Source organism: Streptomyces rubiginosohelvolus, assembly GCF_014649875.1.
In the GTDB taxonomy this organism is placed as follows: domain Bacteria; phylum Actinomycetota; class Actinomycetes; order Streptomycetales; family Streptomycetaceae; genus Streptomyces; species Streptomyces rubiginosohelvolus.
This window is the reverse complement of record NZ_BMTW01000006.1, coordinates 57,498-112,173: the sequence shown is the minus strand read 5'-3', so window position 1 is coordinate 112,173 and position 54,676 is coordinate 57,498. Positions and strand designations below refer to the sequence as shown.

Annotated in this window: 57 protein-coding genes (2 of these 57 only partly in view); 27 read left to right on the top strand and 30 right to left on the bottom strand. The window is 73.0% G+C overall.

What is annotated here, in order from left to right; translation table 11 throughout:
- On the top strand, positions 1–473 hold the final stretch of the coding sequence (locus IE134_RS16315) for an FAD-dependent oxidoreductase (protein ID WP_032786388.1). It extends 889 nt beyond the left edge of the window; only the last 473 of its 1,362 coding nucleotides appear in the window; its start codon lies beyond the left edge, outside the window; the stop codon is at positions 471–473.
- Between the two features lie 26 nt (positions 474–499).
- Here the strand turns inward: IE134_RS16315 and IE134_RS16310 are convergent, their stop codons facing one another.
- Together IE134_RS16310 and IE134_RS16305 are read right to left on the bottom strand one after the other, a co-directional pair.
- Positions 500–3,034, bottom strand: coding sequence for a SpoIIE family protein phosphatase (locus IE134_RS16310; RefSeq protein WP_189430866.1), 2,535 nt, complete (start codon positions 3,032–3,034; stop codon positions 500–502).
- 162 nt (positions 3,035–3,196) lie between these two features.
- Positions 3,197–3,814, bottom strand: a complete 618-nt coding sequence (locus IE134_RS16305; RefSeq protein ID WP_189430865.1) for a hypothetical protein — start codon at positions 3,812–3,814, stop codon at positions 3,197–3,199.
- A gap of 267 nt (positions 3,815–4,081) precedes the next feature.
- Between IE134_RS16305 and IE134_RS34545 the strand changes: the two genes are divergently transcribed.
- Both IE134_RS34545 and IE134_RS16295 read left to right on the top strand, forming a co-directional pair.
- The gene (locus IE134_RS34545; protein ID WP_189430864.1) at positions 4,082–5,614 is read left to right on the top strand and encodes a helix-turn-helix domain-containing protein; all 1,533 of its coding nucleotides are present in this window, start codon (positions 4,082–4,084) and stop codon (positions 5,612–5,614) included.
- 113 nt (positions 5,615–5,727) lie between these two features.
- Positions 5,728–6,735 carry a PHP domain-containing protein gene (locus IE134_RS16295; RefSeq protein WP_098895113.1) on the top strand — a complete coding sequence of 336 codons (1,008 nt, stop codon included), beginning with the start codon at positions 5,728–5,730 and terminating at the stop codon, positions 6,733–6,735.
- A gap of 120 nt (positions 6,736–6,855) precedes the next feature.
- Here the strand turns inward: IE134_RS16295 and IE134_RS16290 are convergent, their stop codons facing one another.
- Together IE134_RS16290 and IE134_RS16285 are read right to left on the bottom strand one after the other, a co-directional pair.
- The gene (locus tag IE134_RS16290) at positions 6,856–7,047 is read right to left on the bottom strand and encodes a DUF6381 family protein (RefSeq protein ID WP_030717507.1); all 192 of its coding nucleotides are present in this window, start codon (positions 7,045–7,047) and stop codon (positions 6,856–6,858) included.
- Positions 7,048–7,171: 124 nt separating this feature from the next.
- Complete coding sequence (locus IE134_RS16285; RefSeq protein ID WP_030717502.1) at positions 7,172–8,377, bottom strand: FUSC family protein; 1,206 nt, start codon at positions 8,375–8,377, stop codon at positions 7,172–7,174.
- Between the two features lie 128 nt (positions 8,378–8,505).
- On the opposite strand from IE134_RS16285, the gene IE134_RS16280 reads away from it, so the two are divergent.
- Together IE134_RS16280 and IE134_RS16275 are read left to right on the top strand one after the other, a co-directional pair.
- Positions 8,506–8,688 carry a DUF6480 family protein gene (locus IE134_RS16280; protein WP_030717499.1) on the top strand — a complete coding sequence of 61 codons (183 nt, stop codon included), beginning with the start codon at positions 8,506–8,508 and terminating at the stop codon, positions 8,686–8,688.
- Positions 8,685–9,356, top strand: a complete 672-nt coding sequence (locus IE134_RS16275) for an endonuclease (RefSeq protein WP_189430862.1) — start codon at positions 8,685–8,687, stop codon at positions 9,354–9,356. Before IE134_RS16280 ends, IE134_RS16275 begins: the two co-directional genes overlap by 4 nt.
- Positions 9,357–9,415: 59 nt before the next feature.
- Here the strand turns inward: IE134_RS16275 and IE134_RS16270 are convergent, their stop codons facing one another.
- Positions 9,416–9,595 (bottom strand): hypothetical protein, encoded by a 180-nt coding sequence (locus IE134_RS16270; protein WP_030717493.1) that lies wholly within the window; start codon positions 9,593–9,595, stop codon positions 9,416–9,418.
- 76 nt (positions 9,596–9,671) lie between these two features.
- Positions 9,672–10,049 carry a hypothetical protein gene (locus IE134_RS16265; RefSeq protein ID WP_010059143.1) on the bottom strand — a complete coding sequence of 126 codons (378 nt, stop codon included), beginning with the start codon at positions 10,047–10,049 and terminating at the stop codon, positions 9,672–9,674.
- A gap of 99 nt (positions 10,050–10,148) precedes the next feature.
- On the opposite strand from IE134_RS16265, the gene IE134_RS16260 reads away from it, so the two are divergent.
- Positions 10,149–10,520, top strand: coding sequence for a DUF779 domain-containing protein (locus IE134_RS16260; RefSeq protein ID WP_030717491.1), 372 nt, complete (start codon positions 10,149–10,151; stop codon positions 10,518–10,520).
- Positions 10,521–10,536: 16 nt separating this feature from the next.
- Here IE134_RS16260 and IE134_RS16255 read toward each other — a convergent pair whose 3' ends face one another.
- From IE134_RS16255 to IE134_RS16230, 6 genes are all read right to left on the bottom strand, one after another.
- Positions 10,537–12,126: a hypothetical protein gene (locus tag IE134_RS16255; protein ID WP_189430861.1), complete on the bottom strand. Its 1,590-nt coding sequence runs from the start codon at positions 12,124–12,126 to the stop codon at positions 10,537–10,539.
- Positions 12,127–12,261: 135 nt separating this feature from the next.
- The gene (locus IE134_RS16250) at positions 12,262–13,002 is read right to left on the bottom strand and encodes a hypothetical protein (RefSeq protein ID WP_030717481.1); all 741 of its coding nucleotides are present in this window, start codon (positions 13,000–13,002) and stop codon (positions 12,262–12,264) included.
- 39 nt (positions 13,003–13,041) lie between these two features.
- A complete protein-coding gene (locus IE134_RS16245; RefSeq protein ID WP_010059139.1) occupies positions 13,042–13,236 on the bottom strand; it encodes a hypothetical protein in 195 nt (64 codons plus the stop codon).
- Between the two features lie 117 nt (positions 13,237–13,353).
- Positions 13,354–14,226, bottom strand: coding sequence for a phosphatidylinositol-specific phospholipase C/glycerophosphodiester phosphodiesterase family protein (locus IE134_RS16240; protein ID WP_030717478.1), 873 nt, complete (start codon positions 14,224–14,226; stop codon positions 13,354–13,356).
- 149 nt (positions 14,227–14,375) lie between these two features.
- A complete protein-coding gene (locus IE134_RS16235) occupies positions 14,376–15,278 on the bottom strand; it encodes a serine hydrolase (RefSeq protein WP_030717476.1) in 903 nt (300 codons plus the stop codon).
- Complete coding sequence (locus tag IE134_RS16230; protein WP_126931850.1) at positions 15,275–16,177, bottom strand: LysR family transcriptional regulator; 903 nt, start codon at positions 16,175–16,177, stop codon at positions 15,275–15,277. The genes IE134_RS16235 and IE134_RS16230 overlap by 4 nt, the downstream gene beginning before the upstream one ends.
- A gap of 165 nt (positions 16,178–16,342) precedes the next feature.
- Here IE134_RS16230 and bla point away from each other — a divergent pair, with 165 nt between their 5' ends.
- Both bla and IE134_RS16220 read left to right on the top strand, forming a co-directional pair.
- Positions 16,343–17,278: a class A beta-lactamase gene (gene bla, locus IE134_RS16225; RefSeq protein WP_126931851.1), complete on the top strand. Its 936-nt coding sequence runs from the start codon at positions 16,343–16,345 to the stop codon at positions 17,276–17,278.
- A gap of 171 nt (positions 17,279–17,449) precedes the next feature.
- Entirely contained in the window at positions 17,450–18,100 is a 651-nt protein-coding gene (locus tag IE134_RS16220; RefSeq protein ID WP_010059131.1) for a GPR1/FUN34/YaaH family transporter, read from the top strand.
- Here IE134_RS16220 and IE134_RS16215 read toward each other — a convergent pair.
- The 9 genes from IE134_RS16215 to IE134_RS16175 form a co-directional block, all read right to left on the bottom strand.
- Positions 18,057–18,776, bottom strand: a complete 720-nt coding sequence (locus IE134_RS16215) for an ABC transporter ATP-binding protein (protein ID WP_032769054.1) — start codon at positions 18,774–18,776, stop codon at positions 18,057–18,059. The two genes, IE134_RS16220 and IE134_RS16215, sit on opposite strands and share 44 nt — an antisense overlap.
- Positions 18,769–19,770, bottom strand: a complete 1,002-nt coding sequence (locus IE134_RS16210; protein ID WP_030717469.1) for an ABC transporter ATP-binding protein — start codon at positions 19,768–19,770, stop codon at positions 18,769–18,771. The genes IE134_RS16215 and IE134_RS16210 overlap by 8 nt, the downstream gene beginning before the upstream one ends.
- Positions 19,767–20,624 carry an ABC transporter permease gene (locus tag IE134_RS16205; protein WP_030717466.1) on the bottom strand — a complete coding sequence of 286 codons (858 nt, stop codon included), beginning with the start codon at positions 20,622–20,624 and terminating at the stop codon, positions 19,767–19,769. The genes IE134_RS16210 and IE134_RS16205 overlap by 4 nt, the downstream gene beginning before the upstream one ends.
- Entirely contained in the window at positions 20,617–21,582 is a 966-nt protein-coding gene (locus tag IE134_RS16200) for an ABC transporter permease (protein ID WP_030717464.1), read from the bottom strand. Before IE134_RS16200 ends, IE134_RS16205 begins: the two co-directional genes overlap by 8 nt.
- A gap of 23 nt (positions 21,583–21,605) precedes the next feature.
- Complete coding sequence (locus tag IE134_RS16195) at positions 21,606–23,222, bottom strand: ABC transporter substrate-binding protein (protein WP_098895118.1); 1,617 nt, start codon at positions 23,220–23,222, stop codon at positions 21,606–21,608.
- Between the two features lie 118 nt (positions 23,223–23,340).
- Positions 23,341–24,177 (bottom strand): carbohydrate ABC transporter permease, encoded by an 837-nt coding sequence (locus tag IE134_RS16190; protein ID WP_098017167.1) that lies wholly within the window; start codon positions 24,175–24,177, stop codon positions 23,341–23,343.
- On the bottom strand, positions 24,174–25,154 hold the full coding sequence (locus IE134_RS16185) for a carbohydrate ABC transporter permease (RefSeq protein WP_030717458.1): 981 nt from the start codon (positions 25,152–25,154) through the stop codon (positions 24,174–24,176). Before IE134_RS16185 ends, IE134_RS16190 begins: the two co-directional genes overlap by 4 nt.
- Before the next feature lies 1 nt (position 25,155).
- A complete protein-coding gene (locus IE134_RS16180; protein ID WP_030717455.1) occupies positions 25,156–26,463 on the bottom strand; it encodes an ABC transporter substrate-binding protein in 1,308 nt (435 codons plus the stop codon).
- The gene (locus IE134_RS16175; protein ID WP_030717453.1) at positions 26,460–27,698 is read right to left on the bottom strand and encodes an aminotransferase class V-fold PLP-dependent enzyme; all 1,239 of its coding nucleotides are present in this window, start codon (positions 27,696–27,698) and stop codon (positions 26,460–26,462) included. The genes IE134_RS16180 and IE134_RS16175 overlap by 4 nt, the downstream gene beginning before the upstream one ends.
- A gap of 207 nt (positions 27,699–27,905) precedes the next feature.
- Here IE134_RS16175 and IE134_RS16170 point away from each other — a divergent pair, with 207 nt between their 5' ends.
- On the top strand, positions 27,906–28,613 hold the full coding sequence (locus IE134_RS16170) for a FadR/GntR family transcriptional regulator (protein WP_030717451.1): 708 nt from the start codon (positions 27,906–27,908) through the stop codon (positions 28,611–28,613).
- 81 nt (positions 28,614–28,694) lie between these two features.
- On the opposite strand, the gene IE134_RS16165 is transcribed toward IE134_RS16170, so the two are convergent.
- The 5 genes from IE134_RS16165 to IE134_RS16145 form a co-directional block, all read right to left on the bottom strand.
- Positions 28,695–29,813, bottom strand: a complete 1,119-nt coding sequence (locus IE134_RS16165; protein ID WP_030717441.1) for an acyl-CoA dehydrogenase family protein — start codon at positions 29,811–29,813, stop codon at positions 28,695–28,697.
- Positions 29,810–31,003, bottom strand: a complete 1,194-nt coding sequence (locus tag IE134_RS16160; protein WP_126931852.1) for an acyl-CoA dehydrogenase family protein — start codon at positions 31,001–31,003, stop codon at positions 29,810–29,812. The genes IE134_RS16165 and IE134_RS16160 overlap by 4 nt, the downstream gene beginning before the upstream one ends.
- Positions 31,000–31,965, bottom strand: coding sequence for an NADPH:quinone oxidoreductase family protein (locus tag IE134_RS16155; RefSeq protein ID WP_030717437.1), 966 nt, complete (start codon positions 31,963–31,965; stop codon positions 31,000–31,002). Before IE134_RS16155 ends, IE134_RS16160 begins: the two co-directional genes overlap by 4 nt.
- A 128-nt stretch (positions 31,966–32,093) precedes the next feature.
- Positions 32,094–32,693, bottom strand: coding sequence for a helix-turn-helix domain-containing protein (locus IE134_RS16150; protein ID WP_030717436.1), 600 nt, complete (start codon positions 32,691–32,693; stop codon positions 32,094–32,096).
- A gap of 55 nt (positions 32,694–32,748) precedes the next feature.
- Positions 32,749–33,483, bottom strand: a complete 735-nt coding sequence (locus IE134_RS16145) for a PIG-L deacetylase family protein (protein WP_189430859.1) — start codon at positions 33,481–33,483, stop codon at positions 32,749–32,751.
- Between the two features lie 73 nt (positions 33,484–33,556).
- Here IE134_RS16145 and IE134_RS16140 point away from each other — a divergent pair, with 73 nt between their 5' ends.
- On the top strand, positions 33,557–34,129 hold the full coding sequence (locus IE134_RS16140) for a rhodanese-like domain-containing protein (RefSeq protein ID WP_189430857.1): 573 nt from the start codon (positions 33,557–33,559) through the stop codon (positions 34,127–34,129).
- 90 nt (positions 34,130–34,219) lie between these two features.
- Here IE134_RS16140 and IE134_RS16135 read toward each other — a convergent pair whose 3' ends face one another.
- Positions 34,220–35,515 (bottom strand): alpha/beta fold hydrolase, encoded by a 1,296-nt coding sequence (locus tag IE134_RS16135; protein WP_189430856.1) that lies wholly within the window; start codon positions 35,513–35,515, stop codon positions 34,220–34,222.
- Positions 35,516–35,743: 228 nt separating this feature from the next.
- On the opposite strand from IE134_RS16135, the gene IE134_RS16130 reads away from it, so the two are divergent.
- On the top strand, positions 35,744–36,577 hold the full coding sequence (locus IE134_RS16130; protein WP_030717425.1) for an aldo/keto reductase: 834 nt from the start codon (positions 35,744–35,746) through the stop codon (positions 36,575–36,577).
- Between the two features lie 39 nt (positions 36,578–36,616).
- Here IE134_RS16130 and IE134_RS16125 read toward each other — a convergent pair whose 3' ends face one another.
- Positions 36,617–36,916 (bottom strand): DUF2087 domain-containing protein, encoded by a 300-nt coding sequence (locus IE134_RS16125; protein ID WP_030717422.1) that lies wholly within the window; start codon positions 36,914–36,916, stop codon positions 36,617–36,619.
- Between the two features lie 360 nt (positions 36,917–37,276).
- Here IE134_RS16125 and IE134_RS16120 point away from each other — a divergent pair, with 360 nt between their 5' ends.
- The 15 genes from IE134_RS16120 (at position 37,277) to IE134_RS16050 (ending at position 52,947) form a co-directional block, all read left to right on the top strand.
- Positions 37,277–38,176: a nitroreductase/quinone reductase family protein gene (locus IE134_RS16120; RefSeq protein ID WP_189430854.1), complete on the top strand. Its 900-nt coding sequence runs from the start codon at positions 37,277–37,279 to the stop codon at positions 38,174–38,176.
- A gap of 112 nt (positions 38,177–38,288) precedes the next feature.
- A complete protein-coding gene (locus IE134_RS16115; RefSeq protein ID WP_030717416.1) occupies positions 38,289–38,981 on the top strand; it encodes a hypothetical protein in 693 nt (230 codons plus the stop codon).
- A complete protein-coding gene (locus IE134_RS16110) occupies positions 38,978–39,658 on the top strand; it encodes a DUF4166 domain-containing protein (protein WP_030717413.1) in 681 nt (226 codons plus the stop codon). The genes IE134_RS16115 and IE134_RS16110 overlap by 4 nt, the downstream gene beginning before the upstream one ends.
- Positions 39,655–40,314 (top strand): TetR/AcrR family transcriptional regulator, encoded by a 660-nt coding sequence (locus IE134_RS16105; protein WP_189430853.1) that lies wholly within the window; start codon positions 39,655–39,657, stop codon positions 40,312–40,314. The genes IE134_RS16110 and IE134_RS16105 overlap by 4 nt, the downstream gene beginning before the upstream one ends.
- Positions 40,315–40,535: 221 nt before the next feature.
- Positions 40,536–41,594, top strand: coding sequence for a tetratricopeptide repeat protein (locus IE134_RS16100; RefSeq protein WP_030717407.1), 1,059 nt, complete (start codon positions 40,536–40,538; stop codon positions 41,592–41,594).
- A complete protein-coding gene (locus IE134_RS16095; protein WP_189430851.1) occupies positions 41,591–42,640 on the top strand; it encodes a polyprenyl synthetase family protein in 1,050 nt (349 codons plus the stop codon). The genes IE134_RS16100 and IE134_RS16095 overlap by 4 nt, the downstream gene beginning before the upstream one ends.
- Positions 42,641–43,045: 405 nt before the next feature.
- Positions 43,046–44,221 (top strand): glycosyltransferase, encoded by a 1,176-nt coding sequence (locus IE134_RS16090; protein ID WP_030717402.1) that lies wholly within the window; start codon positions 43,046–43,048, stop codon positions 44,219–44,221.
- Between the two features lie 152 nt (positions 44,222–44,373).
- Complete coding sequence (locus IE134_RS16085; protein WP_078614452.1) at positions 44,374–45,699, top strand: sugar transferase; 1,326 nt, start codon at positions 44,374–44,376, stop codon at positions 45,697–45,699.
- 2 nt (positions 45,700–45,701) lie between these two features.
- Entirely contained in the window at positions 45,702–47,060 is a 1,359-nt protein-coding gene (locus tag IE134_RS16080; protein ID WP_189430849.1) for an O-antigen ligase family protein, read from the top strand.
- Positions 47,057–48,775 (top strand): murein biosynthesis integral membrane protein MurJ, encoded by a 1,719-nt coding sequence (murJ, locus tag IE134_RS16075; protein WP_189430848.1) that lies wholly within the window; start codon positions 47,057–47,059, stop codon positions 48,773–48,775. The genes IE134_RS16080 and murJ overlap by 4 nt, the downstream gene beginning before the upstream one ends.
- A complete protein-coding gene (locus IE134_RS16070; protein WP_030717390.1) occupies positions 48,765–49,577 on the top strand; it encodes a polysaccharide deacetylase family protein in 813 nt (270 codons plus the stop codon). Before murJ ends, IE134_RS16070 begins: the two co-directional genes overlap by 11 nt.
- Complete coding sequence (locus IE134_RS16065) at positions 49,574–50,710, top strand: glycosyltransferase (RefSeq protein WP_189430846.1); 1,137 nt, start codon at positions 49,574–49,576, stop codon at positions 50,708–50,710. Before IE134_RS16070 ends, IE134_RS16065 begins: the two co-directional genes overlap by 4 nt.
- Positions 50,707–51,381: a YveK family protein gene (locus tag IE134_RS16060; RefSeq protein WP_189430844.1), complete on the top strand. Its 675-nt coding sequence runs from the start codon at positions 50,707–50,709 to the stop codon at positions 51,379–51,381. Before IE134_RS16065 ends, IE134_RS16060 begins: the two co-directional genes overlap by 4 nt.
- On the top strand, positions 51,378–52,526 hold the full coding sequence (locus tag IE134_RS16055) for a GNAT family N-acetyltransferase (protein WP_189430842.1): 1,149 nt from the start codon (positions 51,378–51,380) through the stop codon (positions 52,524–52,526). The genes IE134_RS16060 and IE134_RS16055 overlap by 4 nt, the downstream gene beginning before the upstream one ends.
- Before the next feature lie 139 nt (positions 52,527–52,665).
- On the top strand, positions 52,666–52,947 hold the full coding sequence (locus IE134_RS16050; RefSeq protein WP_030717378.1) for a chaplin: 282 nt from the start codon (positions 52,666–52,668) through the stop codon (positions 52,945–52,947).
- A gap of 67 nt (positions 52,948–53,014) precedes the next feature.
- Here IE134_RS16050 and IE134_RS16045 read toward each other — a convergent pair whose 3' ends face one another.
- Both IE134_RS16045 and IE134_RS16040 read right to left on the bottom strand, forming a co-directional pair.
- Positions 53,015–53,878 (bottom strand): tyrosinase family protein, encoded by an 864-nt coding sequence (locus IE134_RS16045; RefSeq protein WP_098017156.1) that lies wholly within the window; start codon positions 53,876–53,878, stop codon positions 53,015–53,017.
- A 19-nt stretch (positions 53,879–53,897) separates the two neighbouring features.
- Positions 53,898–54,377 (bottom strand): tyrosinase family oxidase copper chaperone, encoded by a 480-nt coding sequence (locus IE134_RS16040; RefSeq protein ID WP_189430840.1) that lies wholly within the window; start codon positions 54,375–54,377, stop codon positions 53,898–53,900.
- A 232-nt stretch (positions 54,378–54,609) separates the two neighbouring features.
- Between IE134_RS16040 and IE134_RS16035 the strand changes: the two genes are divergently transcribed.
- Positions 54,610–54,676, top strand: the beginning of a protein-coding gene (locus tag IE134_RS16035) for a cytochrome P450 (RefSeq protein WP_098895533.1). 1,223 nt of this gene lie beyond the right edge of the window; the window shows 67 of its 1,290 coding nt (coding positions 1–67); its start codon is at positions 54,610–54,612; its stop codon lies off the right edge, out of view.

The following is a 54,676-nucleotide window of genomic DNA, read 5'->3' as shown; positions in this document are numbered from 1 at the left end:
GCACGGGCAACGTCCGGGGCACCGGCCAGTTCACCGACTGGGACATGCAGAGTGTCTACCGTGCCGTCGGCTACTACTCCGAGGAGCTGCCCAAGCTCCCCTTCGACGTCGCCTCCGGCACCGTCCCGCACGAGGCGGGCCGCGTCATCGCCGGGGACGAGCACATGGCCTCGGTCTACGTCACCGGCTGGATCAAGCGCGGCCCGATCGGTCTGATCGGGCACACCAAGGGCGACGCCAACGAGACGGTCGCCTGCGTCCTGGAGGACCGTGCCGCCGGCCGTCTGGCCGAGCCGGCCACGCCCGCTCCGGAGGCCGTCGAGGCGTTCCTGGAGGAGCGGGGCGTCCGCTACACGACCTGGGAGGGCTGGCACAAGCTGGACGCCCACGAGCAGGCGCTGGGTACGGCCCAGGGCCGTGAGCGGATCAAGGTCGTGGAGCGCGAGGGCATGCTGGACGCCTCCGGCGCCTGATCGGCAGGACGCTTTCCAGGCACCCTCTAGGAGGCCGGATCCGGGGCACCCGTCGTACGCCCCGGGTCCGGCCTCCTGAACGTGCGCCAGAGGTCGGGCCCGGGCTCCTGGGCCGTCCGGGGCCGACGGGCGACGGGGGCCTCGGCCCAGCGGGCGGCGAGCAGGAGCGCGATGTCGTCGGGGCGGTCGGTCGCCGCTCTCGCCTCGCCGATGACCTGGTCGGCCGTCTCGGCCAGGGGGACCGCGCCGATGCGTTCGACGGTGGCGCGCAACCGCTCGATGCCCTCGTCGATGTCCGTCCCCGGGCGCTCGATCAGCCCGTCCGTGAACAGGGCCAGCATCGCCCCCGGTTCGAGCCGCATCTCCGTGACCGGGTAGGCCGCGTCGCCGTCGATCCCGAGCACGATGCCGCCGGGCAGGTCCAGCACCCCCGTCCGGCCGTCGGGCCGCCGCAGCACGGGCTGCGGATGCCCCGCCCGGACGGCGCGGGCCACACCGGTCGCCGGGTCGAGGGCGATGTAGCAACAGCTCGCGAACTGGCCCGGATCCAGGTCGATGAGCAGCCGGTTCGTGCCGCTCATCACCTCCTGCGGATCGTGCTTGCTCAGCGCGAACGCCCTCACCGCACTGCGCAGTTGGCCCATCGTCGCAGCGGCGGAAACACCGTGGCCCTGCACATCCCCGATGACCAGGGCGAGTTCGTGGCCGGTCTCGATGACGTCGTACCAGTCGCCGCCCACGTCCATGCCCTGGGTGCCGGAGAGATAGCGCCCCAGCGTGTCCACCCCGTCCACCTCGGGCAGCCGGTGCGGCAGCAGGGCGTCCTGGAGGCCGCGGGCGAGGGCCGACTCGCTGTCGTAGCGCTGGGCGCGCTGCAGGGCCTGCGCGATCAGCCCGGCCAGAGCCGTCAGGACCGTACGCTCCTCCGGGCTGAAGCCGCGCGGCCGGTCGAAGCCGAGGATGCAGGAGCCGACGGGCCGTCCCGAGGCGATGAGCGGCAGGAATGCCCGGGCCCCGACGTCCGTGTCGATCGGGATGCCCGGATATGCCTCGGCAAGCCGCTGCATGGACTCGAAGAAGATCGGGCGGCCCGTGGTGAGGGTCTCCACCCCGGGGATGCTGACGTCGAGCCCGACCCCGTCGAAGCGGTCGAGGAAGCCCTTCGGGAACCCCGTCTCCCAGGCCAGATGGAGATGGCGCTCGTTCAGCAGATAGATCGCGAGCTGACGGCCGCCGAACGCGGGCAGCAGCTCGTCCGTGACCACCGAGGAGACCTGACGGGCCGTGACCGCCTCGGTCAGCGCGATGGCGAGGGCCACCGGCCGGTACAGCGCGGAGGAACGGTCGGCGGTCGAGCCGATGCCGAGGCCCGGTGTGGTGACGGAGCCGGGGGCGTAGGCCGGCTGATCGGTCGCCTGGAGGACGACGCTCACCCCGTCGTGCCCCGGGTACAGGGACACCGACAGCCAGAGTGCGGGCGGGCGGCGGGCGAGGAAGTGGACGGGCTCGTCGGCGATCAGGGCCGCCCGGTAGTGGTCCTCGTAGGCCTCGTGCCCGAACCACGGCAGGGCCTGCCACACCGGGTGGCCCACGAGCTCGGTGCGGGAGTGGCCGAGCAGTTCCTCGGCGAGGCCGTTGGCGTACGTGATCCGGCCCAGCCGGTCCAGGGAGAGGATTCCCCGGGGCAACCGGTCGGCGGCCTCCGGCACGACGGGCCCCGCACCCAGGTCGACCAGGAAGCCGGTCAGATGGCTGGCGGACACATCGCCGTCCGGGTGCGTCCAGCGGCCGGACAGCTCCAGCAGATGGGACCGGCCGTCGGGGCCGCGCAGCCGCATCCGGCGGACGACCGGCTCGGCGGACTCCACCGTCTGGCGGGCCAGGGCCCACAGCCCGTACACGTCCTCGGGGACCAGCCGCTCGGCGAGCGCGTCGACGGTGCCCGGGAAGGCGGCGGGCTCGAAGCCGAGGATCTCGCAGAGTTCGTCGTCGGCGGCGACCTGCCCGGAGTGCAGGTCCCAGTCGAAGCGTCCGACGCGCACCGGGGGCGTGGTCGCGGCGGGCAGTTGCACCGGGACCGGCTCCGCCTCCCACACGCAGTCGACACCCCGTCGCTCCAGATCGGTGAGCGCGGAGCCGAGCCGGCGGCCCAGGCGGAGGAGCCGTTCGCCGTCGGCGGTGGCGACGGGCTGTCCCGGTGTGGAGGAACGCATCACCGCAAGTACGCCCATACTCCCCCGGGGCCCGGTGATGGGCACCCACAAGGAACCGAACGGGAAAGGCAGTCCGGCCATCAGTTGCGGGAATCGGCGCATGGCCTCCTCCGCGTCGGAGAGCAGCACGGGCCGCCCCGAGCGGTAGGCCTCGGACACCGGGAAGGGGCGGTTCACATGCATCCGCCACCAGGGCCGGAACAGCGGGCCCGGCAGCCCGGCGAGCACCGCGAGCCGGAGCAGTCCGGGCGTCCGGCTGCGCAGGTAGACGCCGCCGGCGAAGCCGTCGCTCGACTCGACAGCGCTGACGAGGGCCTGGGCGAGAACGAGGGACAGCTCGTCGGGCACACGGCCAGCGTCGACTGCCCCGGCGACGGTCCCATGTCCGGCGGGCGGGGCAGACCGGGGCGTATCGTGCCGGGTCACACAGCCAGCATGCTCCCGATCCGGGGTACCGCGCACCTCCGCGACCGGCCGCTCCCCTCGTGGCGGCCGGTCGCGGAAGCGGGATCAGTGCAGCTTGGCGACTGCGGTGCGGGTCGTCTTCTTGAAGCCCTCCAGCGGAGCGCCGTCCAGCTCGCCCATCTGGCACCACTCGACGACGGTCACGGTCCTGCCGTCGCGGCCGACGGAGTGGAGCCCGATGTCGGTGGAGCCGGCCTCCGGGTACGACGTGTCGATGCTGTAGACGTGCGCGCCCTCCTCCACGTTGATCCGGCCCTGGTAGAACGCCTCCCCCTCCAGGCCGGGGTCCTGCTCCTTCAGCCGGTCGAGGCAGGTCTCCAGGGCGCCCCGCAGCTCGGCGGCGAGCGCCTTGGCCTTGGCGGTGGTGGGGGCGACCGTGATGGTCTGGCGGGCATTGGTGTCCAGCTCGGTGCGGAAGTCCCGGTGGCGGGTGCCGGCCGCCGGCGCGATCCCGGTGGTGCAGACGGACCCCTCCGCCGGCACGCCCTTGCGTACCGGACCGGCCGTCCACGGGGTGTGGGAGGCGGGCAGCTGGCTCGCGCTCAGGAACTTCGGCTGGGCGGGAGCGGCGGCCGGAGCCGCGGCGGCGGGCACCTGGGCCAGGGCGGTGACGGCCAGGCCCGTGGCCATGGCGGTCAGGAGGGCGGTGCGGAGGTTGCGCATGGTGAGGTTCCCCGTTTCGGATGGTGCGGTCAGGTGGTGCGTACCGTGCGGCCGTTCGCTCGTACGTACGGCGTGGCGTCGAGGCGTACGGAGCCCCCGTGAGGGCCGGACGGCGGCGGAGTGGAACGGGCACCAGCCTGGGCCGCCGCCCCGGAGCCGGACAAGCGCGACACGGCTTCCGGCCGGGCTGGAACCGTCCCACCCCTGGTGACGTGGGTGTTCCCGGAGGGCTGGAACGCCTTGGAACAGCGGCAGGGGAGGACGAGCGTGTCGGGTGACGCCGAGGGGGCCGCGCGGGCGGTGCTGGCGGAGCGGCTGAGCGCGCTGCGGGAGGGGTCGGGCCGGACGTACGCGTCGCTGGCCCGCCGCATCGGGGTCAGCGGCTCGACGCTGCACCGGTACTGCACGGGGCGGACGGTGCCCGCGGAGTTCGCCCCGGTGGAGCGGCTGGCCCGGCTGTGCGGCGCACCGGCCGAGGAACGGGAGGCGCTGCACCGCCTGTGGCTCCTGGCGGACGGCGAGCGGCTCGACCGGCAGGGGGCGGCGGAGGCGTCGGGCGCGGCGGAGGCGTCCGGCGCGGTGGAGCAGGCGGCGGTCGGGCAGCCGCCGGAGGACGTGGCGGGGCCGTCGGTATCCGGGGCTCCGGCCGGGCCCTCGGCGCCCGAGGTCTTGGCCGGGCCACCGGTGCCCGGGACCCTCTCGGGGCAGCCCGACGAGGACACGCCGCACACGGCATCGTCGCTCGGCTCCGGCTCCGGCTCCGGCTCCGGCTCCGGCTCCGGGCAGTCCAGCGTGATCGGCCGCCGCGCTTCCCGGATGCCGGCACTCCGGTCACCTCGCGTACGCCGGTACGGGCAGGGGCTCGGCGTCCTCGCCGCGGCGGTCCTCGTCCTCGCCCTGGTCGCGGCCTTCGTACGGCCGTGGTCGTCGGGCCCCGACGGGCGCTCGTCGGTGGCCCAGGTCCCGGGTGCGCCTCCGGTGGACGCCCCGGGGTCCCCCTCGTCCGGTTCCCCGAAGCCCGAGAAGCCACAGGGCACCGCGAGCGGGTCCGCGAAGAAGGCACCGTCGGGCAGCCCCTCACCGACCACGCCACCGGGGATCGGGCCGCGTAACGAGAGCCTCCCCCGGTCCTCCGGGCCCTCGTCCGGCCCGGTAGCCGGGCAGGTGCCGTTCACCTGGACCGGTGACGACCACGTCTGGAAGAACGGCTGCGACCACGCCTACCGCCTCGACCGGGCGCCCGCCGCCGTCCCGCCGCCCCCGGTGGAGGCAGACGCGGCGTCCTGGGCGGGGGCGCTCGGCGCGGTGCACGCCGGCGAGACCGGTGTCCGGATCACCTTGCAGGGCCGGGACGACCGGGCCGTGGTGCTGGAATCCCTGCGGATCCGGGTGGTCGAGCGCCGCTCACCGGCCGGGGGCCGCGTCTACCGGATGAGTTCCGGCTGCGGCGGGTCCCTCACCCCGAGGATGTTCGACGTGGATCTCGACGCCTCCCGCCCCGTGGCCCGCCCGGTCGCGGGCAACGACTCGGGCGAGCCCATCGAGGCGGTCTCCTTCCCGTACCGCGTCTCGGTCACCGATCCCGAGGTCTTCCTGATCACCGGCCGTACGGTCGGCTGCGATTGCTCCTGGGTCGCGGAGCTGGCCTGGAGCAGCGGCGGCCGGTCCGGCACGGTGCGCATCGACGACGGCGGGCAGCCGTTCCGGACGAGCGGCGTACGGGGACAGTCCGTACTCGACTACGACACGGCCGCCGGGCGCTGGGTGTCCGCGGCGGGCGACAGCGAGGCAGCGTCCTGAAGCGGTGAACGGGGCGCGGAGGCGGGCGGGGCCGGGGGCGCTCATGCTGGTGGGGCGGGCGGTGCGCCCGGCGGACCGGCGCCGGGCCGCAGACACTTCTGGTGGAGGTGCCGATGGATCCCGTCACCGCACTGCGGCGGATCGCGTTCCTGCTGGAGCGTTCGCAGGCCGCCACCTACCGGGTGAAGGCCTTCCGTACGGCTGCCGCCGCCGTGGACGCCATGGCCGCCGGAGAGGCGGCCGAGCGGGTGGCCGCGAAGTCGCTGGAGCGGGTCCCCGGCATCGGGCCGCGTACGGCCGAGGTGATCCGTGAGGCCCTGGCGGGGAAGACGCCCGGGTATCTGGACCGGCTGGAGAAGGAGGCCGCGGCCGAGCCGCCCGTCGAGGCGGGCGAGGACCTCTTCGCGCGGCTGACGGGCGACTGCCACATGCACTCGGACTGGTCGGACGGGGGCAGCCCGATCGAGGAGATGGGCCGGACCGCCGCGGAGCTGGGCCACGCGTGGGCCGTCCTCACCGACCACTCGCCCCGGCTGACGGTGGCCAAGGGGCTGTCGCCGGAGCGGCTGCGGGAGCAGCTGGAGGTGGTGGAACGGCTCAACGAGGAGTGGGCCCCGTTCCGGCTGCTGACGGGGATCGAGTGCGACATCCTGCCGGACGGCTCGCTCGACCAGGAGGACGAACTGCTGGAACGGGTCGACGTGGTGGTGGTCTCGGTCCACTCCAAACTGCGGATGGACCCGGCCCCGATGACACGGCGGCTGGAAGCGGCCGTGCGCCATCCGCGGGCGCATGTGCTCGGCCACTGCACGGGACGCCTGCTGGACGGGCGTGGCCGGCCCGAGTCGCGGTTCGACGCGGACCGGGTCTTCGCGGCCTGCGCCGAGGCCGGAACGGCGGTGGAGATCAACTGCCGCCCGGAGCGGCAGGACCCGCCCCTGCGGCTGCTGCGCGCGGCCGTCGCGGCGGGAACGCTGTTCGCGATCGATACGGACGCACACGCCCCGGGGCAGCTCGACTGGCAGCGGTCGGGGTGCGCCCGTGCCGAGGAGTGCGGGGTCCCGGCGGACCGGGTGGTGACTACCTGGAGCGCGGAACGGCTCCTGGAGTGGGCCGGCTGACCCCGCGCCCGGGGCTGCTCACGTGGCACGGGCCGGCCCGACCCCCTCGGCACCGCACGCGCCCGCCCGCCCCCGGACATGTGTCTCCGGGAGCGGGCGGATGGGCAGGCGTCGGCGGGGCTACTTCTGGGGGTAGATGTCCCCTGCCTCCATGGCGCTCTGCTGCTCGCTCCGGTCCCGGATCGTCCGGGACTTCTTCTCCAGCCGCTCGCGCTCCTGCGGGTCGCTCGCGCGCTCTGCCTCCTCGTGGAGCTGCTGGGCCTTCTCACGCATCTGCCGAGCCAGGTCGGCGGGTTCGTCCGAACCGCTCATCACCACTCCTTGCACGCCGGGTACGGGACCTCTGCCCCCAGCGAACCAGCGACCGGCCGCCTCCGCATCCCGCGTGGCCGGGGCCCGGTCGCCGGAATCGGTGGTGCCGGCGCGGCGCGGGCGGTCAGACAGGCTGCCGGCCGAGACGTTGCAGAAGCGCGCGCAGCCGGGGGTGGCGCGCGTGCGCCTCGCCCGAGCGGCGGTCCAGCTCCTCGCCGAGCCGTTTGGTGCGCTCCTCGATGTCGAGTTCGGCCAGCACCCGGTCGATCTCGGCGAGCAGAGCGCCGTGCAGCTGCCACTGGCGCGGGTGCTCCTGGACGTCCTCCAGCAGCAGGTCGGCCACCAGGTCCCGGGTGGCGCGGCTGCGGACGAGCGCCTCGGCGAGCCGTTCCTCGGCCGCCTCCGCGTCGGCGGCGAGCTGGGTGGTGACCAGGACGGCGAAGCTCTCGATCGCCTCGGCGAGATGGCCGAAGAGTTCCTGGAGCAGTTCCGCCACATCGGCCGGGAAGAGTGACTCCTCGGTGCGGGCCTTCGCGAGGTCGGTGAGGGTGCGGGACAGGACGCGCAGGACGACGGCGCAGATCTCCAAGGTGTCGAGCCCCGTGCGCAGGACGACCCGGTGGAGCAGCCCCTGTCTCACCCTGGGGTTGAGGGTGAGACTTTCCTCCGCCTGACGCAGGGAGGCGTCGACCTCCACGATGTCGTGGTCGAGCCTGCGGGCCTCGTGCAGCCGGGCGGCGGCGCGGGAGACGGGGTTGTTCCCCACGACCTCCTCGCCCATGCTGCGCAGCATCGTGCCCATCCGGGCGGCGAGCGACTCGATGGAGGAGCCGGCCGGGCCGACCCAGACGGGCGGGGCGAGGAGCAGGTTGAACAGGAGCCCGACCACAGCTCCGATGAGCGTCTCCCACACCCGGTCCCAGGCGGTGTCGGCGACCTGGGAGACGCCGAGGACGAGCATCGCGCTGATCGCCACCTCGGGCACGAACTCGTTGACCCGGACCAGTCGTCCGATCAGCAGTGACGTGAAGATGGTGAGGCCGAGGCTCCACCAGCTCAGACCCACCAGGGAGCTGAAGCCGATGGCGATGAGGACGCCGACGATGACCGAGTTCACGCGGCGGATGCCGGTCGTGAGGGTCGCGTAGAGGGTCACCTGGACGACAAGGAGCGCGGTGAGGGGCGCGGTGAGCGGGGCCGGTTCGGGCAGGAGCCAGACGGCCGCGGAGTAGGCGATGACGGCGGCGGCCGTCGAGCGCAGCGTCTGCACCCCGGCGGGTTCGGTGGTGCGCTGCACGAGCTTGACGACGGGGGCGGAGACTCGGGGCATTCCTTGACGGTGCCCCGATTCGCCCCGCCGCAGCGCTCCGTTCGGCCGGGCTCCGCCGTACGGCCCCGCATCCGGGTGCGGGAACCGGACGGCGTGCGCGGGGCCGCGGTCGGAGAGACCCTGGAGGCATGGCTGTACTACTGAACCCCCCAGGAGAGACACCGCCGGCCGAGGGCTCCATCAGCGAGGCCCACGAGGAACGGGCAGACGGAGGGCTGTGGGAGCACCCAGGCGTCTGGACCGCCCTGATCGTGCTGGGAGCGCTCGTGGTCGCCGGATTCTTCCTCGCCCGGATCTTCGGTTACGGATGACCGGCACGGCGTCCCCATCGGCGCGCCGGATCACCGACGCGCTGCTGGAGGAGTGCGGGCGGACGTATGCGGCGGAGGCCGGGATCCGGCTGCGCGACACCCCGCAGCCGCTCTACCAGCTTCTGGTGCTGAGCCATCTGCTGAGCGCCCGGATCCGTGCCTCGGTCGCCGTGGCCGCCGCGCGGGCGTTGTTCGGGCACGGGATGCGCACCCCTCGCCGCATGGCGGACGCGACCTGGCAGCAGCGTGTGGACGCGTTGGGCGAGGGAGGTTACCGCCGCTACGACGAGCGGACCTCGACCCAACTCGGTGAGGGCGCCCGCCTCGTCCTCGACGTCTGGAAGGGCGACCTGCGTCGGCTGCGCGCGGAGGCGGACGGCGACACGGAGGTGCTGCGGGCGGGGCTCCGGCGTGTCCAGGGGATCGGACCGGCGGGCGCCGACATCTTCGTACGCGAGGTACAGGCCGTGTGGCCGGAGACCGGGTTCTGGGTCGGCGCGAAGGGGATACAGGGGGCCGAGCGGCTCGGTCTGCCGACCTCCGGCGATCGGCTCCTCGACGTGGCACGCGACCGGGACCGGGCCGCGTTCGCCGCGGCACTGGTCAGGGCGGCTCTCGACCGGGAGACCGCCGAAACGGTCCGGGAAGCGGCCCTCGCCCGGTCGTGACCTCGGCCATGGCGAAGTCGCCCGGCCGTACGGTGACGGCACGGGCGCCTCGCGCACTCTCAGCGGCCGGAAGCAGCCCGCGACGCGCGTGCCAGGGCCTCCTCGCGGCGGGCCTCAGCCTGTTCCCTCCTGCCCTCGGCCTTCAGCCGCTCGTTCTCGAGGGCGATGCCGTCCGATTCCTTGATCATGCCTTTGAGCCGCCGCGCCTTGGCGCGGGCTATGTCGGTGCTCTTTCCCACAGCTGCCTCCATGCCGCGAGGGAGATACGCGCTTCCTCCCTCCACTATGCATACGCGCGCCGTGAAACGCAGGGGGCTACAGCAGGGGATTGTCGTCGTCGTCCGGACCGCCGCCCTCGACCCGCAACGCGAGGTCCTGGAGGACGTCGGCCGACGACACGTCGGTCTGCCCGGAGTCATGGACCTGGGCCAGCATCGTGAACGCGAGGGTGAAGGCGCTCACGAGCTGTTCGACCGCACCGCCGACCTCGCGCCCGACGACGGCGACCACCTCCTCGACGGAGAAGTCGTCGGGGATGGCGATGTGGGGCATCGTCTCGTTCAGCAGGGCGGTGACGGCGCCCGCTCCCGCGTCCAGATCTTCCCGTTCGAGGTCCGCCTCCAGCAGGCGCTGCATTTCGCGCGCCTCTGTGAGGATGCCGATCACGCGCTTCACGACTTCCCGTTGCTCCATGGGCGCCAGCCTAGGGTGTGCAACCCGGTCGCAACGTCCGGTCGAGTTGACTTGCGTCCGGTTGTCGCAGCGCTGCCACGGCCGGAAAGGGGCAGGTCCATGGAGTGTGACCCGGAATCACCCGCCGTCGAGCTGACACCCGCCGCGGCCGGTCTGCTGCGGCGGCTGCGGGCGGACCACGGCCCGTTGATGTTCCATCAGTCGGGTGGCTGCTGCGACGGCAGCGCGCCGATGTGCTACCCGGCGGGTGAGTTCCGTACCGGGGACGCCGATGTGCTGCTGGCGGAACTCGCCGTCGAAGGCATGGCCGAAAGGGTGCCTTTCTGGATGTCGCGGAGCCAGTACGCGGTGTGGGCGCACACCCGCCTGATCGTGGACGTGGTGGAGGGCCGCGGCAGCGGGTTCTCGCTGGAGGCCCCGGAAGGGGTGCGCTTCCTCATCCGTTCCCGCCTGGTGGAGGGGAACGGATGAGGAGGCGTGCTGCCCGTCAGGCGGTGTCGCGCACCGCGACGATGCCGTTGAAGACACCCGCGTACGCGGTGCCGTCGGGGCCGATGGTGATGGGCGCCCAGTTGTTGTCGTAGGCGGGCCCGGTGCCGGTGAGGGTGCGCCAGCGGCGCTCGCCGGTACGGAAGTCGACGGCGGTCAGGTACCAGGCGTCGATGCCCAGGGCGTTGGGTTCCTTCTCGTAGAAGTAGAGGAGCCCGTTGGCCGTGGACAGCTTCGGCACGGTGGAGGGCGAGCGGACGGCGCTCTCCCACACCGTGTCGCAGCCGCTGCCGTCGGGCCGTACGTCGATCCGGGTGGCGCCGCCGACGACGCTGCGGCCCAGCAGCAGGGAGGTGGGGTTCTCGTAGCCGTAGTTGTTCTCGACGACGAGGCTGTCGCCCCAGCTGATCAGCGAGTTGTCGGTGGTGGAGCGGCCGTGGCCGAAGACCGGGACCGAGCAGACCAGGCGACGGTCGGCGGGGACGTCCGTGCCCCGGCGGAAGACCAGGACGTTCATCCGGTCGTCCGCGTTGTCGGTGATCGCGACGTATTGCTCGTCGGTCCCGAACAGGTCCGGGGTGGTGCCGGAGCCCTGGTTGACCGAGCCGGGTTTGGTGCCGGTGCCCCGGTCGTAGGTCTGCCGCCACTGGATGCGCGGGGTGCCGTCCGCTGCGGCCGTGAAGCTGTAGAGGGCGTGGTCGGAGACGATGGAGACCGCGTCCCGGTCCACGGAGAACGAGTTCTGGATCTCCTCGCCGTCGAGCCGGACGGACCGGATCGCCGAGGTGTCCGGGTCGACCGTGCCGACCCGGCCGAGCCGGGTGACCCACCAGATCCGGCCCTGCCAGTCGGGCATCACGGAGGTCACCGGGTCGCAGACGCCACTGGGGAAGAGGTTGGTCCAGGACACGCAGTCGTGCGGGACATGCCCGGTGAGGTCCCAGTCGTCCTCGACGACGAACTCCCAGCGGCCGTCCGCGTCCTGGCGGTGGGCGATGCGCAGGACATGCTGGCGCGAGTCGGCGAGGACGACCCGGTCCTGGTCGTCCAGGTAGAAGTAGGCGCCGCCCGAGGTGTCCTTGAAGATCTTCGAGAAGTCGAGCCGGGTGATCGCCTCGACGGTGGAGGAGCGCTGCGGCAGCTTGTACTCGGCCAGGGTGTCGAGCGTGCGCGGGTCGAGCAGCTTGAGCAGGAAGCCGGTGAACGTCCCGCAGACCGTGATCAGCCGGCCGGCCGCGTCGAAGGTCGCGGTCGCGCACTCGCCGCCGACCGGGGCGATCTTCTCGCTGGTCACCTCCGGGCTCCGGCCGAGCGGCCCGGCGTACGGGTGGGTGCCGCTGCCCGCCGCGTCCGCGTGCATGCCGCTGCGGCCGTTGGGGGCGAGGTACGGATGTTGCGGAGGCGCCTGCCCGGGGACCGGCGACGCGGTGGCGGGAGCACCTTCGTACCCCTTGACCAGGCGGTGGCCGGGGGCCTTGGGGATGTCGTCGGCCAGGGCCGGGGCCGTGGGCCCGGCCAGGGTGAGCGTGGCGACGGCGAGCGTCAGGGCCAGGGCACGGGCGAGCGCTCTGCGGTACGGCGGGGGCATCGGGCTCCTCGGTTACGGACGGGGGTCGCGCCGCCGCCCGACGTTAGGAGGAGGTCCGTGAAGTGTCCATGGAAACGAGGAGGGTTTCGCGGGCCCGACACGCTGCCGCAACATGCCCGGGCCGGGGTGGGTTCCTCAGCGCTGCGGGCGCTTGGGGCGGGAGCGGTTCTCCTGCATGGCCCGGCGGATCTCCGCGGCCGTGGAGCGGGCGTGCTCCGTGGTCGCCGTGTGGTCGGCGACCGAGGTGACGAAGCGGTGCAGCGGCTGCCGGCAGTGGGCGCAGGGGGCGTCGGTCGTGAGGTGGTAGCCGTCCTCGCACAGGGGGTCGGTGCAGGAGCCGGGCCGCAAGAGCTGTTCGGTGATGTCCTGGGCGCTCCACCGGCGGCGGCCGTCCTCGTCCAGCTCGCCCAGAGCGTGGGCCCAGCGGAGGTTCCAGCGCCGTTCGATGCGCTCGCGGAGCTGGGCGGCGCTGCGGACGGCGATCTCCTGGTGGATGAGGTCGTGGACGGTGCTGGGGACCCTGCCGCCGAGGGCCTGGAGGAGTTGGTGCGGCAGGGCCTGGAGGACATAGCCGCGGGGGTTGCTGCGGGCGTTCTCCCGCCAGCGGTCGCAGGAGCAGGAGCCGTCGGGGCGCCGGGGGGCGTGGCAGCGGCCGCACAGGCCGCGGCACTCGGCGCACAGCCCGCCGTCGAGGCCGTCCAGATGGGGCGCGGGGGCGCGGCCGCACTCGTGGCAGCAGGCCGCGCACGGTCCGCAGAGCCGCTCGTTGCCCGCCTTGGTCGTCCAGGTCCGCATCTGGCACCGGCAGCACAGGGCGGTGTTGCAGTACTCGTGGTGGGCGGCGCCCGAGTGCCGGCCGGGGGGCGGAAAAGACATCTGCCCATTGTGCGGGATGTCCGGGGCGGATGCGGACGGTCAGGGGTGCAGGCTGCTGACCAGGTCGGCGGTGGCCCCGACGCCGTCGTGGATGGTCGGCGCCATGCTCGTACCCGCGAGGAAGAAGCCCAGCAGAAGGCAGACCAGGGCGTGCGAGACCTTCAGTCCGCCGTTGCGCAGAAAGATCACCGCGAGGATCACCAGGAGCAGCACCAGCGAGATCGAAACGGCCATGACCAACCTCCTCCGCCGCGCCTGATTTGCGGCTTTCGGCCGCCAGTGTGGCGCAGCGGAGGGGCCGTTCGGCGCACTGGCGTGTCCGCCGAACGGGTACTTCCGGGAGGTGGCGCGTTACGAGATCAGCGCACTGCGGGCCCGCAGGAACTTCTCGAGCCCTGCCAGGTCGTCGGTGTTGAGGTGGTCGACCCCGGCGGCGAGCAGTTCGGACCAGACGGCCTCGCGTTCGGGGCCCGCCACGTCCGGGGTCGCCCAGAACCGGATGCGGCGGCCTTCACGGTGGGCGGTGGTGACGAGGGTGCGGAGCCGGTCGCGCTCGGCCAGGGGGAAGGGGCCCACGCCGAGCCAGCTGAAGTTCTGGGTCCAGTTGGCGCTGACGAGCGGAGCGAAGGAGGCGGGGGCCGGGGTGCCGAGGTCGTCGAGGCGCCCGTCGTAGAAGGCGAGGCGGGTGCGCTGGGCCTCCATCGGGGCCCGGGCGGCGCGGTCGCCGGAGATGACGGCGGTGACGGCTTTCGGGACGACGCGGCCGTGCTGGTAGCGGGTGAACATGCTCTGGTGGCGGCGCAGCTGCCGGTCCAGCTCGTGGTAGGCGGCGACGCCGTCGGCCTTGATGTCGATGAGGAGCTGCAGCGGGGCCCGGTGGTGCGGGTGGACGCCGCCGTGCCCGGCGCGGACGAGGGCGGCGAGCGGGTCGAGGTAGAGCGAGGCGAGGGTACGGGTGGGGTCGAGGGTGGCGGGTTCGTGGGCGACGAGCAGTTCGCCGTCGACCAGGAAGATGTCCGCCTCGACGCTGGTGAACCCGTGGGCGAGCGCGTCGTGCAGCGGGCGCGGGTGGAGGTAGTCGTTGTGCGCGTGGGCGTGGCGTAACGGACGCGGGCCGCGCGGGCGGGCGGGTGCGGCGACGGCCGTCGCGGTGGGGACGGCGACGCCCGCTGCGGCGGTGGCGAGGGCGACGGTGAGCGCGCGGCGGCGGGTGAGGTGGGCCATGGGGACTCCCTGAGCGGCGGACGGGGTCGCGTCGAGTATGGGGGCGCGACCGGCCCTTCCGTCAGGTACCTGACAGGTGTTCGGCGATGTTTCACGCCGTGGCCACCTCGGGGGCGCGGATCGGCGGCCGGATACGACCGGAGGGAGACCTACAGCTGTCGGAGATGGTCGCGCAGGCGCCGGGCGGCTTCGGCCATCAGCCCGTCGACGCCGGGCTGTGCGCCTGCCGGGACCGACGACTCGGTCAGGACGGCCACGGCGAAGGTCTGTCCGTCGGCGTGCTCCACGACGCCGATCTCATGCCGCAGGTTCAGCAGGGTGCCCGTCTTGGAGGACCAGCGGCTCGCGTCGGAACTGAAGTCCGGGGTCAGCCGGTGGCGCAGCACGTTGTGGGCCAGGAGGTCGCGGAGCCGTTCGGCCACTTCCGGATGGATCTTCGACGGGGTCCACACGGCCTGGAGGAGGTCGACGAAGGAGCGGGCGCTGCCGGTGTTGGCGCGGGTCGTGTCGAGTTGGGGCACCCGGTGGCCGCGGCCGCTGGTGCCCGCGTCGATGGCCAGCGCGTGGGCGAGGTGCACCTGGTCGGCGTCGAAACGCTCCACGGGCGTGTCGAACAGCTCCTCCGTGCGGTGCCGGACCGTGATCCCGCGCAGGCCGGCCTCCCGGAGGAGGTCGGCGACCCGGGCGGGCGGAGTGAGGTCGAACAGCGCGTCGGCGGCCGTCCCGTCGCTCAGACAGGTGCTGAGGTAGAGCAGGTCGTCGATCGCGATCCGGGCGGGGTGCCGGAAGCGGCTGAGGCCGGTCGGGCCCGGCGTGGTGACACGCCCGGGCGCCACGTCCAGCAGGGCCGCGCCGTCCAGCTCGCCGCGCCGGATGCGTTCGAGCGTGGCGAGCGCGAGGGGAACCTTGACCAGGGAGGCCGACGGCAGGTCCGTGTCCGGCTCGATGCCCAGCTCCTCCCCCGTGCCCAGGTCCCGTACCAGCAGGCACGCGCGCAGGCCGCCTTCGGACAGCCGGGCGCGCACGTCCCGCAGCAGGGCCTCGGTGTTCATGCCGCCTTCCCTCCCCCGGCGCCGGCCGGGTCGTCCGCGCCCAGGCAGCGGGCGATGGCCCCGCCCAGCCGCGCTTCCATGGGCAGGGGGTTGCCGTCCGCCACGACCGTGAGGGCGTAGCCCCGGCGCGGCGTCATCTCGCCGATGGGATGCCAGGCCAGGGCGAGTTCCTCCGCCTGGGCCCGGGAGCACAGCAGCAGGTCGTCGGAGCAGAGGACTTCGGCCGCGGCGGCCGTCAGGTCCGGTGCGGCGAGAACCTGCGCGGGCCGCAGGCCCACCGCGTCCCGCAGCCGCGTCAGGGGGTCGCGGATGTGGGGTACGTCGTCCTCCGGCTGGATCCAGACGCGGCGGGCCGGGCCCGGCGCACCCCGGCCGAGCCGCAGAGTCTCGACGTAGATCCGCCGCACCCCGCCGTCCCGCGCCCCGGCCAGCCCCAGCGGCACGGACCAGGGCGCCCCTTCGGCGGGTACGGCGAGCAGAGCGGCGCGCACCTGCTGGGCCTGGATGAGCTCTCTGCGGCGCGCCGGTCCGGCGGTCCGGAGGTCGAGCCGGACGCCGTGCCCCCGCGCCTCGGCGACCAGGCGTGCCAGGGCGGGCGCGGAGCAGATGGCGGGGACGGCCAGTCGCCAGGGCTTGTCCTTGACGGCTTCGGCCTCCTCCAGCAGCACGTCGGCTGCTTGGACGAGCTGTCTGGCGGCGGCCAGCATGTCGCGCCCGAAGGGGGTGAGCACCGCCCGCCGGGACGTGCGCTCGAACAGTTGCTCGCCGAAGTGCTCCTCCAGGGCCGCGACCCGGCGGCTCGCCACCGACTGGGACATCCCCGCGGCGGCCGCCCCGTCGGTGAAGCCGCCGTACTCGCTGACGCTGACGAACGCGCGGCATGCTCCGACCAGATCCACACCCCGAGCCTATGCGGTTTCGGCATGGAAACGCGCATGAGCGTATTGGACCGCATGACCGGAGGGGACGAAGGTGGCTTCGGCAGGCATGATCACGTACCGGGACGGAGTCGTGCGGCCCCGTCCCCGATGCGCTCCGGTCCGGAGCGCCAGGAGGTTTCGCCCATGCATCACCCCCGCGTCAGGACCGCCGTCGCCGGTCTGGCCGCCGCGCTGTCCCTCGTACCGCTGGCGGCCTGCGGGCAGAGCGACTCCACCGCGCCGCCCTCCTCCGCCAAGCCCGCCGCGAGCACGTCGGCCTCCGCTGCCGCCGCGAAGCCGTACACCGGCGACTTCAAGAAGCTGGAGCGGAAGTTCGACGCGCGGCTCGGCGTCTACGCGATCGACACCGGCACCGGGCGCGAGGTGACCCACAACGACCGGGGGCGCTTCGCCTACAACTCGACCTTCAAGGCGCTCCAGGCCGCGGTCGTGCTCAGCACCTACTCCCTGGACGGGATGGACAAGCGGGTGACCTACACCCGCGAGGACCTGGTCGCCAACTCCCCGGTGACCGAGAAGCACGTCGACACCGGCATGACGATGAAGGAGCTGTGCGACGCCTCCGTGCGCTACAGCGACAACACCGCGGCCAATCTCCTCTTCGACCACGTCGGCGGGCCCAAGGGCCTGGACGCCTCGCTGGAGAAGCTGGGCGACGACGTCACGCGGATGGACCGGGAGGAGCCGGACCTGAGCCGCTGGGTCCCCGGCGAGAAGCGGGACACCTCCACGCCCCGGGCGCTGGCCGAGGATCTGCGCGCGTTCGTCCTGGGCAAGGCCCTGCACCCACCGGAGCGGGCGCAGCTGACGACGTGGCTGCGGACCAACACCACCGGGGACGCGGTGATCAGGGCGGGTGTGCCGAAGAACTGGGTCGTCGGCGACAAGACCGGGACCGGCAGCTACTACGGGGCCCGCAACGACATCGCCGTGGTGTGGCCCCCGGACTCCGCGCCCATCGTGATCGCCGTCCTGTCGCACCGCGGTACGAAGGACGCGGAGCCGGACGACCGGCTGATCGCCGAAGCGGCCTCCGTGGTCGTCGACTCGCTGTCCTAGCGGGCGGGGACCGAACAGCGCCGCGTGGACCGGGGCCCCGGTCCACGCACCCGATTCGGTCCGGCCGAGCGCCCGGCCGGTGGCCACGGGCGCCGTGGGAACTCGTACGCTTGCGCGGTGACTCAGGAACCCCGCCCCGACAGCCCTTCAGAGCCGCTGACGACCGACGCCGTGACGCGGATCGTGCTGCGACCGATCGCCAGCCCGCTCCCACTGGGCTTCTTCGCCCTCGGCATGGGCAGTACGGTGCTGTCCTCCCTCCAACTCGGCTGGGTGCCGGCCGCGCAGAGCAGCATCCTGCTGCTCCTCGTCCTCATCTTCGTCGTGCCGCTCCAACTCGTCGGCGGAGTCTTCGCCTTCCTGGCCCGCGACGCCGGGGCGGGCACGGCGCTGCTGCTGCTCGGTGCCGCCTGGGCGGGGACGAGCGTGACGTCCCTGGACTCACCGCCCGGCAAGCCAGTGGTGGCCCAGGCCGTCTTCCTCCTGGCGCTCGTCCCCTTCGTGCTCGCGCTCGCCGGGGCGGCCGTGCAGTCCAAGCCCCTGTTCGCCGTCCTCCTCACCCTCACCGCGGTGCGCTTCGCCCTCACGGGCCTGTACGAGGCGGACCTGGGCACCTTCTTCCAGACGGCGGCGGGCTGGACCGGTCTCGGCATCGGGGTCTTCGCGCTCTACGGCGGACTCGCCCTGCTCGTCGAGGACAGCAAGCAGCGCACCGTGCTTCCCCTCTTCCGCCGCGGCAAGGCTCGCGAGTCCATCGAGGGCGACCTCCGCGAGCAGCTCACCGAGGCGCAGCAGGAGGCCGGAGTCCGCCACCAGCTGTGACGGGCCCGGCCGGCCCCTTCTCGGTCTCGCGCTCGTCCCAGCGGACCGTACGGTCGCACCAGCGCTCCAGCAGCACCCGGTCGTGGCCGACGGCCAGCAGGGCCGCCCCGGACGCGGCGCGGTAGCGCTCGACGACGGCGACCAGGGCGGCCGTGGTGGACGCGTCGAGCATCGCGGTCATCTCGTCGCAGATCAGCAACCGGGGCCGCAGCACCAAGGCTCGCGCCAGGCAGGCCCGCTGGAGCTGACCGTCGCTGACCGCGTGCGGGCGGCGGTCCAGCAGCTCGTCGGAGAGGCCGACCGACCGGGCCAGTTCCGCCACCCGCTCGGGGACGTCCCGGCGGCGGCCGGTGGACCGCAGCGGCTGGGCGATCAGCTCGCGCAGGCTGAGGCGGGGATCGGCGGAGAGCCGGGGCTGCTGGAAGACCACACCGACGGCGGTGCGCTGCTCACGCGGGGCGCGGTGCCGCCAGCCGCGTATCACCGTGCCGTCGAGGGTCATGGTTCCGGCGTCCGGGCGGTGCAGGAGCGCGGCGACCTTGGCCAGGGTGGACTTGCCGCAGCCGCTGGGGCCCAGCAGTCCGACCGCCTCGCCCGCTCCGACGTGCAGGGACACATCGCGGACGACGGGGTCGCGGCGGTCGTAGCCGGCGGTGATCCGGGTCAGCTCAAGCATCGGCGGACTCCTTCGACGGGGAGGATGCCCGGCCGGTCGGCGGGTGGTGACAGGCCAGGCCCGCCGTGAAGGCCGGGCGTTCGCCGGTGCAGCGGGCGTCGGCGTACGCACAGCGGTCGGCGAAGGCACAGCCCTCGGGCAGCGCCCCCAGCTCCGGCGGCATCCCGGGGATCGGGGTGAACTCCCGCTCGGGCAGGGCGTCCAGCAGGCCCTTGGCGTACGGGTGACGGGGGCCGGGTCCGCCGAAGAAGGCCTCCGCGTCCGCGATCTCGACGATCCGGCCCGCGTACATCACGGCGACCCGGTCGGCGATGCGTTCGGCGGCGGCCAGGTCGTGGGTGATGATCAGCAGCGCCCGGCCCTCGTCGGTGTGGCGGCGCAGTTCGTCCACGGTCCGCTCGACGAGGTCCCGGTCGAGTCCGGTGGTCGGTTCGTCGGCGAGCAGCAGCGGGGCGTCGCCGATCAGGGCGAGGGCGGTCGCGGCACGCTGGGCGAGGCCGCCGGAGAGCTCGTGCGGATAGCGGTCGAGGTGGCCCTCGGGGAACGAGGCGCGGGCGGCGGCCGCGACGGCGGCCTTCGGCAGCTCGCTGCCCCGCGCCCGGGTCAGCTCGCGCAGGCTCTCCTCCAGCTGGGCCCGGACGGTGCGCACGGGGGTGAGATGAGCGGCGGGGCTCTGCGGTACGAGGCCGATGCGCCGTCCCCGTACGGTGCGGGCGAGGGCGCGCTCGCCGATGGTGAGCAGGTCCGTGTCGCCGCCGAGCAGCGCGCTGCCGGTGGTCCGCGCGTTGGCGGGCAGCAGGCCGAGCAGGGCGGAGGCCAGGACGGACTTCCCACAGCCGCTCTCGCCGACCAGGGCGAGGCACTCCCCCGGCGCGACGGAGAAGCGGGCGTCGGTAACGGCGGCGATGTCCCGGCCGCCGCGCATCCGGAAGCGGACGGAGAGGTTCTGCACGTCGAGGACGGGCACAGCGGTGTTCTCGCGGGCGTCGGTCACAGCATCAGCTCCGATTTCCGGCGCGGGTTGATCCGGTCGCGCCAGGCTCCGGCGAGTCCCGCGAGCGCGAGGGTCGGGATGATCAGGAAGAGGCCGGGGAAGAGGGTCGGCCACCAGTCCCCCGCGAGCAGCGAACCGCGCGCGGACTGGACGAGGTTGCCGAGGCTGGCCTGGTGTGCCGGGAGGCCGAGCCCGAGGAAGGACAGCGCGGACTCGTGCCACATGGCGTGCGGAACCATCAGCACCGCCGCGAGGCCCGCCTGCGGCAGCACGCCGGGCAGCAGGTGGCGAACGATGACCCGGGTGCGGGAGGCGCCACCGGAGACGGCCGCGTCGATGAAGGGGCGCGAGCGCAGCGAGAGCACCTCGGAGCGGACGATCCGGGCGGTGGAGATCCAGTGCGTCAGGGCGACCGAGACGATCACCGGCCAGACGCCGGGCCGGAACATCGCGACGATGAAGATGCCGAGCAGCAGGTGCGGGATGGAGGACAGAGCGTCCACGACGCGCATCACGACCCGGTCCGTCCAACCGCCGAACGCCCCGGCGAGCGCGCCGATCGCGGTGCCGATGACGGTGGCGGTGAGGGCGGCGACCAGGCCGACGAGCAGGGAGACGCGCAGGCCGTAGACGCAGCGCAGCAGGAGGTCGCGGCCGACGTCGTCGGTGCCGAACGGGTGGGCGAGGGACGGCGGGTCGAGCTTGTTGGCCAGGTCGACGGCCTGCTGGTCGAGCTGGGCCAGCGGCGGGACGACGAGGACGGCGAGCGCGACGGCGGTGACGATCACCGCCGAGGTGACGACCCGGACGCGGCGGGTGGTGCGCCCGGGCTGGGCGAGTGCGGTCTCAGCCATCGAAAGCCACCCGGGGGTCGGCGAGTCCGTAGAGGAGGTCGGAGAGTAGGTTGCCGAGCAGGACGGCGGCGGTGGCGAGCACCGTGAGCGCGGCGAGCAGGGAGAAGTCCACCGAGGTGGCGGCCTGGACGGTGGCGGCGGCGATGCCGGGCCAGCTGAAGACCGTCTCGACGAGCAGGGCGCCGGTGATGAGTTCGGGGACGCGGGAGCCGATGAGGGTGAGCATCGGCAGCATCCCGGAGCGCAGGGCGTGGCCGAGGAGCACGGTGCGTTCGCTCAGTCCCCGGGCCCGGGCGCCGCGGACCGGGTCCTCGGCCAGCGCGTCGGCTACCCCTTGGCGTACGTACAGGAAGAACCACGGCATCTGCGAGATGCCGAGGACCGCCGCGGGCAGCACGAGGTGCGAGGCGACCTGGCCGAAGGTGACGACGTCGCTGGCGGCGTCGGTGAGCCCGCCGGCCGGCAGGACGTCGAGCTTCAGGGCGAAGAACCAGATGGCGAGCAGCCCGAGCCAGAAGGCGGGGGCGGCTTCCAGGGTGTACGCGACGGAGCTGACGCACCGGTCGAGCCAGCCGCCGGGCCGGCGGGCGGCCAGGACGCCGAGTCCGGTGCCGAGGAGGATCGCGATGAGGAAGGCGGTGGCGGCGAGCAGGACGGACCAGCCCATGCGCTCCGCGATGACGTCGGCGACGGGCTGGCGCATCACGCTGGAGTCGCCGAAGTCGCCCCGGAGCGCGGAGGTCAGCCAGTCCCACCAGCGGGCGACGAGCGGCTGGTCGACGCCGAGGTTGGCCCGCAGCTGGTCGAGGTTCTCCTGTGACGCGGTGAGCCCGGCGGTGCCCGCGTACGCCTTGACCGGGTCGAAGGGGGACGCGGCGGCGACGGCGAAGACGCCGAAGGTGACGACGCCGAGGACGGGGACGGCGAACAGGGCCCGCCGACCCGCCATCCGCGCCATCGGCCCCCAGGGGAGGCGACGGCTCACTTCTTCGCGTCCCCGGCGCTCTTGGTGGACCACTTCTCGACGTTCCACCAGGGGCCGGAGGCCAGCCCGTGGTCGTGCGGCTCGACCTGGGTGGTGAGGGCGCCGAACCGGTCGTCGACGACGTAGAGGTGGTCGATGTGGGTGAGGAAGGTGTAGCCCGGGTTCTTCACCAGCTCGCGCTGGACGGTGTCGTACGCCTTCTTCCGCTCGGCCTTGTCGCCACTCTTGCGCCCGGCCTCGATGGCGGCGTCGACGGCCTTGTTGTCGTACCAGGCCATGTTGTTGAAGCCGTCGCCCGCGAGGGAGGACTTCAGCAGGGTGTACTGGTCGAAGTCGGGGTCGGCCGGGGAGCCGCCGCCCGCGAGCACGGCGTCGTGCTTCATGCGGGGCTCGATGACCTCCCAGGTCCCGGCCTCGGTGCGGATGTCGATGCCCGCCTTCTTGGCGTCGGAGGCGTAGGCGAGGGCGTGCTCCTGGCGGAGCTTGTCGCCGCTGAGGTACCAGAGGGGGAAGGTGGCGCGCACCCCGTCCTTGACGCGGACGCCATCCTTGCCGGGCTTCCATCCGGCCTCGTCCAGGATCTCCTTCGCGGCGGCGAGGTCGTGCTTGCGCTCGGTGCCCTTCGTGAACCACTCGCTGTCGGTGGGGACGGGACCGTAGGCGGGCTTGCCGCTGCCGTTGAGGATGGCGTCGACCATGGTCTGCCGGTCGACCGCCACATCGAGGGCGCGGCGCACGGCGGTGTCGCCCGCGACCTTGTTGTTGGTGGGGAGCGTCACCGTGCGGTAGTCGTAGCTGTTCGCCGCGTAGGTCTTCTTGCCCTGGTCGTCGGCGAAGCCCTTGGCGAGGTTGGGCGGCAGGATCGCGCCGTCGAGGTCGCCGGAGCGCAGCCGGGTGGCGCGCACGTCGTCGTCCTTGATGATCGCCATGGTGAACTTCTTCACCTCGGGTGCGCCGCCCCAGTAGTCGGGGTTGGCGGTGAAGCTGAGCTTCTCGCCCTTGGACCACTTGGTGAGGACGTAGGGCCCGGTGCCGACCGGCTTGGTGGTGAAGGCCCCGGTGTTGACGTCCTGCTTGCCCGCGATGTGCTCGGGGGCAATGGGAAGCACGGTGCGCTGGGCGAACGGCGCGTAGGGGTACTTGAGCGTGAAGACGACTGTGTCCTCGCCCTTCGCCGTGACGTCCTTGACGGCGTCCAGCTCGGTACGGGAGGGGTTGTTGGTCTTCTCGTCGAGGATGGTGCGGTAGGTGAAGACGACGTCCTTGGCGCCGAAGGCCTTGCCGTCGCTGAACTTCACGCCCTGGCGCAGCTTGTACGTGTACGTCAGGCCGTCGGCGCTGACTTCGGGGAGCTCGGCGGCGAGGGCGGGGCGGAGCTTCATGTCCGCGTCCAGGGCGAGCAGCCCGTCGAAGATCTTGGAGTTGCCGTCCTTGCCGTAGCCGAGGAGCGGGCTCAGGCTGTCGGGCTCGTAGGCGATGCCGACGACGGCCGAGGTGGAGCCGGACCCGGATCCGCTCTTGGCGCTGTCCGGGTTCGAGCAGGCCGCCGCGGTCAGGGACAGGGCGGTCGCCAGTGTGGCGGCGACCGCCACCCGTATGGATCGGGCCGTCATACTCTGCACATCCCTGTTCAAGATCGACTGTAATTGCGAGCAGTACGCAATTAAACAGCACGCTCCGTCGCCACAGTTCTCCGACCGGTGATCGCGGCGGCGACGGCCCCGGCCCGGGTCACCCCTTGACCGCCCCCGCGGTGAGGCCCTGCACGATGTGCCGGCTGGCGAAGGCGAACAGCACCATGGTCGGGAGGATCGTCAGGACGGCGGCCGCGGACATCGAACCCCAGTCGATGTTGAAGCTGGAGATGAAACCGTTGAGAGCCGTCGGCACGGTCTTGTTGTCGTCGCTGTTCATCAGCGTGACGGACAGGAAGAGCTCGTTCCAGCAGTTGACGAAGTTGAAGATGAAGGCTGCCACGATGCCCGGCTTCATCACGGGAAGGAGCACCCGGAACAGTGCGCCGAGCCGTGAGCAGCCGTCGATCATGGCCGCCTCCTCCAGGGTGTCCGGGATGTTCGCGAAGAATCCGCGGAGCATGACCGTGCAGAAGGGGATGCAGACCGCGATGTAGACGAGGACGAGTCCGAGCCGGTTGTCGACGAGCTGCAGGTCGGTCATCAGCAGGTAGAGCGGGCCCAGCGCGATGAAGCTGGGGATCATCTGGGTGACCAGGGCCGCCATCAGCAGCGCGGTCTTGGTCCGGAACTCGAACCGGGCCAGTACGTAGGCCGAGAGCATCGAGATCACGGTGGCCACGGTCCCGGCCACCGCCGACACGATCAGGCTGTTGAGGAGGTAGGTGCCGAACTGGGACGCGCCGAACAGGCCGGAGTAGTTCTCCAGGGAGAAGTCCTCGGGCCAGTAGGCGAGGGGGAAGGTGAAGATGTCCCCGGCGGGTTTGAAGGACGTGATGGTGATCCAGTACAGCGGGAAGATCGTGAAGATCAGCCAGAGCGTGAGGAAGCCGATCCTCGCGGCCTTGCCGGCCCGGGACTCGCGGGTGTTCACCGCCGCACCCCCTTCTCTTTGGTGGCCGTGAGGTAGAAGACGGAGAACAGCAGGAGCCCGGCGACGATCAGCAGCCCGAGGGCGGACGCCCTGCCGTAGTCGCCCTGCTGCATGATCGTGATCATCCAGGTGGTGACGATGTGCGTCTCGTTGTTCGGACCGCCGCCCGTGGTGCCGAAGATGATGTCCGGGAAGTTGAAGATCCAGATCACCCGCAGCAGCACCGTGAGGGCCAGCGTCGCCCGGATGTAGGGGATGGTGATCTGAAAGAGGGTGCGCACCTTTCCGGCGCCGTCGAGCGCGGCGGCTTCGTAGATCTCGTCGGGGATCGACTGCAGCGCCGCGAGGATCATGATCGCGAAGAAGGTCACCCCGTACCAGATGTTGGCGACGATGATCGCGACCATGGCCGTCTTCGGGTCGGCCAGCCAGGCCACCGGTTCGTCGATCAGCGACGCCTTCATCAGCAGGTCGTTGACGACGCCGAACTCGCTGTTGAACATCCAGCGGAACAGGATCCCGATGAGGAAGCCGGAGATCGCCCAGGGGAAGAAGATCAGCGCCTGGTAGAGGCCGCGGAAGCGGAAGCGTCGTCGCAGCCAGAGGGCCAGCGCGAAGCCGATGACCAGCTGGGGCACGATCGAGGCGACCACCCAGAGGGCGGTGTTGCTCAGTACGGTGCCCCACAGCGGATCGCCGAAGACGGCCTTGAAGTTGCCGAACCCGACGAAGGAGGTGTCGGTCAGGTCGGAGAGGTTCCAGTTGCGGAAGGCCATCTGGCTTCCGGCGATCATCGGGTAGTAGGTGAAGAACGCCACGAAGAGAGCCGCCGGCGCCATGAACGCCGCGATGGTCAGGCCTCTGCGCGTCGTGAACTCCCGCTTGCGCCGCCCGCCGTCCGCCGGCTGCGCCCGGCGCGGGCTCCCGGAGCGTGGCCGGACCTTCTCGGGGGCCGGTGGAGCCGTACCTGCGCGCATGTCAGCTCTTCTCGCTCTTCCGCTTGGCAGTCCAGTAGGCGTCCCAGTCGGCGAGGAGCTGTTCCTGCGTCATCTTGCCGAGGAGCACGCGCTGGACGTCCGCGTCGGCCTTCTGCGTCCACTCGGTGAACCACGGCACGTCCCGGGGCTGGGTGGCGGTGAGATACCGGTCCGGGTTCTCGTTCATCGTGACGTAGCTGGCCCAGGGGCCGGTCTTGTAGAAGGAGTCCTCGGCCGCCTCCTTCAGGATCGGTACGAGGCTGTTCTCCTGGGCGAAGGTGGTGGACGCCTCGCCCTCCGACAGGAACTCGACCAGCTTCACGGCCTGCGCCTTGTGCTTGCTCCCCTTGGCCACGCCCCATCCCGCGGTCGCCAGCGGCTGCACGGCCTTTCCGCCCGGGCCGGCGAGCAGCGGGGCGGTGGTCCACTGCTCCTCCTTGATCGCCTTGGACTTCCGCAGGGTGGCGATCACCTCGGGGTCCTGGAGGAGGAACGCCGTGGATCCGTTGGAGAAGCCCTCGACCATCTCGGGGTAGCCCCAGGCCACGGAGGACGGAGGTGCGGCCTTCTTGAAGATCTCGATGTACGTCTTGAGCGCCTCGGCCGCTTCCGGCGCGGAGAAGATCGTGCTGCCGTCGGTCAGCCGGTAGCCGTCGGCGGGGTCGATGCGGTCGGCGACGTACGCCTCGATGACCGCGGTGACGTTGCTGACGGCGTTGGGCCCGCCCCGGAAGGCATAGCCGTAACGCCGTTTGGCCTTGTCCTGGACGGAGCTCGCCTGCTGGAGGAGTTCGTCCCAGGTGCCGGGCGGCTTGTCGTACCCGGCCTCGGCTATGAGGTCCTTCCGGTAGAAGAGGCTGAGCCCGTAGAAGCCGTACGGCACGAAGTACGTGCGGCCCTCTTCGTCCTTGGCGGCAGCGGCGGCGTTCTCGGTGAGCTGTGACCAGCCGGGCCAGCCCTTGAGGTCCGGGCCCATGTCGTGGAGCCACTTGTTGTTCGACCAGGGGCCGACCGTGATGTCCCTGACCTCGACGGTGTCGACCCCGCTGCCGGACTGCAGCATCTGCTGGATCTTCTGGTCGGCCTGAGCGGTCGGCGGCGAGACCAGGTTCACCTTGATCTTCGGGTTCTGCTTCTCGAAGTCGCCGATGAGCCGCTGCAGCAGCTCCGTGCGCGCGGGGTTGGTCAGGCTCTCGACCATGTTCAGGGTGACCGTTCCGTCGGCGGATCCGCCGCCCATGGCGGAGCAGCCCGTCGCCGTCAGTCCGAGGGCCAGGCCCAGGGCGACGACCGTGTTCCTGCGATTCATCGATGTCCTCCGTGGGAGTCGTTGCGGGACCAGGCGCCGAGTGTGGGAACGCAGTGCTCGGCGAAGTACTCGAAGTCGGCGGGCGTGTTGTACACATGCGTCGACAGGCGCAGGTATCCGACGCCGCCGAAGCTGGTGAACGCGGCCGCGACACCCAGCTCCCGCATCACGCGGTCGCGGAGCGCGTCGGCCTCGGGGTGGGTGGCGGCGAGCGGAGCGGGAAGGCGTACGAGCCGCAGGGCGCCGACGGGCATGCCGACGTCCACGCGGCAGTCCTCGCCGGTGAGTTCGGAGAACGCCTCGGCGACGATCCGCTCCGCGTAGTCCGCCAGCTCCGCCATGTAGGTGCGGGCGGCGTCCCAGCCCCAGGTGTCGCCCACGAAGTCGAGCGCGGTGGAGGCCGCGAGATAGCTGGTGGCGTCCACGGTGCCCTGGGTGTCGAACCGATGAGGGAAGGGGTCGCGGGCGCCCCAGGAGTCGATGAGGGGGAAGAGGCTGTCGCGCAGGGCGGTACGAGCGACCAGCGCTGCCGTCCCTCGCGGGGCGCAGCCGAACTTGTGCAGGTTGCCGACCCAGATGTCGCAGTCGACGCCCGCGAGAGGGTCGGCCGCGAGTCCGGGCACATGGGCGCCGTCCACGAGGACGGGAATGCCTCGGCGGCGCGCTTCGGCGGCGATGCGCCCGACGGGCATCCAGCGGGCGGTCGCCGAGGTGATGTGGTCGATCACGACGAGGCCGGTCGCCTCGCCGATCGCGGCGGTCACGCACGCGTACGCGGTGTCCTCGTCGGCGTCGAGCGGGACGTGGGCCGTACGCACGGTGCCGCCCCATCGCCGGGCGAGGCGTTCGGCCCCCATGGTCACCGCGCCGTAGCCGTGATCGGTGACCAGCACCTCCCCGCCGGGGCGTGCCGGAAGGCTGTTGTAGGCGACGCTCGCGCCGGCGCTGGCGTTGGGGACGAGGGCGAGGTCGTCGACCGCGACTCCGAGGAAGCCGGCCAGCGCGCTCCGGGCGGCCGCGATCTTCCCCGGCAGAGCGGGAAACCACTGCACGGGAGACGCCTCCATCAGCCGGCGCTGACGGTCCTGCTCCCGCTGGGCCAGGAGCGGCACGGCGCCGAACGATCCGTGGTTCAGATGCTTGACCGTGGGATCGAGGGACCAGGCGGCAGCGGCCGGGCGGCCGTCGGGAAGGGCCAGTGGCCGGGGCGCGGGGGCGAGGTCGATGGTGGGCACAGAACTCCCAGAAGCGGCAGGACATCAGACATGGACGAGAAGAGGTGTGATGACTTGGCCGGAATACTGCCCTCCTCCCGCCTCATGGGCAAGAGTTCGGCGCAAGTTATCCAATGACTTGTGGTCTCGTTGCGATGACATACGACGACTCGCCTAAACTGACGGCCTGCTCGGCATGACACCGGGCCGACACGGAGAGAGGGCCCGATGTCCGCAGTCGACAAGGCGTTCCACGGCCTGCGCCGGATGATCTCCAGTGGCCGCCTCGCGGCCGGCCAGCGGTTCCCACCGGAAGCGGACCTCTGCGAGGAGCTCGGGGTCTCCCGGGGGTCGCTGCGGGAGGCGGTGCGGATGCTGGCGGCGCTGGGGGCGGCCGAGGCGCGGCACGGATCGGGGACGTACGTCTCCGCACTGCGGCCGGAGGATCTGCTCGGGCGGCTGTCCCTGACCGTCGAACTGCTTCCGCTGGACGGCCTGTTGGAGCTCTTCGAGATCCGGCGGGTGCTGGAGGCGCATGTGATGGCCCAGGCCGCCGCCCGGATCACCCCGGAGGAGCTGGAAACCCTCCAGGGCTGGCTGGAGACGATCGAGGCCAGTGAGGACCCGGCGGAGTTCGCCGACTACGACCACCGGTTCCACGCGGAGATCGCCCGCATCGGCGGCAGCCCCTCCATGGAGGCGCTGCTCACGGTCTTCCGGTCCCGGTCCCGGCACTACCGCGTGTTCGCGCTGCCGGAGGGCCCGGAGTTCAAGCGCGCGGGCGACGAGGACCATCGGGCGATCGTCGCCGCCCTGGCGAACCGCGATCCGGCCGCCGCGGCGAGCGCGGCGGCCGCGCACATCGCCCGCAGTGAACGCTGGCTGAGCGCCACCCGCCCTCCGGTGACCGAGGAGGCGACGGAGGGGCCCGCCTGAGGGGACGCGGACGGCCCCGGAAGCCCGCCGCAAACCAGTGCGGCGGGCTTCCGGGGCCGATCCGGGCAGAGGCGCCAGGCCCTACGGCGCCGGAAGTTCCGCCAGCTCCGCGACGGCCTGGCGGTGGCTGCCCGCCGAGCCGTACGCCAGGGAGTCCGCCTTGGCGCGCTTCAGGTACAGGTGCGCGGGGTGCTCCCAGGTCATGCCGATCCCGCCGTGCAGCTGGACGCACTCCTCGGCGGCGTGCACGGCGACGCCCGAGCAGTACGCCTGGGCCACCGCCACGGCGAGCGGGGCGTCGGGGCTGCCGGTGGCCAGCGCGTCGGCGGCGTTGCGGGCGGCGGCCCGGGCCGAGACGACCTCCAGCCAGAGCTGTGCCATCCGGTGCTTGAGCGCCTGGAACGATCCGACCGGCCGGTTGAACTGGTGGCGTTCGCGGGTGTGGCGGACGGTCTCGGTCAGACACCACTCGGCGATCCCGAGCTGTTCGGAGGCGAGCAGTCCGGCCCCGGCGAGCATTCCGCGCCGTACGGCGGTGGCGCCGGCGTCAGCGTCGGCCAGCAGGGTCCCGGTCGCCCCGGTCAGGGTGACGGCGGCGAGCGGGCGGGTGAGATCGAGCGGGACGAGCGCCTCGACGGTGACGCCGGGGCCCGAGGTCTCGACCGCGTACAGCCCTTCGGCGGTCGGCACCAGCAGGACATCGGCGACCGCCGCGTCGGCGATGCCCCGGACCGTTCCGTCGAGCCCGGCGAGGACCGGCCCCGCCCCGGCGGGCGGGGTCGCGAAGGGCACGGCGAGCACGGCCGTACGCGCGCCGGAGGCCAGTTCGCCGAGAAGGGCTGCGGCCGGTCCGTCCTCGGCGCCGAGCGCGAGCAGGGTCTCGGTGGCCACCACGGAGCTGGTCAGATAGGGGGCGGGGGCGACGCTGCGGCCCAGCTCCTCCAGGACCACGGCGGCCTCGCGGTGGGATGCGCCCTGGCCGCCGAGCTTCTCGGGGACGAGGAGTCCGGCCGCGCCGATGTCACCGGCCAGCGAGGACCACAGCCGCGGGTCGTACGGCGTGTCGGACTCGGTGGCGGCGATCACCGTCGGCGCGTCGGCCCGGTCGGCGAGGAGGGCGCGGACGGCGGAGCGGAGGTCGTCCTCGTCCTGCGAGTAGAGCAGGTCGGGGGTGGCGGGGGGCTGGGTGGGCGCGGTCATCGGCTCAGGTCCTTCCAGGCGACGTCCTTGTCGTTGCGGGGCTCGGCGGGCAGCCCGAGGACCCGTTCGGCCACGATGTTCAGCAGGACCTCGCTGGTGCCGCCCTCGATGGAGTTGCCCTTGGAGCGCAGATAGCGGTAGCCGGCGTCGCGTCCGGTGAAGTCGACCAGCTCCGGGCGGACCATGGTCCAGTCGCTGTACAACAAGCCCTCGTCGCCGAGGAGTTCGACCTCCAGGCCACTGATCTCCTGGTTGAGCCGGGCGAAGGCGAGCTTCATGCCCGAGCCCTCGGGTCCGGGCTGTCCGGCGACGAGCTGCTGGCGCAGCCGTTCACCGGTGAGCCGGGCGACCTCGGCCTCGACCCAGAGGGTCAGCAGCCGCTGGTGGGTGTCGGGGGTGCGCAGCTCGGGGCGTTCGCGCCAGGTCTTCGCGACCGGGCCGATCATGCCGCCCTCGCGGGGGATGCGGGAGCCGCCGATGGAGACGCGCTCGTTCATCAGGGTGGTCTGGGCGACCTTCCACCCCTCGCCGACGGGCCCGAGCCGGTGGCTGTCGGGGATGCGTACGCCGGTGAGGAAGACCTCGTTGAACTCGGCCTCGCCGGTGATCTGGCGCAGCGGCCGGACCTCGACGCCGGGGTCCGTCATGTCGCAGATGAAGTAGCTGATGCCCCGGTGCTTGGGCAGGTCCGGGTCGGTGCGGGCGATGAGGATGGCCCAGCGGGCCAGGTGGGCGCTGGATGTCCAGACCTTCTGGCCGTCGACGATCCAGTCGCCGGTCTCGTCCCTCACGGCCCGGGTGGCCAGGGCCGCGAGGTCGGATCCGGCGCCCGGCTCGCTGAACAGCTGGCACCAGACCTCCTCCCCCACCCACAGCGGGCGCAGGAAGCGGCGCTTCTGCTCGTCGGTGCCGAAGCCGAGGATGGTCGGCGCGGCCATGCCGAGGCCGATGCCGATGCGGCGCGGGTCGTTGTCCGGCGCGTCGGCGGCGGCGAGTTCGGCGTCGGCGACCTGCTGGAGGGAGCGGGGCGCGTCGAGCCCGCCCAGGCCCACCGGATAGTGGACCCAGGCGAGGCCGGCGTCGAAGCGGGCCTTCAGGAAGTCGGTGCGGCCGGTGGTGGCGGGCGGGTGCGCGGCGAGCAGCTCGCGGGTGCAGCGGCGGACCTCTGTTGCGTCGACTGCGGGGCTCATCGGGCGCCTCCGGGCAGGACGACGATGCGGCCGGTGCTGGTGCCGTCGGCGACGCGCTGGACGGCGTCGGCGGCTCCGGCCATCGCGACACGCTCGCTGATCAGGGGTTTGACGATGCCCTGTTCGGCGAGCTTGGTCAGTTCCTCGTGGCAGGCGCGGACGGCGGCCGGGTCCTTGGTGTTGTAGAGGCCCCAGTGCAGTCCGACGACCGAGTAGTTCTTCACCAGGGCGTGGTTGAGGGCCGGGGTGGGGATGACGCCGCTGGCGAAGCCGACGACGAGGATGCGCCCTTCGAAGGCGACGCACTTGGTGGACTTGGCGTACGCGTCGCCGCCGACCGGGTCGTAGACGACGTCCGCGCCGCGCCCGCCGGTGGCTTCCTTGACGGCGGCGACGATGTCCTCGCTCCGCCGGTCGATGACCAGGTCGCAGCCGAGTTCGCGGGCGACGGCCGCCTTGTCGGGGCCGCCGACGACGCCGATGACCCGCGCGCCCGCGGCCTTGCCGAGCTGGACGGCGGCGCTGCCGACGCCGCCGGCCGCCGCGTGGACGAGGAGGGTCTCGCCGGGCTGGAGGTGCGCGCGGCGGTGCAGGCCGAACCAGCCGGTCTGGTAGCCGATGTGGAGGGCGGCCGCTTCGGCGTCGTCCAGGGCGTCGGGGGCGGGCACCAGGGCCGCCTCGTCCGCGACGACATAGTCGGCGAAGCCGCCGTGGGGCAGGGCGGGGGTGGCGAGGACCCGCCGCCCGTCCTCGGTGGTGCCGCACACCTCGACGCCCGGGGTGAACGGCAGCGGCGGCCGCACCTGGTACTGGCCCCGGCAGAGCAGGGCGTCGGGGAAGTTGACGTTCGCCGCGCGGACCTCGACGAGCACCTGCCCGTCGCCGGGCGTCGGCCGGTCCGTCTCCTCCAGCCGCATCACCTCGCCCGGCTCGCCGTTCCGGTGCACTCGCCATGCCTGCATGAGGGGCCTCCACAACACTGTCGGCGTCAACCGCCGGAGCGGTCGGCATTACCACTGCTGCGCCGCATACTAAGCGGTCGCTTGCCGATCTGGGAACACCCCGGCCCCGCCCCCGGGACGCCCGGGCCTCAGCCGCGCTTGGGCTTCGCCCGTACGTGCATACGCTCGCCCTGCGGACCGAAGAGGCTGAGGAACTCCACCCTCTCGTCCTCGGCCGGGCCGAACCAGTGCGGCAGCCGGGTGTCGAACTCGGCGGCCTCCCCCGGCTCCAGCACGAGATCGTGTTCGGCCAGCAGCAGCCGCAGCTTCCCGGAGAGCACGAACAGCCACTCGTACCCCTCGTGCGTGCGCTGCTCCGGCGGGCCGCCGCTGCCCGGCTCCTGGATCAGCTTGTACGCCTGGAGGCCGCCCGGCCGGGCGGTCAGCGGCAGCATGGTCCGGCCGTGCTGCACGATCGGCTTGGCCCGCACCCGGGGGTCGCCGACCGGTGCGGCGCCCACGAGGTCGTCGAGCGGCACCTCGTGGGCGCGGGCGATCGGCAGCATCAGTTCGAGGCTGGGGCGGCGGCCGCCGGACTCCAGCCGGGAGAGCGTGGAGACGGAGATGCCGGTGGCGGCCGAGAGGGCGGCGAGGGTGACCCCGCGGTCCTTGCGCAGCCGACGCAGTCGGGGGCCGACACCGGAGAGGACGGATTCCAGTTCCGGATCGTCGCGGTCGTGTTCCTTCATCCGGCTATTGCAGAATCGGCAAGCCGGTTTGTCAATACGGCCGAAACCGCCGGGCTCAGTGGGCGAAGACCTCGAAGGTGACCGCGGGCCGACCGCCGAACTGCTCGGCGGCGGCCTCGACCATGCCCGTGAGGAAGGTCCGGCAGTACCGCTCCGGGTCCTCCTGGGTCAGCGCCTCGATGTACGTACGGTGCTCCAGCAGGGACCGGACCGAGCGTTCGAGGCCGGCCGTCGCGTCGACCGCGTGGGTGGGCCGGTCGCTGCCCGCCACGGCGGTCCAGCGCACCCCGTCCCACGGCTGGAGGCCCTGCTCGCCGAGTTCCGGGAAGATCCAGCGGTTGCCCGCGTCGGCGACGGCGTCCAGGGTGGCGCGCCCGACGGCGCGGTGGTCGGGGGTGTTCCAGGCGACCCCGCCCCAGGTGTCCCGGTGGTTGAGGGTGACGACCAGTTCGGGGCGGTGACGGCGGATGGCGGCGGCGATGTCGCGGCGCAGCCCGGTGCCGTATTCGATGACGCCGTCGCGGTGGTCCAGGAACTCCACGGTGCGTACGCCGACGACGGCGGCGCTCGCCCGCTGCTCCCGCTCACGCACCGGCGCGCACTCCCCGGGCGACAGGGTGTCGATCCCGGCCTCGCCGCGGCTGGCGAGGAGGTAGACGACCTCGCGGCCGCCGTCGGTCCACTCGGCCACGGCGGCGGCCGCCCCGTACTCCAGGTCGTCGGGGTGGGCGACCACGGCCAGGGCGCGCTGCCAGTCGCCGGGCACGGGTTCGAGTCGCTGCGGCGTCATACGGGCAGGCTACCCCCGGCTCCGGCGGCGGGCGTGCGACGCTGGAGTCCGGCCGAACGAAAGGACCTGCCCCGTGCCCAGCCCCGCTTCCCTCTCCCCCGCCCAGGCCGCAGCCCGTCTGGAGGAGTTCACCGTCATCGACGTACGGGCTCCGGGCGAGTACGCCGCCGGGCATGTCCCCGGTGCCCTGAACATCCCGCTCGACAAGCTGCCGGACGCGCTGCCCGCGTTGAAGTCGGCCTCCGCTCGCGGTTCGCTGCTGGTGGTGTGCGCCTCCGGGGTCCGGTCCACGCGGGCCTGCGAGATCCTCGCGGGCGCGGACATCGAGGCCGTGACGCTGACCGGCGGCACCTCCGCCTGGGAGGTCGACGGCCGCGGCCTGGACCGCCCCGAGGGCGCGCGCACCACGTGGGCCATGGAACGGCAGGTCCGGCTCGCGGCGGGCTCGCTGGTGGTGGCGGGGCTGGTGGCGGGGATCCGCTTCCCGGCGGCACGCTGGCTCTCCGCGGGCGTCGGCACGGGCCTGGTCTACTCGGCGCTCAGCAACACCTGCGGCATGGCGGCGGTCCTCTCGAAGCTGCCGCACAACCGGGCCCCGCGTTCCGCCGGCGACCTGGACGCCACGCTGGAGGAGCTCCAGCGCTGATCCGGCAGGGCCGGCCGGGCGCGGGCCCTGTCCGCCGCGGCCGGCTCCGGGGCCGGCCGGTCCGCGGCCGGCCCCGGGAGGCAGGGCGGGTCAGGCCTCGTCGCGCACCAGGGACAGCAGCCGGTCCAGGACCCGGGGACCGCCCGCGCGGACCCCGTCGTGCTCGTACTCGTTCGTCACCCAGGTCCGCAGCCCCCGGATCGCCGCCGCCGTGCGCAGCGAGTCCGCGGTGTCGACGTACATGTCGTCGTGGTAGACGGCCGCCGCGACCGGGACCGCGTTGGCGGCGAGCCGCTCGGGGTCGTACAGCACCGGCCAGTCGGAGCGCTGCGCGAGGAGTTCGGCGGTCTCGCGCAGCGGGCGCAGCGCCGGGTCGACGTCGAAGTGCCAGGGGTGGATGGTCTCGCCGGTGAAGAGCACGGGGCCGTCGCCCTTCAGCGCGGTCGCCGCGTCGAACTGCGGGAACTCTCCCCGTACGCGCTCGGCGGCCCAGTCCGTGGCGCGCTCGCCCTGCCCGTAGATGGCCTCGTGCAGCAGGGCGTAGAGCGGGTGCCCTGCGAAGGAGGCGGCGGTGCGCATCGCTTCCTGGAAGGTGTCGGAGAGTTCGGTGCCGTGCGGAGTGCGGACGAACGCGTTCTCCAGCAGGTAGTGGAGCTGGTGGCTGCCACTGCCGGTGCCGAGCAGAATGCCGAGCGACTGGAAGCCCTCGGGGGTGAGCCGGTGTCCGGCGCTCTCGGGCCGGTGCTCGGCGAGGTACGCGGCGATCGCGCGGGCACGCTCGACGTCCTGCGGGTAGCGGGCGTAGTGGGCGGCGACCTTGCGCTCGATGCGGGGGTACGCGGCCCGGTAGACGTCGTCCGCGTGCGCGTCCAGCGAGGGCAGCCCGCCGGTGATCAGGACCTCCTTGAGCCCTTCCGGGGCGGCGGAGAGATAGCGGACGGCGCAGAAGCCGCCGAAGGACTGGCCGAGGACCGTCCAGGGCACTCCACCGGTGAGCTGGAGCCGGATCAGCTCGCAGTCGCGGACGATGGAGTCGGAGCGGAAGTGGGCGAGGTAGTCGGCCTGCTCGCGGGGGCCGCCGCGCAGCGGGAGGGTCTGCCGGTTGGCAGGGGTGGAGAGACCGGTCCCCCGCTGGTCGAGGAGCAGCACCCGGAACTCGCGCAGGGCCCGGCCGAGCCAGGCCTCCGTACCGACGAACCGGCGTGCGCCGAAGCCGGGGCCGCCCTCCAGATAGACCAGCCAGGGCAGTTCCTCGCCGGCCCGGGAGGCGGCGACCGCTTCCCGGCCGTAGACCTCGATCTGCTCGCCGCCGGGGTCGCTGTGGTCGAGGGGCACGGTGAAGCGGCGGTCGGTGAGGACGACGCCGGGCTGCCGGTAACTGCTCACATGAACTCCTGAATCCGGGGTGCTGGCCGATCCGGGCGAAAGCGCCAGTCCAGCACATGACCGCACCGGTCCGGCGGAGGGGGCATGCCCGAGGACGGACGCCGATCGGGATATCCCGCCCGCACCTTGCCCGCGTTTGCCCATAGCCCGCGCATGCAACTATTGTGGACGCCAGTAAACGTCGCACGCCGTTCATGTCGGCGCGCACCGCGCTACGGAAGGTCCCTGATGTCCACCGCCCCCACCGTTCCCACCGTCACGCTCAACAACGGCGTGACCATCCCCCAGCTCGGCTTCGGCGTCTTCCAGGTGCCCGACGACGAGACCACCGCGGCCGTCTCCGCCGCGCTGGAGGCCGGCTACCGGTCCATCGACACCGCGGCGATCTACGGCAACGAGGTCGGTGTGGGCCGGGCGCTGGCCGCCTCCGGGATCCCCCGCGAGGAGCTGTTCGTCACGACCAAGCTGTGGAACGCCGACCAGGGCTACGAGGCCACGCTCGCCGCGTTCGACGCGAGCCTGGCCAAGCTCGGCCTGGACCACGTCGACCTCTACCTGATCCACTGGCCGACACCCGCCCACGACCTGTACCCGGAGAGCTGGCGCGCCCTGGAGAAGCTGGCCGCCGACGGCCGGATCCGCGCGGCCGGGGTCTCCAACTTCCAGCCCGCCCACCTGAGCCGGGTGCTGGAGACGGGCACACTCGTCCCCGCCGTCAACCAGATCGAGCTGCACCCGGGCCTTCAGCAGAGCGAGCTGCGCGCCTTCCACGCCGAGCACGGCATCGCCACCGAGGCCTGGAGCCCGCTGGCCCAGGGCGCCCTGCTCAAGGAGGAGGCCCTGGTCTCCATCGCGGAGCGGCACGGCAAGTCCCCGGCCCAGGTGGTCCTGCGCTGGCACCTCCAGCTCGGCAACATCGTGATTCCGAAGTCGGTCACGCCCGAGCGGATCCGGCAGAACATCGACGTCTTCGACTTCGAACTGTCGGCCGCGGACCTGGACGCCGTCGCCGCCCTGGACCGGGGCATGCGCACCGGACCGGACCCCGACACCCTCAACTGACACCGGGCGGTCGGCCGTTGTGCCGATCGTCTTGGCCGGTCAGCGGCCGCGGCGGTAGCTGCTGCCGTCCCGGGGCCGGACCAGCAGCCCGGCGACGACGAGATAGCGACGCAGGGCGGAGCAGTCCTCGTGGACGGTGAGGAGCGCCTCGTTCACCTCGCGCTCGGTGTACGAGCGCTCCCGCTCGAACAGCGTGTCGGCGAGGTGCCGGAGCAGCTGCTCCCGGCGTGCCTCCTTGCGCGGGATCGCGACGAGGCGGCCGTGCGAGAAGAGGGCCTCCACCGGGTGCGTACGAGGGGTCCGGGCCGGCGGCGCGAGAGTCTGTTGTTCCGTGGGCATGGCCGGAGCGTCGCAGGCATACGCAAGGCGGGCAACGCGTTTTCGTGGCGTTGCCCGCCTTTCCGTTGCCCGCACTCGCGTTGACGTTGCCCGCCCTCGCGTTGACAGGAACGAGCGGATCGGGTTCTGATGCTGTCCGTGCAGCGTGACGTCAGCCAAAGAGATCTGGGCCGGCCGACGGTCAAGCCAGCACCTTCTTCCAGGGATGACGCCATGAGTCCATTCATCGCCCCCTGCATCTGAGCATCTCCGGCCCCGGGCACCTCTGCCCCGGCCGCCTCCGCGCACCCAGCGGCCGACACTCCGCGACACACCGGGCCTTCGCCTGCCCGCATTCCTTCCGGGAGACCCAGAACCTCCATGCCCCAGACCTTTCAGCAGTCCGTCATCACCGAATTCCGTGCCAACGCGGGGAAGGTCGGCGGCCCCTTCGAGGGCACCGACCTCCTCCTGCTCACCACCACCGGCGCCCGCTCCGGGAAGCCGCACACCACACCGCTCGGCTATGTCCGCGACGGCCACCGGCTCCTCGTCGTCGCCTCCAACCTCGGCGCCCCGCTCCACCCCGACTGGTACCGCAACCTCCTCGCCCACCCCACCGTGCGGGTCGAGCTGGGCGGTGAGGAATTCGAGTCCCTCGCCGTACCCGCCGAAGGGGCCCGGCGCGACGGGCTCTTCGCCCAGGTCGTCGCCGAGGCGCCGGGGTACGCGGAGTATCAGGAAGCCACCGACCGCGTGCTGCCGGTCGTGGTGCTGGAGCTCCCCGACCCCGACGCGGCGGCTCCCCCGATCGCCTCGCTCGCCGACAAGCTTGTGGAGGTGCACACCTGGCTGCGCGGCCAACTGCGCCACGTGCACGAGGAGACCGAGGCGCACTTCGCCGCGCGGGACGGGCACGAAGGCGACGGCGAACCGCCCGCTCCCGGTCTCGGGCTGCAGATCCGGCAGCGTTGCCTGGCGTTCTGCCAGGCGCTGGAGTTCCACCACACCGCCGAGGACGGGCACATGTTCCCCACGATGGAGGGCTACCACCCCCACCTGCGGGACGTCTTCGACCGGCTGCGGGAGGAGCACCGCTCCATCGGGGCCGTGCAGTCGGCGCTCGCGGACCTGCTGGCCGATGTGGCCATCGCGGAACCGGACCGCTTCCGCGCCGAACTGGCCCGGATGACCGAGGAGCTGACCGCCCACCTCGACTACGAGGAGGAGCACATCCTGCCCCTCCTGGCCGAGGTGCCCTGGTCTCCGGCCGCAGCCTGAGGACGAACCGTTCGAGGGGGTTGAGCGACTGCTCAACCCCCTCTGATAGCGTCCTGAAACGCGGAGGGACTTGAGCACTCGCTCAACCACGCGTGACGACCCGGGGGCAGGCATGGGGCTGTACATCGAGGCGTTGATCCGTACCGATCCGGAGCGTCTGTGGGACCGGACCCAGGATCCCGCCCAGCACCAGCGGTGGGATCTGCGCTTCACCGAGATCAGCCCGCTGCCCGGTCCGGCTGGCTCCGCCCTGCGGTTCCGGTACGCGACCCGGGTGCTGCCCTTCCTGACCGTGGCGGGGACCGGGACGAGTGCGGGCGAGCGGGAGCGGGCGGACGGTGAGCGGGTCTCCGCCCTGCGGTTCGCCTCGCCGGAGCGGCTGTCGCTGCTGGCCGAGGGCAGCGGCTACTGGCGTTACGTCCCCACCGCCGACGGCATCCGCTTTCTGACGGGGTACGACTACCGGACCCGCTGGGGCCGCTTCGGCGCGGTCGGGGACCGGCTGGTGTTCCGGCCGCTGATGGGCTGGGCGACCGCCTGGTCCTTCGACCGGCTGCGGCTGTGGTGCGAGCGCGGCATCAGCCCGGCCCGGTCGCTGGCGCACGCCCTGGCGGAGGTGCTGGTACGGCTCCTTCTCGTGGCGGCGGCCCTTCCCTTCGGCCCGGTGGCCGTTCTGCCCGCCACCCTCGCCGCGCTGCTGGTCCCTCCGTCGCCGCTCACGCCCGCCGCCCGGCGCTGCCTGCGCAGACCACCCGGCCGACCGGCCGTCGCCCCGCCCCTCCTCGCCCGACTGGAGCGCCCGTGACCTCGATATTCGCCCGTGCGATGGGAGACGATTTCGCGCGGCTCCACCCCGAGTTGCAGCGCCGCTTCTCGATCGGGCTGGAGAGCGGCGAGGCGTGCGTGGGGCGCGGATCGATGGACCGGATCTGGCACGGCCGGGCGTTCGTGAAGCCGTTCCTCGCGCTCGGCGCCACCCGCAACATCCTGGTGCCGAGGACCGGGCGCGATGTCCCGTTCACCATCGAGAACGTCCCGTACACCGACGCCTTCGGCCGGGAGACCGTGACCTTCGTCCGGACCTTCGCCCTGCCGGGCGGGCCGCGCCGTTTCGACGCCACGATGGTGCACAGCCCGGAGCGGTCCTGCGTACTGGACTACCTCGGGACGCACCAGCACCTGGCCACCGACCTGCGGCTGAGCGCGGAGCCCGACGGCTCGCTGCTGATCCGCTCGGGGGAGCACCGTTTCCGCGAGGGACCGTTCGACCTGCGGGTCCCGGATCTGATCGGCGGCGAGGCCGAGGTCCGCGAGTCCTTCGACGACGCCACGGGCCGCTTCCGTATCCGGGTCGCGGTGACGAACCGCCGCTTCGGCCCGCTGTTCGGGTACGAGGGGACGTTCCGCGCCCGATATGTCGACGCGCTGCGCCACGGCGTACGGGCGGGTCTGCGCCCGGTCCGTGAGGAGGCGCGGGCGTGACGGGAGGCGCGACCGGGGCGGACACCCGGACGAAGCTCATGGAAGGCGCGCTGCGCACGCTCGCCGAGCACGGCATCGCCAAGACCTCGGCCCGTTCCGTGGCGGCCTCGGCCGGGGTCAACCAGGCGCTCGTCTTCTACCACTTCGGTTCGGTCGACGAGCTGTTGGCGGCGGCCTGCCGGTACGGCGCCGAGCAGCGGGTGGCCCGCCACCGCGACCGGCTCGCCGGCGTCACCACCCTCGCCGAACTCCTGCGCTGCGGGCGTGAGCTGCACGAGGAGGAGCGGGCCGGCGGCCATGTCGCCTTCCTCGCGCAGGTGCTCGCGGGCGCCCAGACCCAGCCCCGGCTGGCGCCCGCGACCACGGCCGGGCTCGACCTGTGGACCGCCGAGATCGAGAAGGTCCTCGTCCGGATCGTGGCGGACTCGCCGCTGGGCGAGTTCACCGATCCGGCGGGCCTGGCGCGCGCCGTGACGGGGGCGTTCGTGGGGCTTGAGATGTACGAGGGCGTCGATCCGGAGGGCGCGGAGCGGGCCTTCGAGGCACTGGAGCAGCTCGCCGCGCTGGCCGGGGTGCTGGACGAGCTGGGGCCGGTGGCCCGGCGCGCGGTACGTCACCGGCTGCGACGTACGGAGAAGGTGCAGGGCGGGGCGTAACGGGACATAGGCGGGGCGGCCCGGAACGACCTGGGCCGCCCGAGCAACCCTCCGCATCCACCTGCCGTCTTGATCGACGACAGGACGGTTCGCCGCGCATGACGTGCGGCGCCCCACCCCCACATGATCCGGGCCTGCACGACCGGCCGACTATACCCCCCAGGTATACATAGAGGGTATAGTAGTCCGGCTCCGGGCCCGGCACCGCGCGGAAGGCACCCATGCAGACCAAGGCACTGGCGCCCGAGTACCAGGGAGCTCTCACCAAGATGTCGGTGAACGCCTCCCTCACCGACGTACTGGCCGAGGGAGTACGCCACTTGAGGCAGGCCGAGCTCTCCGGATCGCAGGAGGAGGTGGCACGCTCCGGCCTCGCCGTGGCCGAGGCGCACCGCAGGCTCGGGCAGGTGGCGGAGGCCGACCGGGCCTGGAAGGCGAGCTACCGGGCGGCACGGTCGGCCGGGAACACCGGGGCGATGGCCTGGGCGCTGTGGAGCGGCGGCACGCTGGCGCGTCAACGCGGCGCGCTGCGCCTCGCGTTCCGGCTGCTCGGCCTCGCCGCCGAGGCGGGGAAACGGGGCGGCGACGTGGTCGCCCGCGGCTACTCGCTGGCCGGCCTCGCCGAGACCGGGCGGATCCAGGGCGACTACGCGACCGTCGCGACACTGCACGAACAGCTGCTGGCCGAGGCCCGCGCCCGGGGCGAGGCCCGGCACACCGTCTGGGCGCTGGAAGGCATCGCGCAGATCCACCGCAACACCGGCTCGCTGGACACGGCCCTGGAGATGTTCGAGGAGGCGGCGGTCCTGGCGGGCGACGCGGACGACCGACGGGGCCGGGCCTGGGCGCTGCGCGGCATAGCCGACATCGTTTCCCTCCGGGACGGGGCGACCGCCCGCGCGCTCGATCTGCTCACCGAGGCCGAGGTCACCTGCCGCGAGATGAACCTCTCCAGCGCCCTGGCGTACAACCACAAGATGCGGGCCAACGTGCTGTTCCGCGCCGGACGGTACGAGGAGGCGCGCGCGGTGTACGAGCAGGCGCTCGGCGAGTTCCGCGCGATGGACGAGCCCCGGGGCGAGGCGCTGGCCTCGCTCGGCCTGGTCAAGGCCCGGGCCAGGCTCGGCCGGGACCGCGACGCCACCGCCGCCGACCTGGACGAACTGCGCGGCAGGCTCGACCGGATCGGGCTGCTGAACGCCCGGGAGATGGTCGAGAAGGCATACGCCGAACTCGGCGTGGCACCCGCGTCGGCCGGTGCCGGGGACGGCCGCCGATGACGCTCTCCACGACCCGCCGGGCGAGCGCGCCGCAGATACTGGACCGGTGCCGCGAGCTGGTGCGCCCGGCCCTGGTGGAGTCGGTGGGCCGGCTGCACCCCTGGCACGCGGAGACGGCGGCCTTCTCGCTCGGCTGGCGCGGAACCGGCGGCGAGCCGCTGCCCGGTTCGCAGGGCAAGGGGGTCCGCCAGGCGCTCGCGGTGCTCGGCGCGGAGGCCGCGGGCGGCAGCGGGGAGGACGCGGTGCTCGGCGCGGTCGCCGTCGAGCTGATCCACACCTTCTCGCTGATCCACGACGACATCATGGACGGCGACGAGACCCGTCGCCGCCGGCCGACGCTGTGGAAGGCGTACGGCACCGGCCCGGCGGTCCTCGCGGGGGACGCCCTGTTCGCGCTGGCCGTGTCCACCCTGGCGGAGGCCCCGGGGCCGGGCGGTCCCGCGGCGGTGCGGCAACTGGCGGGAGCACTGGGCGATCTGGTGCACGGTCAGGCGCAGGACCTGCTCTTCGAGTCCCGGCCGTGGTCCGGGCCCGGGGCGGTCCTGCCGCACGAGTACCGGGCGATGGCCACCCACAAGACGGGATCCCTGCTCGGCTGCGCGGCCGCCCTGGGGGCGGTGCTGGCGGGTGCTCCGGCGTCCACCGCCGAGGCGCTGGACCTGGCGGGGCGGCATGTGGGGGTGGCGTTCCAGGCGGTGGACGACCTGCTCGGGATCTGGGGCGATCCGCAGGTGACGGGGAAGCCCGTGCACAGCGATCTGCGGCGGCTCAAGAAGACGTACCCGGTGCTCGCGGCGCTGTCCGCCGACCACCCGGCGGCCAGGCGTCTCGACGCGCTGCTCACCTCCGCCGGGCCGCTCGACGACGCGGCGGCGCGGCGTGCCGCGGAGCTGATCGACGAGGCGGGCGGGCGAGAGGCCACGATCGCCGAGGCGCACGAGCACCTGGCCGCGGCCCACGCCTGTCTGGACCGGGTGCCGCTCGCCGAGGAGGCCCGAGGGGATCTGCTCACGCTGATCCCGTATCTCGTGGACCGCACCGGCTGAGGCCCGTGCCTCAGTGACCGCACCGGCCGACCCATTGCCTGGAGCGCCCCCGGACACCGTCCGGGGCGCTCCAGGCATTTCGGCGACGGCACCGATGGATGGTGCCGCCATCCGGTGCGGCGTTCGGCGGTGTGGGCTTTCCCGGAAAAGGATGACGGTATAACCGGCTGACGCCGCACGGAACATCCGGCCCATTCCCCGCGCGGGACCCCCGACAGCCCTTTCGCCACCGGCCCGCGAAGTCCACCCCGGCCTGCGCCTGTCTGCCGCGCGACCACCCGGACGGCCTACTCGGAAGCGCAATCCCCATGTGGTCGTATGAGCGAGTCACGCGCACCATTTCGCCACATATCTGCCAAAGTGCACCTCGGCTTTACTCACCGTATTGAGCGAAGAGAGCCGTGCGTGCTGCACATGCGTCGTACTCCACAAAGACAATTGACGGTCCTTCATGTGGTTCAGCCCGTGGACGGCGGAGTGGCCCGGGTCGTCACCGATCTCGTCAGGGCCCAGGCCGGCGCCGGACTGCGTCCCGTGGTGGCCTGTCCCCCCGGGAGCCCGCTGGCTCTCGGGGCGGCGGCAGCGGGTGCCGAGGTCCACGGCTGGGCCGCGACCCGTTCCCCCGGGCCCCGGCTGGCCGGTGAGGTCGCGGCCGCGCGCCGGATCGTCCGCGCGAGCCGCCCGCACGTGGTGCACGCCCACAGCGCCAAGGCGGGCCTCGCCGGCCGGATCGCGGTACGCGGCCGGGTCCCCACGGTGTTCCAGCCGCACGCCTGGTCGTTCGAGGCCGTCGGCGGACGCACCGCGGAACTCGCGCTCGGCTGGGAGCGGTTCGGCGCGCGCTGGGCCGATCACATCCTGTGCGTCAGCGAGTCGGAGCGCCGTACCGGGGAGGAGGCGGGCATCGCCGCCCGCTGGTCGGTCATCCACAACGGCATCGACCTCGACCGGTTCCGCCCCGGCGGCCACACGGTCCGGGCGGAGGCCCGCGCTTCCCTGCCCTTACTGGAGGGAGTCGCCGTGGACACCCCGCTGGTCGTCTGCGTCGGCCGCCTCACCCGGCAGAAGGGCCAGGACGTCCTGCTCCGGGCCTGGCGCCGGATGGCGGTGCCGGGGGCCCGGCTGGTCCTGGTGGGCGACGGGCCCGACCGGGAGGATCTTGAGGCGTCGGCCCCGCCGGGCGTGCTGTTCACCGGGGCCTGCGAGGACGTGCGGCCGTGGATCCACGCGGCGGACGTCCTCGTCCTGCCCTCCCGCTGGGAAGGCATGGCCCTGGCCCCGCTGGAGGCGATGGCCTGCGGACGCGCCGTCGTCCTCACCGATGTGAACGGCGCACGCGAGAGCCTGCCGCCCGGCCACGAGGACCACTGTCTCGTACCACCGGAGGATCCGGCGGCCCTGGCCGCCGCCCTGACCACCCTGCTCACCGACCCGGACCTGCGCGAGGCGGTGTCCCGCCGGGCCCTGCGCCACACCCGGGCGGCCTTCGACGTCCGACGGACCGCGGGGGCGGTTGCCGGTCTCTACCAGGAACTTGTCTCCATGTCCGGCCCCACGACGAGGAAGCGCACCGAGCGATGACGATGGAGAGTGCACCGGTTCCCGGAGCCGGCCAGGCAACAGCCGTGCAGGCTCACACGGTTCATCCGCCGCGAAGAAGCGGCGGCGGTGCGCAGGCGCGGCCGGGTGAGCGCCGGGCCGTCCGGTACGGCCGTCCCGTCCCGCTCCTGTGCGTGGACGCCCTGGCCCCGGCCGTGACGTTCGCCCTGGTGGTCCCGGTCGCGTGGCCCTGGCTGCTGATGGCCGTCCAGGCGGTGGCGCAGGTGCTGCTGTTCGCCTGGCGCGGCCTGTACCGGATGCGGTTGTCCCCCTCGGTCCTCTCCGACCTGCCCGCGCTCCTCGGTCTCACCCTCCTCCAGTGGTACGTGACGATGGAGGTGCTGGACGCCTGGGCCCCGCAGCAGGGGTTCGGCTGGGCGGTGCTGGCCTACGGGGCCGGTACGCAGACCGCGCTGACCTGTGCCGGGCGCGCGGCGGTCCACCGGGCGCGGCGGCGGGCAGCCGTGCGCCGCCCGCAGTCGACGCTGGTCGTGGGCCAGGGACCGACGGCCCGTCAGGTGACGGCCGCGCTGTACGACCACCCGGCGTACGGACTGCGGCCGGTCGGCCTGGTCGCCGCTCCGGCTGACGGTGACGAGCAGCAGGTGACGGGTTCCGACGCCGTGCCGCTGCCGGTCCTGGCCTCGCCCCAGGAGGTGGGGCGGGCCGTGGTGCAGAACAGTGTGCGGCACGCGGTGTTCACGGCACCGCCCGAGGCCACCCCGGACGGCGCCGCTCTCTTCACCCTGCTCACCGGGCACGGCTGCCGGGTGTGGCTGATCACCGGGCCCGGCGCCGTCGCGGGGACCCCGGCGGGCGGCAGGCCCGACCATCTGTGGGGGTTCATCGCCCAGCCGTTGCGCGACGGGACCGACCGTCCCCTCGGGCACGGGGTGAAGCGGGCGATGGACGCCGCCCTGGCCGCGGTCGGGCTGGTGCTGGCGGCCCCGGTGATGGCGGTCTGCGCCCTGGCCGTGCGGCTCTCCGACGGGCCGGGCGTGATCTTCCGGCAGGAGCGCGTCGGACGGCACGGACGCCCCTTCGTCCTGCTGAAGTTCCGTACGCTGCGGCCCGCCGACGTCCAGGAGTCGGCCACCCGCTGGAACGTCGCGTCCGACGGGCGGCTGAGCCGGGTCGGCCGCCTGCTGCGCCGGACGTCCCTCGACGAGCTGCCACAGCTGTGGAACGTCCTGCGCGGCGATATGAGCATGGTCGGCCCGCGCCCCGAACGCCCCTTCTTCGTGGCGCAGTTCAGCCGTGCCCATCCCGGCTACCAGGCCCGCCACCGGATGCCCGTGGGCATCACGGGTCTGGCCCAGGTGAACGGGTTGCGCGGCGACACCTCGATCGAGGAGCGGGCCCGCTTCGACAACCACTACATCGAGACCTGGTCGCTGTGGCAGGACGCGTGCGTGCTGGCGCGGACTGCGGGCTCCCTGTTCCGGCTCGGAGGCAGCTGATCATGACCGCTGTCCTGACCCCGCCCGTGCCGTCTCCGACGGCCGAGCCGCGCGCCGTCGCCCGCTCCCCCTGGGCCGCCTGGCGTGGCCGTTGGCCGCTGCTGCCGCTGGTCGCGACCGTCCTGCTGCCCGCCCTCCCGTACGGGACGTCCGGCGGAGGCGGCCCGGCCGACGTGGCCTCGGGGATCGCGGTGCTGGTGTGCGTGGGGCGGCTGCTGTATCTGCGGCAGCGGCCGCTGAGCGCCACCGCCGCGCTGGTCCTGGGCCTGCCCGCGGTGGGCTTCGCGGTGGCCACGGTCACCGCGGCGGACCCGGCGGCCGCCCTGCCGGGGCTCGTGCGCTACCTCCAGGTCTTCGTCCTGGTCCCGGCCGCGGTGTTCCTGCTGCTCAGGGACGCGTACGGATTCCGGATCGTCGCCGGTTCGCTGGTCCTCCTGGCGGTCGTCCAGGGCGTCACGGGCGTCCATCAGTACGTCACCGGGACCGGGGCCTCGTACATGGGCGAGGACGTCCGGGCGGTCGGCACCTTCGGGCCCAGCGACGTCATGGGGATGGCGACCGTCGTCGCCTACGGGCTGCTCGCCGCTGCGGCCTGCGCCCTGCGCACGCCCAGGAGCGCCCCGGCCTGGCTGCGGCCGTGCGCCGCCGTCCTCGCCGTCGTCCTGATCGTGCCGCTGACGCTGTCGTTCAGCCGGGGCGTGTGGATCGCCACGGCCGCCGCGGTGCTCGTCGCCCTGGCGCTGAGCGGGCGGCGGCCGGCGCTGACCTCGCTGGCCGTGCTGGGCGCGGCGGGCGTGGTGCTGGTCGGCGGGTTCGGCATCGGCTCCGAGATGATCGCGGACCGGGCCGCCAGCGTGACCCGGGTGACCAGCACCCCGGACCGGTCGGTCAGCGACCGGTACGCGATGTGGAGCGCGGCGGGTGCGATGTGGCGCGAGCAGCCGGCCGCCGGGGTCGGCCTCAAGGGCTTCCCCGACCACCGCGACGGGCACGCCTCGATCGGGCTCTCGTCGGGCAGCGACACCGCCGGGGCGGGCCAGCAGTTCCGCCGGCAGGCCCTCCTCTCCCCGCACAACATGTATCTCCTCGTCCTCGGCGAGCAGGGCCTCATCGGGCTGACCGCGCTGGTCGGGAGCTGGGCGGCGATCCTGGTCGGCGCGATCCGCCGGCTGTGGCTCGCCCGCTCGCGCGGGGGCGCCGCGCTGGACTGCGGTCTGGTGGCGGTTGCCCTGATCACCTGGCAGAGCGTCAACTTCCTGTACGCGGACATCGGCGGGCCCACCACGGTGCTCAGCGGTGTCGTGCTGGGGCTGGCCGCCTGGTGGGCGCTGGCCGAGCCGGACCGGGTGGGCGCCGCATGAGCGAGACGGGTACGGGCACGGAGGCCGAGGCGCGTCCGGCGAACGCGGCGGCGGGCCCTACGCTGCTCCCGGCGCCGGGGTCAGGACCGGAAGGGCCCCGGTCCCCCTGCGGCTCACCCGAGACGGCGAGCGGCGAGGCGCCCCGGCTCGGCGCCTTCCTCGCCCGGGCGGCGGCGGGCACGGCGGTGCTGACCGTGCTGGCTGCCGTCCTCGGCCTGGTGCGGGACCAGGCCATCGCCCGCTACTTCGGGGCGAGCGACGCCAGCGACGCGTTCCTGATCGCCTGGACCGTGCCCGAGATGGCGGCGACGCTGCTGATCGAGGACGGGATGGCGCTCCTCCTGGTCCCGGCGTTCAGCCTCGCCCTCACCCGTCGCGCCTCCGGTGAGACCGAGGGAGGCGCCGACCCCGTACGGGAACTGGTGGCGGCCACGCTCCCCCGGCTGTTCCTGCTGCTCTCCGGCGGCGCGGCCCTGCTCATCGCGGGCGCGCCGTGGGTGGTGGGCGTGCTCGCCCCGGGGCTCGCCGACCCCCGTCTCGCGGTGGACTGCACCCGGCTGACCGCGGTCACCGTCCTCACCTTCGGGATCACCGGCTACTTCAGCGCCGCGCTGCGCGCGCACGGCAGCTTCCTGCCTCCCGCCGGGGTCTATGTCGCGTACAACCTCGGCATCATCGGGATGACGCTGGCCCTGCACGCGGCGTGGGGGGTGCGGGCGGCCGCGGCGGGGGTCGCGGTGGGCAGTGCGCTGATGATCCTGACCCAACTGCCCGTGTTCCTGCGGCTGGTGCCGCTCGCCCGGCCTCGGCTGCCCCGGTTCGGGCGGCTGGGGCGGCGGGCGGCGCGGAGTGCTCCGCTGCTGGGGTTCGCGGTGCTGGCCCCGGTGGTCGTGTTCGTGGTGAGCCGTCAGTCCCAGGTGCTGGTGGAGCGGTTCCTGGCCTCCACCCTGCCCGCCGGGGCGATCTCGCATCTGAACTACGCGCAGAAGGTCGCGCAGATGCCGATGGTGCTGTCGCTGATGATCTGCACGGTGACCTTCCCGGTCGTCGCGCAGGCCATGGCCGCCGGGGAGCACGAGAAGGCCCGGCGGCGGGTCGAACGGGACCTCGGTCTCGCCGGGATGGTGGTGCTGCTCGGCACGGCCGTCGTCCTCGGGTACGCGCCCCAGATCGTCGAAGTGCTCTTCCAGCGCGGCGCGTTCGACTCCGCCGACACCGCGTCCACCGCGCAGGTCATGCGGGTCTACGCACTGGGGCTGCTGGGGCACTGCCTGGTCGGCGCGCTGAGCCGGCCGTTCTTCTCGTCCGGGCGGCCCACCTGGTTCCCGGCGTTCGCGATGGGGACCGGGCTGCTGGTCACGATGGGGGCCGGGTACGCGCTGACGTACCGCTTCGGCGTGGACGGCATCGCGACCGCCAACGCGATCGGGATCAGCGCCACGGCCCTGCTGCTCCTGATGGGCCTCGGCACCCGGGTGGTGCCGATCAGGGCCCGGGACGTGGCGCTCTCGCTGAGCCGGCTCGCCGGGGCGTCGCTGGCTGCGGGCGCCGCGGGCTGGGCGTGCGCCCCGCTCGTCCCCGATCCGGTGCTGAGCCTGGCCGCCGGGTGTCTCCTCGTCCCCGCCGTGTTCTTCCTCACCGGCCTCGCCCTGCGCTCGCCCGAGGTCGTCTCCCTGCTGGCACTCACCCGACGGAGGTTCCTTGATGGCCGCTGAATCCTCGGCACATCGCGCCGACGCTCGCTCGTCCCGGCTCCGCCCGCACACCCGCCGTCAGCCGTGGATCCTCACGTACCACTCGGTGACGGACCCCAGCGACGATCCGTACAGCATCACCGTCTCCCCCGAGCGGCTCGACGAGCAGCTGTCCTGGCTGCGCAGCCGGCGGCTGACGGGGGTGGGCGTGTCGGAGCTGCTGCGCACGGGGGCGTCGGAGCGGCGCGGGCTGGTCGGGCTGACCTTCGACGACGGCTACGCGGACTTCCTCGACGAAGCGCTGCCGGTGCTGCGCAAGCACGGCTTCCGGGCGACGGTGTACGTCCTGCCGGGCCGGCCCGGAGGAGTCAACGAGTGGGATCCGCTGGGCCCGCGCAAGCCACTGCTCACCCACGAGGGCGTCCGGCGGGTCGCCGCCGCGGGCATGGAGGTCGGCTCGCACGGCCTGTACCACCGGGACCTGACCGGCCTGTCGGACGAGGAGCTGCGCCGGGAGACCCGCGACAGCCGGGAGCTGATCGGCGACCTCACGGGCTCGCTCCCGGAGGGCTTCTGCTATCCGTACGGCATCCTCGACCGCCGGGTGACACAGGCGGCGCGCTCGGCGGGTTACGGCCACGCGTGTGCGCTGACCCCCGGTCCGCTGCTCAGCCGGTTCGCCCTGCCCCGTACGCACATCAGCCAGGCCGACCGGGGGGTCCGGCTGTGGGCGAAGGACCTGCGGCACGGGCTGCGGCAGGTGGCGCATCCCGGTGCGGGCTCGCGGACCGCGGCGCCGGTGCGGGCGGGCGGCCCCCGGTGAGGGCGCTGCACGTCATCACCGGGCTCGGGGTCGGCGGCGCCGAGCGGCAGTTGCGGCTGCTGTTGCGCCATCTGCCGGTGGAGTGCGATGTGGTGACACTGACCAACCCGGGGGCGGTGGCCGAGGAGCTGCGGTCCGACGGGGTCCGGGTGACGCACCTCGGGATGCGCGGCAACCGGGACCTGTCGGCCGTCGGACGCCTCGCCCGGCTGATCCGGGACGGCCGCTACGACCTGGTCCACACGCATCTCTACCGGGCCTGTGTGTACGGCAGGATCGCGGCGCGCCTCGCGGGGACGCGGGCCACCGTGGCGACCGAACACTCCCTGGGGCGGGCCGAGATCGAGGGCCGCCCCCTCACCCGCTCCATCCGCGCCCTCTACCTCTCCACCGAACGCCTCGGCGCGGCGACCGTCGCCGTCTCCTCCACCGTGGCCGGGCGGCTGCGGGACTGGGGGGTGCCCGCCGACCGGATCAGGCTGGTGCCCAACGGCATCGACGCGGACCGGTTCCGCTTCGACGCACGGCGGCGGGCGGAGGTCCGGGGCGCGCTGGAGATCCCCGAGGACGCGTTCGTGGTCGGCGGGGTCGGCCGGCTGGTGCCGGGCAAGCGGTTCGACGTGCTGATCCGCGCGGTCGCCGCCCTGCCGGAGGCCCGGTTGCTCCTGGCCGGCGACGGGCCCGAGGCCGGGGCGCTGCGGGCGCTGGCGCTGCGCCTCGGGGCGGTGGACCGGATCCGGTTCCTCGGCGAGTGCGACGAGGACGGGGAGGGACCGGTCCCGGGTGTTCCGGCGCTGCTGAGCGCCCTGGACGTCTTCGTCTCCACGTCCCGCGAGGAGTCCTTCGGGCTGGCCGCCGTGGAGGCGCTCGCCGCCGGGCTCCCCGTGCTCCACGACGCCTGCCCCGCCATCGACGACCTGCCCGCCGCCCACGCCCCGGAGGCGACCCGGATCGCCGGGAGTCCCGAGGAGCTGACGGCCCGGCTGCGGCAGCGGATACAGGCAGGACCGGACCGCCGGCCGCCGCCCCGGGCCGTCGGCCACTACGACATCCGGCGCAGCAGCGAGCGCCTGATGGACGTGTACGCGTACGCACTCGACACCGCCCCACCGAACCGGAGAGCCCTCTCATGACCGACTCACCCGAGCAGCAGCGACACGTCGTCGTCCGTCGGCTGCGCACCGCCCTCACCCGGCTGCCGCACTGGTGGCCCCTGCCCGTCAGCGTGCTGATCGGCACCGCGTCCGGGCTCTCGTACGGGGCGTTCGCCACCCCGCAGTACGAGGCCACCAGCTATGCGATGGCGGTCGCGGAGGGAGAGACGGACCCCACGGCGGCGCTGGGGTACGCCCAGTCCTACGGGCGGCTGACGACGAGCGACGCGACCCTCTCCTACGCGCAGGGCGCGGCGGGCGAGCCGGTGCGCGAACTGCGGTCCCACGTGACGTCGGAGACCTCCCCCGACTCGCCGATGATCTCCGTGACAGGCACCTCCTCGGACCGTCACAAGGCGGCCGACATCGCCAACGCGGTCATCGAGGCCGTCATCGTGAGCAGCGGCCATGTCTCCGAGGACACCGGGGTCAAGCTGATCAAGTTCACCCACGCGATGACACCGGACCAGCCGGTCTCGCCGTCGGTGCCGCTGGGCGCCGCCGTGGGGGCGGCGGCGGGCGGTCTGCTGGGCGGTCTCGTCCTGCTGGTGCGGCCGCGCAGGGAGGGCTGGAGCGTCTCGGCCCAGGTGCCCGGTCCGGCGGCCGGGGACACCGGCGTCGCCCAGGACGAGCGGGAGCTCGTCCGATGACGGCGCACCGGGCGGGCGGCCTGTCCGTGACGCTGTGCCGGGACTTCCGGGAGTTCGGGGCGCTCGCCGACGAGTGGGACGCGCTGCACCGCCGCTGCGCCACCCCCACCCCGTTCCAGAGCCACGCCTGGCTGCACTCGTGGTGGATCTCCTACGGCCAGGAGGGCCGGCTGCGGGTGCTGCTGGTCCGCCGGGCGGGGCGGCTGATCGGGGCGGCCCCGCTGATGCTGGTGCACCGTCCGATGCCGCTGCTCGTCCCGATGGGCGGGGCCGTCTCCGACTTCTTCGACATCCTCCTGGACCAGGAGGAGGCCGGGTACGCGGTGGGGGCGCTGGGGCGCGGTCTGGACCGGGCGGCCCGGCACACCGTGGTGGACCTGCGGGAGGTCCGTCCTGACGCGTCGGCGCAGTTGCTGTTCGGGCGGTGGCCGGGGGCCCGGAGCCGGCTCACGGACTCGACGTGCATGGAACTGCCGGCCGAGCCGCTGGACGACCGCGTGGCGCGGCTGACGGGCTCACGGGGCCAGCGGCTGCGGTCCAAGCTGCGCAAGGTCGACGCCCTGGGCATCGAGGCGCACCGGATTCCGCAGGACGGGGTGCCCGGCGCGATCGGCACGCTGCTGCGGCTGCACGAGCGGCAGTGGGAGGGCCGGACGGTCAACCCCGAGCATCTGCGGGCGCGGTTCTCGGACCATCTGATCCGGTCGGTGGGGCGGATGGTGGGGGACGGTACGGCGGCGATGACCGAGTTCCGGCTGAACGGCGAGGTGGTGGCGTCCAACCTGTCCTTGCAGTCCGCGCAGTTGACGGGCGGCTATCTGTACGGTGCGGATCCGGCGCTGCGCGAGAGGAAGGTCGATGTGTCGACGATGCTGCTGCGCGAGGTCGCCCAACAGGCCTCGGACGGCGGGCGTACGGTGCTGAGCCTGCTGCGCGGCGCGGAGAGCTACAAGAACCACTGGGGGCCGGTGCCGGTGATCAATCAGCGGCTGCTGCTGGCCCGGCCGGGTCTGGAGCCGCTGCTGCGGCTGCGCGAGTCTCAGGTGGCGGTGCGGGAGCGGGCGGTGGAGACCGTGAAGGCCCGGTTCCCGGCGGCGCGGGACTGGCACGAGCGGCTGTCGGGGCTGCCGATGATCGGACGCTGACGCGCGGGGCGTACGCCGGACGGCGGCGTCGGAGATATCACCTATGAGGAGATCCGTTACCGTCCGGCGTCTTTCGCGTTGTCAGGGGGTGCGGTCCTCGTGTCCGCAGCACAACCCCCTTCTTTACAAGGAGTTCTCCATGTCTCGTATGACGAAGGTCGCCGCTGTCATGGCCGGCACCGGCGCCCTGATCGCCGGCGGCGCCGGCCTGGCGTCCGCGGACGCCGGTGCGCAGGGCCTCGCCGCCGGTTCCCCCGGAGTCGGTTCGGGCAACGCCGTCCAGGTTCCCGTGCACGTCCCGGTGAACGTCTGCGGCAACACGATCAACGTGATCGGCCTGCTGAACCCGACCTTCGGGAACACCTGCGCCAACGTCGACGGCGGCCACGACAACGGCGGCGACTACGGCTACGGCCGCTGATCTCCCGTAGTTCCGGAACGGCCGGCTCCCTCCGCGCGGAGGGAGCCGGCCGTTCCTCCGTCCGGCCTCAGGCGTAGCGGTAGACCTTGCTGTGGTCGAGGAGTTTCCTCGGGGTCACCCTCCAGGGGGGCATCGCATCGTCGAGGCCGAAGACGTAGTCGCGGTCCGGGCCCGGTGAGGCGGGTTTGCGGCCCGGCCGGTAGGCGGACTTGGGATGCGCCTTGCGCCAGCGGTCCCAGAGCAGGTCGATGAAGGAGTGGTGGAGCCAGAACACCGGATCCTCGGGGGAAGCCGCTCCCGCCATCGGCCCGCCGACCCACTGGTGGACCCGGTTGTGCAGGCCGACCGTGCGCACGCCCCGGATGCCCCACCCTTCGACGCGGTTGCGGAAGCCCTCGGTGCAGACGCTGTTCCAGGGCGCGGTGTCGTAGACGGGGTCCTTGAGGGCCCGCGCCAGGTCGTTCTTGGTGGGCAGGGAGACCGGGTCGCTGCCCGGCCTGCCGAAGTTGCGGGTGAGGTAGTGCTCGTCGGTGACGCCCCTGCCGACGCTCCAGTTGCCCGCCGCGTAGGCGAAGGGGCCGGTGGTGACCCGGCGGTCGCCGGACCTGCCGTTGCCGCCGAGGAAGTCCTCCGCCCAGAGCGAGGAGGTCGGCCTGTTGTCCTGGGTCCAGTCCCAGTAGGGGACGCTGACGCCCGCGTCGACGCGCTGGAGCGCCTTCTCGAACTCCAGCAGGTACTGGCGGTGCCAGGGGAAGAACGAGGACGTCATGTGCGCCGGGCGCGGCCGGCGTTCGGTGTCCATGACGTAGTACTCCCGGTGCATGACGACGAAGTCGTCGTAGCGGCCCGAGCGCTTCAGTTTCAGGATCGCGTCGATGAGCCGGCGCTTCTCGGTGCGCGTGAGGTCGCGCTGGTTCTTGCGGGTGTACACCGGTGCTGGTCCTCCTGGTTCACATGTGGTGCGCGGCGGGCGGTGCGAGTCGGGCGGTGCCGAGTTCGTCGACGGCGGCACGGGCCGTCTCCAGCAGCGTCGGATACGACTCGTAGTGCCGGACGTCGCTCAGATAGGTGCCGTCCGCCCGCCTCATGACGTGCAGCGGCCTGCCGTCGATACGGATCTCGGTGACCGGTTCGGCGGCGACCGCGACCCGGTCGTCGGCCGGGGCGCCCGCGGGGACGACGGTCGCCGTCCCCCAGATCTCCCGGCCCCGGTACATCTCGGCGAACTCCTCCGCCGTGGCCCGGGAGCCGGAGCCGGCTCCGGGCCCGGGCGCCGGTGCGGGCCGGGCCGTGGCGGCCGGGTCGCGGTCGAGCAGCGGGAACAGGGCACCGGCGGTGCCCGTGACCACGGCGGCGGTGAAGGCTCCGCGCAGGACGGTCCGGCGGGAGGGAATGCGGGTGCCGCCCGGTTTCGCGGGGGTGGGGCTCATGAGATGACGACCTGCCTCTCGTTAACTCGTCCGAGGTGCTTCTGATGGCGATGTTGACAACGAGGCGGTGGCGAAACAGTTCTCGTGCGTGCGGCGTACGGCGCACACGCGGCGGTCGCGTTCCGGCAAACGCGTGAGGGTGCGGGGCGATCGGCGGCGGCGGGCCGCGTCGCGGGGGCTCCCGTGGCCGGCGGACCGGAACATGGCCAGGCGAACCGTGGAGGTGGTGGGCATGACCGTTCCGTATCAGTCGTCCGGGGACCGTGTGCTGCGCGCGGCGGACGTCGATCTGGCCGACC

Bases quoted from the DNA above. Each gene is read 5' to 3' on its own strand.
- IE134_RS16305 (WP_189430865.1), bottom strand. From the start codon at position 3,814: ATGCGCAACCTCCGCACCGCCCTCCTGACCGCCATGGCCACGGGCCTG.
- IE134_RS16295 (WP_098895113.1), top strand. From the start codon at position 5,728: ATGGATCCCGTCACCGCACTGCGGCGGATCGCGTTCCTGCTGGAGCGT.
- IE134_RS16290 (WP_030717507.1), bottom strand. From the start codon at position 7,047: ATGAGCGGTTCGGACGAACCCGCCGACCTGGCTCGGCAGATGCGTGAG.
- IE134_RS16285 (WP_030717502.1), bottom strand. From the start codon at position 8,377: ATGCCCCGAGTCTCCGCCCCCGTCGTCAAGCTCGTGCAGCGCACCACC.
- IE134_RS16280 (WP_030717499.1), top strand. From the start codon at position 8,506: ATGGCTGTACTACTGAACCCCCCAGGAGAGACACCGCCGGCCGAGGGC.
- IE134_RS16275 (WP_189430862.1), top strand. From the start codon at position 8,685: ATGACCGGCACGGCGTCCCCATCGGCGCGCCGGATCACCGACGCGCTG.
- IE134_RS16265 (WP_010059143.1), bottom strand. From the start codon at position 10,049: ATGGAGCAACGGGAAGTCGTGAAGCGCGTGATCGGCATCCTCACAGAG.
- IE134_RS16260 (WP_030717491.1), top strand. From the start codon at position 10,149: ATGGAGTGTGACCCGGAATCACCCGCCGTCGAGCTGACACCCGCCGCG.
- IE134_RS16255 (WP_189430861.1), bottom strand. From the start codon at position 12,126: ATGCCCCCGCCGTACCGCAGAGCGCTCGCCCGTGCCCTGGCCCTGACG.
- IE134_RS16250 (WP_030717481.1), bottom strand. From the start codon at position 13,002: ATGTCTTTTCCGCCCCCCGGCCGGCACTCGGGCGCCGCCCACCACGAG.
- IE134_RS16245 (WP_010059139.1), bottom strand. From the start codon at position 13,236: ATGGCCGTTTCGATCTCGCTGGTGCTGCTCCTGGTGATCCTCGCGGTG.
- IE134_RS16240 (WP_030717478.1), bottom strand. From the start codon at position 14,226: ATGGCCCACCTCACCCGCCGCCGCGCGCTCACCGTCGCCCTCGCCACC.
- IE134_RS16235 (WP_030717476.1), bottom strand. From the start codon at position 15,278: ATGAACACCGAGGCCCTGCTGCGGGACGTGCGCGCCCGGCTGTCCGAA.
- bla (WP_126931851.1), top strand. From the start codon at position 16,343: ATGCATCACCCCCGCGTCAGGACCGCCGTCGCCGGTCTGGCCGCCGCG.
- IE134_RS16215 (WP_032769054.1), bottom strand. From the start codon at position 18,776: ATGCTTGAGCTGACCCGGATCACCGCCGGCTACGACCGCCGCGACCCC.
- IE134_RS16205 (WP_030717466.1), bottom strand. From the start codon at position 20,624: ATGGCTGAGACCGCACTCGCCCAGCCCGGGCGCACCACCCGCCGCGTC.
- IE134_RS16200 (WP_030717464.1), bottom strand. From the start codon at position 21,582: ATGGCGCGGATGGCGGGTCGGCGGGCCCTGTTCGCCGTCCCCGTCCTC.
- IE134_RS16195 (WP_098895118.1), bottom strand. From the start codon at position 23,222: ATGACGGCCCGATCCATACGGGTGGCGGTCGCCGCCACACTGGCGACC.
- IE134_RS16185 (WP_030717458.1), bottom strand. From the start codon at position 25,154: ATGCGCGCAGGTACGGCTCCACCGGCCCCCGAGAAGGTCCGGCCACGC.
- IE134_RS16180 (WP_030717455.1), bottom strand. From the start codon at position 26,463: ATGAATCGCAGGAACACGGTCGTCGCCCTGGGCCTGGCCCTCGGACTG.
- IE134_RS16170 (WP_030717451.1), top strand. From the start codon at position 27,906: ATGTCCGCAGTCGACAAGGCGTTCCACGGCCTGCGCCGGATGATCTCC.
- IE134_RS16165 (WP_030717441.1), bottom strand. From the start codon at position 29,813: ATGACCGCGCCCACCCAGCCCCCCGCCACCCCCGACCTGCTCTACTCG.
- IE134_RS16160 (WP_126931852.1), bottom strand. From the start codon at position 31,003: ATGAGCCCCGCAGTCGACGCAACAGAGGTCCGCCGCTGCACCCGCGAG.
- IE134_RS16155 (WP_030717437.1), bottom strand. From the start codon at position 31,965: ATGCAGGCATGGCGAGTGCACCGGAACGGCGAGCCGGGCGAGGTGATG.
- IE134_RS16150 (WP_030717436.1), bottom strand. From the start codon at position 32,693: ATGAAGGAACACGACCGCGACGATCCGGAACTGGAATCCGTCCTCTCC.
- IE134_RS16145 (WP_189430859.1), bottom strand. From the start codon at position 33,483: ATGACGCCGCAGCGACTCGAACCCGTGCCCGGCGACTGGCAGCGCGCC.
- IE134_RS16130 (WP_030717425.1), top strand. From the start codon at position 35,744: ATGTCCACCGCCCCCACCGTTCCCACCGTCACGCTCAACAACGGCGTG.
- IE134_RS16125 (WP_030717422.1), bottom strand. From the start codon at position 36,916: ATGCCCACGGAACAACAGACTCTCGCGCCGCCGGCCCGGACCCCTCGT.
- IE134_RS16120 (WP_189430854.1), top strand. From the start codon at position 37,277: ATGCCCCAGACCTTTCAGCAGTCCGTCATCACCGAATTCCGTGCCAAC.
- IE134_RS16115 (WP_030717416.1), top strand. From the start codon at position 38,289: ATGGGGCTGTACATCGAGGCGTTGATCCGTACCGATCCGGAGCGTCTG.
- IE134_RS16100 (WP_030717407.1), top strand. From the start codon at position 40,536: ATGCAGACCAAGGCACTGGCGCCCGAGTACCAGGGAGCTCTCACCAAG.
- IE134_RS16095 (WP_189430851.1), top strand. From the start codon at position 41,591: ATGACGCTCTCCACGACCCGCCGGGCGAGCGCGCCGCAGATACTGGAC.
- IE134_RS16080 (WP_189430849.1), top strand. From the start codon at position 45,702: ATGACCGCTGTCCTGACCCCGCCCGTGCCGTCTCCGACGGCCGAGCCG.
- murJ (WP_189430848.1), top strand. From the start codon at position 47,057: ATGAGCGAGACGGGTACGGGCACGGAGGCCGAGGCGCGTCCGGCGAAC.
- IE134_RS16070 (WP_030717390.1), top strand. From the start codon at position 48,765: ATGGCCGCTGAATCCTCGGCACATCGCGCCGACGCTCGCTCGTCCCGG.
- IE134_RS16060 (WP_189430844.1), top strand. From the start codon at position 50,707: ATGACCGACTCACCCGAGCAGCAGCGACACGTCGTCGTCCGTCGGCTG.
- IE134_RS16055 (WP_189430842.1), top strand. From the start codon at position 51,378: ATGACGGCGCACCGGGCGGGCGGCCTGTCCGTGACGCTGTGCCGGGAC.
- IE134_RS16050 (WP_030717378.1), top strand. From the start codon at position 52,666: ATGTCTCGTATGACGAAGGTCGCCGCTGTCATGGCCGGCACCGGCGCC.
- IE134_RS16040 (WP_189430840.1), bottom strand. From the start codon at position 54,377: ATGAGCCCCACCCCCGCGAAACCGGGCGGCACCCGCATTCCCTCCCGC.